Source organism: Deltaproteobacteria bacterium (genome assembly GCA_018668695.1).
Taxonomy (GTDB): Bacteria; Myxococcota; XYA12-FULL-58-9; order XYA12-FULL-58-9; family JABJBS01; genus JABJBS01.
In genome coordinates, this window is record JABJBS010000364.1 from 1 (window position 1) to 54,355 (window position 54,355).

The 54,355-nt window shown below is 50.5% G+C and carries 49 protein-coding genes and 1 tRNA gene; 25 read left to right on the plus strand and 25 right to left on the minus strand.

Going from position 1 to position 54,355, the window contains the following annotated elements:
- Positions 1–28: 28 nt before the first annotated feature.
- The 5 genes from HOK28_20960 to HOK28_20980 form a co-directional block, all read right to left on the minus strand.
- Complete coding sequence (locus HOK28_20960; GenBank protein ID MBT6435578.1) at positions 29–652, minus strand: TetR/AcrR family transcriptional regulator; 624 nt, start codon at positions 650–652, stop codon at positions 29–31.
- Positions 653–695: 43 nt separating this feature from the next.
- Positions 696–5,444, minus strand: coding sequence for a hypothetical protein (locus HOK28_20965; GenBank protein MBT6435579.1), 4,749 nt, complete (start codon positions 5,442–5,444; stop codon positions 696–698).
- Positions 5,445–5,534: 90 nt separating this feature from the next.
- Positions 5,535–7,082 (minus strand): hypothetical protein, encoded by a 1,548-nt coding sequence (locus HOK28_20970; GenBank protein ID MBT6435580.1) that lies wholly within the window; start codon positions 7,080–7,082, stop codon positions 5,535–5,537.
- Between the two features lie 93 nt (positions 7,083–7,175).
- A complete protein-coding gene (alaS, locus tag HOK28_20975; protein MBT6435581.1) occupies positions 7,176–10,136 on the minus strand; it encodes an alanine--tRNA ligase in 2,961 nt (986 codons plus the stop codon).
- Positions 10,137–10,214: 78 nt separating this feature from the next.
- Complete coding sequence (locus tag HOK28_20980; protein ID MBT6435582.1) at positions 10,215–10,397, minus strand: hypothetical protein; 183 nt, start codon at positions 10,395–10,397, stop codon at positions 10,215–10,217.
- 260 nt (positions 10,398–10,657) lie between these two features.
- Between HOK28_20980 and HOK28_20985 the strand changes: the two genes are divergently transcribed.
- From HOK28_20985 to HOK28_21015, 7 genes are all read left to right on the plus strand, one after another.
- The gene (locus HOK28_20985) at positions 10,658–11,152 is read left to right on the plus strand and encodes a hypothetical protein (protein ID MBT6435583.1); all 495 of its coding nucleotides are present in this window, start codon (positions 10,658–10,660) and stop codon (positions 11,150–11,152) included.
- Between the two features lie 369 nt (positions 11,153–11,521).
- On the plus strand, positions 11,522–11,911 hold the full coding sequence (apaG, locus tag HOK28_20990; GenBank protein MBT6435584.1) for a Co2+/Mg2+ efflux protein ApaG: 390 nt from the start codon (positions 11,522–11,524) through the stop codon (positions 11,909–11,911).
- Between the two features lie 165 nt (positions 11,912–12,076).
- On the plus strand, positions 12,077–13,828 hold the full coding sequence (locus HOK28_20995; protein MBT6435585.1) for a sensor domain-containing diguanylate cyclase: 1,752 nt from the start codon (positions 12,077–12,079) through the stop codon (positions 13,826–13,828).
- Between the two features lie 19 nt (positions 13,829–13,847).
- Positions 13,848–16,592: an endopeptidase La gene (gene lon, locus HOK28_21000; GenBank protein ID MBT6435586.1), complete on the plus strand. Its 2,745-nt coding sequence runs from the start codon at positions 13,848–13,850 to the stop codon at positions 16,590–16,592.
- Entirely contained in the window at positions 16,589–17,308 is a 720-nt protein-coding gene (locus tag HOK28_21005; protein MBT6435587.1) for a TlpA family protein disulfide reductase, read from the plus strand. The genes lon and HOK28_21005 overlap by 4 nt, the downstream gene beginning before the upstream one ends.
- A 23-nt stretch (positions 17,309–17,331) precedes the next feature.
- Positions 17,332–17,760 (plus strand): DUF255 domain-containing protein, encoded by a 429-nt coding sequence (locus HOK28_21010; protein ID MBT6435588.1) that lies wholly within the window; start codon positions 17,332–17,334, stop codon positions 17,758–17,760.
- 150 nt (positions 17,761–17,910) lie between these two features.
- Entirely contained in the window at positions 17,911–18,771 is an 861-nt protein-coding gene (locus HOK28_21015; protein ID MBT6435589.1) for a hypothetical protein, read from the plus strand.
- Between the two features lie 10 nt (positions 18,772–18,781).
- Here HOK28_21015 and HOK28_21020 read toward each other — a convergent pair whose 3' ends face one another.
- From HOK28_21020 to HOK28_21045, 6 genes are all read right to left on the minus strand, one after another.
- Complete coding sequence (locus tag HOK28_21020; GenBank protein MBT6435590.1) at positions 18,782–20,242, minus strand: serine/threonine protein kinase; 1,461 nt, start codon at positions 20,240–20,242, stop codon at positions 18,782–18,784.
- Between the two features lie 16 nt (positions 20,243–20,258).
- A complete protein-coding gene (locus HOK28_21025; GenBank protein MBT6435591.1) occupies positions 20,259–20,549 on the minus strand; it encodes a septum formation initiator family protein in 291 nt (96 codons plus the stop codon).
- Between the two features lie 45 nt (positions 20,550–20,594).
- Positions 20,595–21,005 (minus strand): biopolymer transporter ExbD, encoded by a 411-nt coding sequence (locus HOK28_21030; protein ID MBT6435592.1) that lies wholly within the window; start codon positions 21,003–21,005, stop codon positions 20,595–20,597.
- Positions 21,002–21,607, minus strand: coding sequence for a MotA/TolQ/ExbB proton channel family protein (locus HOK28_21035; GenBank protein ID MBT6435593.1), 606 nt, complete (start codon positions 21,605–21,607; stop codon positions 21,002–21,004). Before HOK28_21035 ends, HOK28_21030 begins: the two co-directional genes overlap by 4 nt.
- Positions 21,608–21,620: 13 nt before the next feature.
- Positions 21,621–21,839: a hypothetical protein gene (locus HOK28_21040; GenBank protein ID MBT6435594.1), complete on the minus strand. Its 219-nt coding sequence runs from the start codon at positions 21,837–21,839 to the stop codon at positions 21,621–21,623.
- A gap of 949 nt (positions 21,840–22,788) precedes the next feature.
- A complete protein-coding gene (locus HOK28_21045) occupies positions 22,789–23,274 on the minus strand; it encodes a tRNA (cytidine(34)-2'-O)-methyltransferase (GenBank protein ID MBT6435595.1) in 486 nt (161 codons plus the stop codon).
- A gap of 230 nt (positions 23,275–23,504) precedes the next feature.
- Here HOK28_21045 and HOK28_21050 point away from each other — a divergent pair, with 230 nt between their 5' ends.
- From HOK28_21050 to HOK28_21060, 3 genes are read left to right on the plus strand one after another with little or no spacing between them, the layout of a single operon-like run.
- Positions 23,505–24,128: a c-type cytochrome gene (locus tag HOK28_21050; GenBank protein MBT6435596.1), complete on the plus strand. Its 624-nt coding sequence runs from the start codon at positions 23,505–23,507 to the stop codon at positions 24,126–24,128.
- 2 nt (positions 24,129–24,130) lie between these two features.
- The gene (locus HOK28_21055) at positions 24,131–24,661 is read left to right on the plus strand and encodes a rhodanese-like domain-containing protein (protein ID MBT6435597.1); all 531 of its coding nucleotides are present in this window, start codon (positions 24,131–24,133) and stop codon (positions 24,659–24,661) included.
- On the plus strand, positions 24,661–25,179 hold the full coding sequence (locus HOK28_21060; GenBank protein ID MBT6435598.1) for a hypothetical protein: 519 nt from the start codon (positions 24,661–24,663) through the stop codon (positions 25,177–25,179). The genes HOK28_21055 and HOK28_21060 overlap by 1 nt, the downstream gene beginning before the upstream one ends.
- Positions 25,180–25,189: 10 nt before the next feature.
- On the opposite strand, the gene HOK28_21065 is transcribed toward HOK28_21060, so the two are convergent.
- Complete coding sequence (locus HOK28_21065; protein ID MBT6435599.1) at positions 25,190–25,996, minus strand: redoxin domain-containing protein; 807 nt, start codon at positions 25,994–25,996, stop codon at positions 25,190–25,192.
- Positions 25,997–26,312: 316 nt separating this feature from the next.
- Between HOK28_21065 and HOK28_21070 the strand changes: the two genes are divergently transcribed.
- The 4 genes from HOK28_21070 to HOK28_21085 all read left to right on the plus strand — a co-directional run bounded on the left by HOK28_21070 (position 26,313) and on the right by HOK28_21085 (position 30,614).
- Complete coding sequence (locus tag HOK28_21070) at positions 26,313–26,927, plus strand: acyltransferase (GenBank protein MBT6435600.1); 615 nt, start codon at positions 26,313–26,315, stop codon at positions 26,925–26,927.
- Positions 26,928–27,130: 203 nt separating this feature from the next.
- Positions 27,131–28,651, plus strand: coding sequence for an aldehyde dehydrogenase family protein (locus HOK28_21075; protein ID MBT6435601.1), 1,521 nt, complete (start codon positions 27,131–27,133; stop codon positions 28,649–28,651).
- On the plus strand, positions 28,651–29,838 hold the full coding sequence (locus HOK28_21080; protein MBT6435602.1) for a phosphoglycerate kinase: 1,188 nt from the start codon (positions 28,651–28,653) through the stop codon (positions 29,836–29,838). The genes HOK28_21075 and HOK28_21080 overlap by 1 nt, the downstream gene beginning before the upstream one ends.
- Before the next feature lie 23 nt (positions 29,839–29,861).
- Complete coding sequence (locus tag HOK28_21085) at positions 29,862–30,614, plus strand: triose-phosphate isomerase (GenBank protein MBT6435603.1); 753 nt, start codon at positions 29,862–29,864, stop codon at positions 30,612–30,614.
- A gap of 78 nt (positions 30,615–30,692) precedes the next feature.
- Here HOK28_21085 and secG read toward each other — a convergent pair whose 3' ends face one another.
- Together secG and HOK28_21095 are read right to left on the minus strand one after the other, a co-directional pair.
- Complete coding sequence (gene secG, locus HOK28_21090) at positions 30,693–31,115, minus strand: preprotein translocase subunit SecG (protein MBT6435604.1); 423 nt, start codon at positions 31,113–31,115, stop codon at positions 30,693–30,695.
- A gap of 96 nt (positions 31,116–31,211) precedes the next feature.
- Positions 31,212–31,298 (minus strand) — tRNA-Leu (locus HOK28_21095).
- Positions 31,299–31,465: 167 nt separating this feature from the next.
- On the opposite strand from HOK28_21095, the gene HOK28_21100 reads away from it, so the two are divergent.
- From HOK28_21100 to HOK28_21110, 3 genes are all read left to right on the plus strand, one after another.
- Positions 31,466–32,800: a diguanylate cyclase gene (locus tag HOK28_21100; GenBank protein MBT6435605.1), complete on the plus strand. Its 1,335-nt coding sequence runs from the start codon at positions 31,466–31,468 to the stop codon at positions 32,798–32,800.
- Between the two features lie 56 nt (positions 32,801–32,856).
- On the plus strand, positions 32,857–33,804 hold the full coding sequence (locus HOK28_21105) for a phosphate/phosphite/phosphonate ABC transporter substrate-binding protein (GenBank protein ID MBT6435606.1): 948 nt from the start codon (positions 32,857–32,859) through the stop codon (positions 33,802–33,804).
- Positions 33,805–33,872: 68 nt separating this feature from the next.
- Positions 33,873–34,160, plus strand: coding sequence for a YfhL family 4Fe-4S dicluster ferredoxin (locus tag HOK28_21110; protein ID MBT6435607.1), 288 nt, complete (start codon positions 33,873–33,875; stop codon positions 34,158–34,160).
- 62 nt (positions 34,161–34,222) lie between these two features.
- Here HOK28_21110 and HOK28_21115 read toward each other — a convergent pair whose 3' ends face one another.
- The 5 genes from HOK28_21115 to polA are packed head-to-tail and all read right to left on the minus strand — an operon-like array spanning position 34,223 to position 40,791.
- Positions 34,223–34,867: a hypothetical protein gene (locus HOK28_21115; protein ID MBT6435608.1), complete on the minus strand. Its 645-nt coding sequence runs from the start codon at positions 34,865–34,867 to the stop codon at positions 34,223–34,225.
- Positions 34,797–35,519, minus strand: a complete 723-nt coding sequence (locus HOK28_21120) for a YkgJ family cysteine cluster protein (GenBank protein MBT6435609.1) — start codon at positions 35,517–35,519, stop codon at positions 34,797–34,799. The genes HOK28_21115 and HOK28_21120 overlap by 71 nt, the downstream gene beginning before the upstream one ends.
- Complete coding sequence (locus HOK28_21125; protein ID MBT6435610.1) at positions 35,516–36,253, minus strand: hypothetical protein; 738 nt, start codon at positions 36,251–36,253, stop codon at positions 35,516–35,518. The genes HOK28_21120 and HOK28_21125 overlap by 4 nt, the downstream gene beginning before the upstream one ends.
- 7 nt (positions 36,254–36,260) lie before the next feature.
- On the minus strand, positions 36,261–38,036 hold the full coding sequence (locus HOK28_21130) for a GAF domain-containing sensor histidine kinase (protein MBT6435611.1): 1,776 nt from the start codon (positions 38,034–38,036) through the stop codon (positions 36,261–36,263).
- A gap of 13 nt (positions 38,037–38,049) precedes the next feature.
- Positions 38,050–40,791 (minus strand): DNA polymerase I, encoded by a 2,742-nt coding sequence (polA, locus tag HOK28_21135; protein ID MBT6435612.1) that lies wholly within the window; start codon positions 40,789–40,791, stop codon positions 38,050–38,052.
- A 164-nt stretch (positions 40,792–40,955) separates the two neighbouring features.
- Between polA and HOK28_21140 the strand changes: the two genes are divergently transcribed.
- From HOK28_21140 to HOK28_21150, 3 genes are read left to right on the plus strand one after another with little or no spacing between them, the layout of a single operon-like run.
- A complete protein-coding gene (locus tag HOK28_21140) occupies positions 40,956–41,861 on the plus strand; it encodes a MoxR family ATPase (GenBank protein ID MBT6435613.1) in 906 nt (301 codons plus the stop codon).
- On the plus strand, positions 41,861–42,940 hold the full coding sequence (locus HOK28_21145; protein MBT6435614.1) for a DUF58 domain-containing protein: 1,080 nt from the start codon (positions 41,861–41,863) through the stop codon (positions 42,938–42,940). The genes HOK28_21140 and HOK28_21145 overlap by 1 nt, the downstream gene beginning before the upstream one ends.
- Entirely contained in the window at positions 42,937–44,952 is a 2,016-nt protein-coding gene (locus HOK28_21150) for a transglutaminase domain-containing protein (protein ID MBT6435615.1), read from the plus strand. Before HOK28_21145 ends, HOK28_21150 begins: the two co-directional genes overlap by 4 nt.
- 2 nt (positions 44,953–44,954) lie before the next feature.
- On the opposite strand, the gene HOK28_21155 is transcribed toward HOK28_21150, so the two are convergent.
- The 5 genes from HOK28_21155 to HOK28_21175 form a co-directional block, all read right to left on the minus strand.
- Positions 44,955–46,070: a hypothetical protein gene (locus tag HOK28_21155; GenBank protein MBT6435616.1), complete on the minus strand. Its 1,116-nt coding sequence runs from the start codon at positions 46,068–46,070 to the stop codon at positions 44,955–44,957.
- On the minus strand, positions 46,067–47,071 hold the full coding sequence (gene holA, locus HOK28_21160; GenBank protein ID MBT6435617.1) for a DNA polymerase III subunit delta: 1,005 nt from the start codon (positions 47,069–47,071) through the stop codon (positions 46,067–46,069). The genes HOK28_21155 and holA overlap by 4 nt, the downstream gene beginning before the upstream one ends.
- A gap of 1 nt (position 47,072) precedes the next feature.
- Positions 47,073–47,609: a hypothetical protein gene (locus HOK28_21165; GenBank protein MBT6435618.1), complete on the minus strand. Its 537-nt coding sequence runs from the start codon at positions 47,607–47,609 to the stop codon at positions 47,073–47,075.
- The gene (locus tag HOK28_21170; protein ID MBT6435619.1) at positions 47,606–48,163 is read right to left on the minus strand and encodes a PilZ domain-containing protein; all 558 of its coding nucleotides are present in this window, start codon (positions 48,161–48,163) and stop codon (positions 47,606–47,608) included. Before HOK28_21170 ends, HOK28_21165 begins: the two co-directional genes overlap by 4 nt.
- A gap of 115 nt (positions 48,164–48,278) precedes the next feature.
- Entirely contained in the window at positions 48,279–49,514 is a 1,236-nt protein-coding gene (locus HOK28_21175) for an argininosuccinate synthase (protein ID MBT6435620.1), read from the minus strand.
- 193 nt (positions 49,515–49,707) lie between these two features.
- On the opposite strand from HOK28_21175, the gene nth reads away from it, so the two are divergent.
- The gene (gene nth, locus HOK28_21180) at positions 49,708–50,391 is read left to right on the plus strand and encodes an endonuclease III (GenBank protein MBT6435621.1); all 684 of its coding nucleotides are present in this window, start codon (positions 49,708–49,710) and stop codon (positions 50,389–50,391) included.
- Positions 50,392–50,597: 206 nt separating this feature from the next.
- Here nth and HOK28_21185 read toward each other — a convergent pair whose 3' ends face one another.
- Positions 50,598–51,539 (minus strand): RluA family pseudouridine synthase, encoded by a 942-nt coding sequence (locus tag HOK28_21185; protein ID MBT6435622.1) that lies wholly within the window; start codon positions 51,537–51,539, stop codon positions 50,598–50,600.
- Between the two features lie 211 nt (positions 51,540–51,750).
- On the opposite strand from HOK28_21185, the gene HOK28_21190 reads away from it, so the two are divergent.
- From HOK28_21190 to HOK28_21205, 4 genes are all read left to right on the plus strand, one after another.
- Positions 51,751–52,770, plus strand: a complete 1,020-nt coding sequence (locus HOK28_21190) for a rod shape-determining protein (protein ID MBT6435623.1) — start codon at positions 51,751–51,753, stop codon at positions 52,768–52,770.
- Positions 52,766–53,659 (plus strand): rod shape-determining protein MreC, encoded by an 894-nt coding sequence (gene mreC, locus HOK28_21195; protein ID MBT6435624.1) that lies wholly within the window; start codon positions 52,766–52,768, stop codon positions 53,657–53,659. Before HOK28_21190 ends, mreC begins: the two co-directional genes overlap by 5 nt.
- A 41-nt stretch (positions 53,660–53,700) precedes the next feature.
- Positions 53,701–54,168, plus strand: a complete 468-nt coding sequence (locus HOK28_21200; protein MBT6435625.1) for a hypothetical protein — start codon at positions 53,701–53,703, stop codon at positions 54,166–54,168.
- Positions 54,159–54,355: hypothetical protein (locus tag HOK28_21205; protein MBT6435626.1), on the plus strand; the 197-nt coding region annotated here is incomplete at its 3' end. The genes HOK28_21200 and HOK28_21205, both read left to right, overlap by 10 nt.

Genomic DNA, 54,355 nt, shown 5'->3' on the forward strand with positions numbered 1-54,355 from the left:
CCAACCGGTGAATTTCAGACTTTTAGCGTTAAGCGATAACTGCTCGCATTACAGAATCTGTAAGTTGACGGCCTACTTCCAAGAGGTCATCGCGGCTGCGGTTGGGGTTGGATACCCACAGGCCGATAACGTGATCGATTGAACCAAACATAATAAATTTAAAAATGTTGGTAGAAAAATCTGCTCGAAAGTCCCCACTTTTTTGGCCAGCCTCGAGGACGGTATTCCATTGGTCAAGGTATTCGGCGAGTTGTTCTTTCGCATACTCTTTCATAAATTTTTGACTGCGGCGAAGCTCAATGGTCACCAAAGCTGCCAGCTCAACGCTATTGAGGGCCAGGCCTAAGTGAAAGTCGATGATTGCCTTAAGTTGAGCTTTTGGCTCACTGATACCAACGAGTGCATCACGAAGCCCTGCATTGATTTCTTCAAGTTTGGATTCAAAGAGAGAGATTAGGAGATCGTCTTTATTTTTAAAGTAAAGGTAAATTGTTCCATCACCGACGCCTGCAACTTGAGCAATTTCACTGATCTTGGACTCAGCAAATCCTTTACGGGCAAAGACTTCCATCGAAGCCGAGAGTATCCGCTGATATTTCTCTTCGTGGCGTCTTCTACCTTCTGCAGTATCTATATCTTTTGGCCGTGGCATCTAGTTCGCTCTATGGTTCATCTTAAAATCTGTCAATCGCCGTTTATGAATGAGTGTAACGTCCAACTCGGTCGGCGGCTATGACCAAAGTACTTAAATCAAGTCGGCCGCGCGTAACCGCAATGAGGTCGTCGCGGATTGCTTCCAGAATACGCTCGGTGCCTCCGGTAGCACCGTGCCCATTGTTGCCCTTGAGTATCTGGCTCGCCAAATTCACGTGATGCATTCTGAGCTGGTCACGAAGTGCGGTACGGGCCGGCTTCTCAAGCTTAGACGTATTGTAACTTTGCTCCGAGTTGCGCACGAGCTTCAAGAGCCCGGTAGAGTTACCCACATGGTAGAATACTTCAGCGGCTCGGTCGGCATGCTCACCGCTTAAGAGAATGAGCTGGCTTAAGTCTAAAATTTCATCAAGATGTTCAAACTTAGACAGTCCGTTGGCTTCATGCTCGGGCAGACCGACGCCCATCAAATCGATTGCGGCTGCAGCGCGGGTATCTTCATCTTCTGAAGGAATCAAACTGCCCATATTAGCGAAGACTGCGTTAAAGGTGGTATTGAATAATTTTTCGTCTTGCACATGACGGCGTAACAACCAGCCCGTTGAGCGCTCAAGCGCCTGTTCGATTTGCAAGCGGATTAAATATTCGATGGTGCTTTCAAGCTCGAACTCAACATCCTGGATAGCTTGCTTAAGGTCAGTGCTCTTGAGTAGTGTTGCCGCTCTTAAATAGGAATCAATAATGCTTCGGCAGGAATGACCGGTCTGTGTCATCATCTCAGTGATAAAGGTACAACCAGCATCGCCAAGAACCAGGTTCGTAAACATGGCTTGTGCAATATCGAGCGCAAGCGGGTGCTGCTTAATGGCGTCCTCGAAGCGAGAGACAAGCTCCTCCGGAAAATAACTAAGCAGGTAGTGCTCCAACCGCTCGATATCAAACTCGGAGGCGTCTGCTAATCGAGTTCTCATAAAGAGTTTTGAATTGGAGGCAAGAACCGCAAGCTCTGGACGGTAGAGACCATCGCCGCGCTTAATCCGAACCTCAAGGTCAGCGTTGCTTGGGAGCTGCATGCTTTGCCGAGTAAACCCAAGCTCTTCACTTAAGTGCTCGATTGCACGCTGGAAGCGAGGAAGGTCCCGCTGTGAGCGGAGTTGATCCAAGCTGATCATACGACTCTGGACCCAGTTGTTGTGTAGAACTGTTTTGTTTACCCCGGGACGAACTTCGTGGAGTAAACGGTCTCGTTCTTCCTGGGTAATATCCCCTTGCTCAAGTGGAATGCCCATCAGAATCTTGATGTTTACTTCGTGGTCGGAAAGGTCAACGCCACCGGAGTTATCAACCGCATCCGTGTTCAGGCGAACACCTTGACTGGCAAGTTGGCAACGGCCTTGAGCTGTGATTCCCAGGTTACCACCTTCGCCGATGACTTTGACGCGAACCTGACCTGCATTGACGCGAACCGAATCGTTGTTGGGATCGCTGGCCTCTAGATCGGATTCCTTATCCGACTTGATATAGGTACCGATGCCGCCGTTCCATAACAGGTCTACGGGAGCACAGAGAAGACGCTGAATCAATGCAGGGCCACTGAGTTCGTCGTCCTCGATACCGAGTATCTTTTTCGCTTCGGGCGGCAAGGTAATGCTCTTAGCGCCGCGCGGCCATACACCACCACCCTCACTGATGAGTTCACTGGGGTAATCCATCCAGTTGGTTCGTGTTTTCTCAAAGAGATCTTGTCTTGCAGCGTAGCTTTTCGCGGGGTCAGGGTTGGGATCGATAAATATGTGACGGTGGTCAAAGGCTGCGACGAGCTGCATGCTACTTGAACGAAGCATACCGTTGCCAAAGACATCCCCGGTCATATCACCAATGCCGATGACTTTAATGGCGTCCTTTTCTGGATGCATTCCCATTTCGCGAAAGTGTCTTTTCACACATTCCCAGGCGCCCTTGGCGGTAACGCCGTCGATTTTGTGGTCGTAGCCATTTGAGCCACCAGACGCGAAAGCATCTCCCAGCCAAAAGTCACTCTCAGTCCCGATGCCATTGGCGGTATCCGATAAGTGGGCTGTCCCTTTATCCGCGGCAACAACCAGATAGTGATCGTCTTGATCGTAGCGCAGTGTGTTTATCGGCGCGACAATTTCATCTGCGATGAGGTTATCGGTTACTTGGAGCAGGCCATTGATAAATATTTTGTAACCGGCATCTGCCGCCGCACGCTGCTCAGCCTGCGTTTCGAATGTTTCGCGAATGATAAATGCACCTTTTGCTCCACGAGGAACAATGACAACGTTCTTCAGGTTCTGGGTGTTCATCAAGCCGAGTACTTCTGTTCGGTAGTCGAGCCGGCGGTCCGACCATCGAATTCCCCCTCGAGCCACAGGGCCACCACGTAGGTGCAAACCCGCTACTTTGGGGTGGTGTACATAGATTTCGCGGTAAGGTCGTGGTTCCGGGATTCTCTCAATTTGACTTGGGTCAAACTTCAACACGACCTCAGGTATTTGGTAGGGGTCACGGTTGTAGAAGTTTGTCCGGAGGGTGGCTTGGATTAAATTATAGAATGTTCGGATAATGCTGTCACTCTTAAGATCTGCAACTCTTGCAATCTGAGCAAGCAAAGTTCTCTCGGCGCGCTCAATGAGCTGAGTGCGTTTTTCACATACGTTACTGGTATCCAAGCCTTCTATGCTTGGGTCGAACTTGATTCGAAAGTATTCAGTAAGTGAGCGAACAACATCGGAATTACTTTCAAGTGCTTCGCGAACTGTTTCACGACCGTAAGGTGAGCCAAGTTGACGACCATAGGAGTGTAGGGCTTGAAGCAATGAAACATAGTTCCACGGCACGTCTGCACGAAGCAGAAGCCGGTTGAACGTGTCGTTGTCAAAGACGCCGAGAATGGATGCGCGAATTGCGGAGGAGAGTCTATTGCGGCGACTCATTAAGTCCACTTGCATCTGCTTGGTGCCGCGAATTCGGTAGGTTGAAATGACGGCTTCAGGGCGTCCTGAAACATGGATGGTGGTGGGGTATTGATCGATGATGACCAGCCCTAAATTATCGAGTACAGGTAAAATGTCCGAGAGGATAATGCTCTTACTGTGTACCAAGCGAAGCCGAGTAATCCCTCGGTGCTTGTCGCTCTTTTCTCGGAATATTTCGCATGTGAACCAACTCTCGTCGGTAAGTTCTTCGAGAAGCTCTATATCGGTGACAGCTCGGCTTATTGATGTTTCCTCACGGTATCTGCTTGGAAACGCATCACGGTACCTTGAGTAGAGTGGCCGCGCGGTTTCTTCACTCATGCGTGTGAATAGTTCATTTTTAAGGCGAGAGGTCCAAGGCTGTGCCATCTGCGAGATTTCTTCACGCAGGGCTTCTGAGTCTGCCTCTGAAAGCTTTTTGATACCCGTGATGAAGTAGTGCACGGCAACGGTGTCTTCATTGCCGGAATAGACACCGTCGTCTACGGAGCGGCCTTCCATTCTTTTGCGCAGTAGGTTGCGTATGTCGGCGCGAAGGTCATCGCTAAAGAATGAGCGTGGCAATACAATGAAAGCGAACGCAAAATCTTGTTCCTCGACCGTTGAGATATGAACCTGAACTCCTGCGTCTGCATCCGCATCGAGTAGCTGTTCGACGAGGGCTCGGATATCTTGGAGTGAAAGAGCGAAGAGGTATTCGAGCGGCAGCGAGTTGAATGCTTTGCGAATTGAACGATGGCGATGGGTCCCTTCTTGAGCATTGAGCTCCTGGAGTAGCTGCCGATTAATTTCGCTTAGCATCGGGATCGAAGTGCGGGGCTCGACCAAAGCCTGAAAGCTAAATAGACCTTGGACTAATAAAATACCGGTAGGCTTCAAGTTTTTATCGAAGCACTGAATAAAGATGTGGTCTAGATGACCTGGGCGATACACCCACGACTCGAGTTTACTTTTTCTTACCCAGAGATAAGGCACTTGATTGTCGCCGGCTAAGATTGTCTCTTCATTTTCAGATAAGGCAATGCCATTGTTGGTTGGGGCCTTGGCTGTTCCTAAATTCACGGCAGCGCCATCTTTGGAATCAAAAAACTTAGTTCCCAAAATGACAAAGTGCTCGTTTAGGAGCCAATGGATAAACTCCGAGTTGGTTGAGTGGAGTTCTTGGTTCTCTGAATCTTTTTTACTAAGTGATTCAAAATTGAGAGCGCATTCACTCATGGCGCTTCGCATTTCAGAATAGTCTTGTACCGAAACAATGATCGATTTTAAGCGCTGACTAATCTGGGTCTCAATTTCTTCTCGGCGCGCAGTGAGGTTTTCCGATTCTACTTCGAGCCACATCATGGCCTCTGGAGGGGAGCCTTCGGTTTCAACAGCAGACATACGTCCAGTGGCTTCTCGGCGAACTCTGCAGACAGTGTTAAAAGAGCGTAGTTGGCGGACCGAGTGAAAAAGTAAGGCTTGCTTGATCACCGAGACAATAAACGGTTGATCCGGTAAGCATGTGATCAGAGTTCCGCGCCGGTCGCTGCCATCATCGATGACCTGAAGTGAGACTTTAATTTCGTCGGGTTCTCGAAATAGAGATGTGCTTAAAAGCTCTTCGATTGCAGGTATCAGCTCTTTGGGTGGATGCCGGTCGAGATAGCGACCGTCAAGTGACCGCGATAGATGCCTGGCGAAAATGCGAAAGAGGTCTTCATTTTGTTCAAGCAATGTTGGTTCATGAATATCAATTGCGGCTAAGAAAGCTTGTACTCTATCGGTGCTGCGTACTGTATTCGACGTCATTGATCCTACTCCCTTAGACCCACATTGAGGTCTCTCGTAAGCATTGTTGCGGCTTTCTACTTTTCTGTCGAGTGAATAGCCAGCATGGAACTACTCTTGTTGTGATTTGAGTTTGATGCATTGCGGCGTCAATCCTAATTCATTTATGACGCGGGGTATCAGACCAGGCCACGCGGGTGTTTCTTCGACGATTAAAAAGTCCAAACTAGACGGGTCGGTTAACTCAGAAAGAAACGGTTTGATAAGATCAAAGAGTGTTTCAGTGTGCATAATGGCAACCTCTGAGAGTTCGCTTTGCGTTAAGCAAAGATCTACATCTGCCGATTTTACATTTAAGTCAGAATCGCCATCAAGAGACTCGAGCTCTTCGCGAATAAACTCGAGGAGCATGGGGTCTTCGTTGCTATCGATGCAGTGCTCTTCACGAAGGAGAGTTTCAATAGCCGGCATCAGGGCATCGATGATTTGAACTCTTCCGAGAAGTTCAAGAGTTTGGGACTGGGAGGAACCGTCGGCACGAACCCAACCTAAGCGAGACTCAAGAATGCCTAAGTGAAGGACCATTATCTGGTCCGGGTGATCCAGTTCGGCGCGGTAGTATTCGAGCTCTGACGTAAACCGGAGATTTTCAAGCCGTGACTCAGTGAGGACGGATTTAAGTCCAGCTTTTGCCTGGTCCAGATACCCCATTGGGCAGAGAATCTCTATCCCAAGTTCCGGTGGCCGGTGGGCGAGGTGTGCTGCAACTTCCTCAAAGAATGCGCGGGTAAGGGCGAGAGGGTCATCTCCCAGGCTGAGCAGCTCACTGAATTGCCCAAGCGCATGTAAGCGGCGCATCAGGGCTTCGGGCTCTTGGCTCATCGCTAAGCTTAGTGGCAATCGCGTCCCTTGTGGATCCGGATGAACGCCGCTGCTGTCTTGTTTAATTCGGGGCGTGAACGAGATATTTTCGGTGGTGCCTTCTTGGCTGATGCTTAATAGAGCAGCGTGCGAGTACCGTAGATCAGCTATGAGGGTGGCAGCCTCGATTGGGACCTCTTGCTCTACGGGTTCCGGCTCTGGCTCCGGCTCCGGCTCTGGTTCCGGCTCTGGTTCCGGCTCTGGTTCCGGCTCTGGTTCTGGTTCTGGTTCTGGTTCCGGTTCCGGTTCCGGTTCCGGTTCTGGTTCTGGCTCCGGTTCTGTCTCCTCGACTTTTGTGAAGCTTAGGGAGTCGTAGAGTGCATCTACTGCAAACTGTTCCTCGGCCGCTAGATTCAGCGCACCGTCTAAAAGAAGAGCTTGGCGAGGCACCATGCCACGTGCCATCTGGTCGCTTTGAATGGCTTCTTGAATCCAGATTTGTGCATCTGGGCTTAATGCTAAAAACTCGATACCCATGCCAAAGGTTGCCCGGTTACCGGGTATCACTGCAAGAGGCTTTACCCAGCGAACAACGGCTTCACCTGAGAATGGCCTTTCTGCGTTTTCAACTTTTAAGCAGTATTCAAGCCGAGTGCCTTCGGCGGCGGGTTCGCGGGTGTGAATGTACATTCCGGTATCGGACAGATTGCGGCAGACGCAAATCAGTCTAAAGCCCCGGTCGGGGTAGTACAGTTCAACGTTGAGCTCAATATTGAGCCGATAGGGAACCACTGACATGGGCACTCCGATTGGCCCAATCATACAATGATCTGAAGGGTAAACGCTCGGATCTTGCCGAATTTTAGGTCCTAGGATGAGCCTAGGAAGATTTTAACTGTTGAGTTTTGTCTTTAGAGCATTGAAGAGCTCTGGAAACCCTTGAGCGTTGGCACCGCCGCCTTGAGCAAGTTCGGGTTTGCCGCCGCCTTTACCGTCGATAAGAGGGGCCAATTCTCGCATCAAATCTCCCGCTTTAAAACGGCTGGTAAGGTCTTTGGTGACTGAAATGAGTAGGCTAGCTCGCCCCTTATCTTCAGCACCGAGGCAAAGAATACCTGAACCCATTTTAGGGCGAAGCTGGTCGGCAAGTTCACGAAGGCCTTTTCCGCTTACGCCGTCTACCGTGGTAGCCAAAACTTTGATGCCGCCAAGTTCTTCGGCTTGGTCGAGCATATCACCGGCTTGAGCACCCATTTGGGCTTGGCGCAGTTTCTGGAGCTCTTTGTCGTTTGCCTTATTGGCTTCCTGAATAGCTTTGAGCGTCTTAAGAATATTGCCGCTGTCGATGGTGGCGGTATGAGCCTCATCGAATCCACGTCCATTCACGCTTGCCAATAGAGCTTGCCATAAGTCTCGGCCAGCTTGTGCGGCTTGATAGCCAAAGTCTTGTTCCAACACGGGGGCGCGGGTCGAACTTTGGACACTCGCTGATTCCCCGCCAAGTTCTTGAATCTGAGCTTTGGATTGTGCGTGGGTGGTGAGTGTTTTGTTCAAAGCCAGTAGCGCTGGCTCATCATCCTTGGTGAGTTCACCTTGAAATGTACCGTTGAGCATAGCCGCGGCGGACTCAAGATTTGCGTAAGTTTGCTGTGTGCGCTTGCGAGCGGCTTGGCCTACTTCGGCTTCGATACGGCGAACACCACTTGCGATGGCTTCTTCTCTAGCAACCAAAACTAAATCCAAATCCTTGGTGTTTTTAGCGTGGGTACCGCCGCAGAATTCTACAGACTCTCCCATGCTTACGACGCGAACAACGTCGCCATATTTTTCACCAAAGAGTGCGATGGCACCTTTTTCACGAGCTTCATCGTAAGGAAGAACTTCTGTGACAACTTCCGCACCTTCAAGAACACGCTTGTTGGCATCGTTTTCAATCGAACGAATGTTTTCGTCAGTGAGTGATTCAAAGTGCGAGTAATCAAAACGTAGCCGCTGTGCTTGAACGTATGAACCAGCCTGATTCACATGATCTCCGAGCACTTCACGCAAAGATGAATGTAATAAGTGCGTGGCGGAGTGATGCGCCCGAATTTCTTTACGGTGCGTGGGTTGATAACCCGCCCAGACCGATTCACCTGCCTGAATACTTCCTTTAACGATTCGGCCACGACAAACTGTGAGCTTATCGACTGGCTTCTGGCACGTATCGATTTCAACCAATGCGCCGCCTTCGGTAACAACAACGCCGCGGTCACCTACTTGGCCACCGGACTCACCATAAAAGGGTGTCGGGTTGAGGATCACTTCAACCTTGCCGGCTTCGGCTTGCTCAACGGAGTTTCCGTCAACGAGGAGTGCGCTGATTTTCGTAGAGACTTCGAGGAATTTCTGACCATCGTCTTCACGCAGCCGCCATTGACCTTCACGAGATTCGGCAGGAACGTCTTCATGCTCGTAACCAATAAACTCAATTTCGCCAATCTTCTGTGAGAGTTCCTTGTAAACCGTGTCTACAGCTTGGTCTCCAATAGCACTGCCTTGGCTGAGTTCTTTCTGAGCTTTCATCGCTGCATCAAAGCCCGCCTGATCAACTTCCAACTCGTTTTCCGAAGCAATCAGTTCGGTGAGGTCTTTGGGGAAGCCGTAGGTGTCGTAGAGTTTAAAGACGGTTTCACCAGCAAGGATTTTCTTGCCCTTGAGACCCGTGATTTCTTTGGAGAGAATTTTTAGTCCCGAATCTAACGTACGTCTAAATGTCGTTTCTTCAAGTTCTGCGACCTTCTCAATCAAGGATGCTGCTTCTTTGAGCTCGGGATATGCACCGCCCATTTCATTAACAACTTCAGAGCAGACTTTATGAAAGAATAGATCCTTGAACCCAAGTCGGTGACCGTGGCGAATCGCACGTCGCATAATACGACGCATTACATATCCTCGGCCCGCGTTCAGTGGCTGGATGCCGTCGGCTACCAAAAAGGCGGCTGCTCGTGCATGGTCGGCGATAACGCGCATGGAGACATCGTCTTCTTTGTCGGAGCGAGTATAGTCTTTGCCAACCAACGAGCTTGTGAGGTTGATAAGCGGCATGAACGTATCGTTATGATAGTTCGAGTTTTCGTTTTGCATGAGCGTCGCGAGACGCTCCAAACCCATACCGGTATCGACAGATGGCTTCGGCAGATTGATAAGCTCGCCGCCAGGCTTGCGTTCGAATTGCATGAAAACGTTGTTCCATATTTCAACGATGCGACCGTTTTCAAAATCTTCTAGCGTGGGGTTAGAACCATCGCCGGTGTCGTAATGGATTTCGGTACACGGGCCACAAGGTCCAGTGTCTCCCATGGCCCAGAAGTTATCTTTCATTCCCATATCGAGAATACGTTCTTCTGGAAGGCCAGAGATTTTCTTCCACAAAGCGCGAGCTTCATTATCGGCTTCTAGACCTTCGCCCCCTCCGAAAACAGTAACCCAGAGTTTGGAGGCGTCGATGTTGAGTTCTTTGGTCAAAAACTGCCAAGCGAGGGTGATGGCTTCTTCCTTGAAGTAGTCACCGAATGAGAAGTTACCAAGCATCTCAAAGAGTGTGTGGTGCCGCGCGGTTCGACCAACTTCTTCTAAGTCGTTGTGTTTACCGCTAACACGCATACATTTTTGTGCGGATGTGGCGCGCTTGTAGTCGCGTGTTTCTGCCCCAACGAAGAGATCCTTAAATTGAACCATGCCGGCATTGACGAACATGAGCGTCGGGTCATTGGCGGGAATAAGCGGCGCGGACTTAACCACTGTGTGCCCATTTTCACCATAGAAATCGAGGAAGTGTGAACGTAATTCAGATGTTTTAATACCGGTCATGCGCGGTAGGTAGCACAGCACTTTGAGTCCGGCAACAGCATGGAAATCGAAGAGGAAAGGAATGAAGCGAAGAGGGCGCTACTGGTCCAATTTGTCCTTGGGGATATTGTAGTGATGGCCTTCATCATCCTTGATCAGAAAATGATTTTCCCATTCTTCGAGTACTTCGACTTCATCGCCCTCTGAGAAATTGGTCTCTTCAATATCGCCATCGGTGGTCGTCATGAATTTGAGCACGATATCTTCTTTGATGTTGGCCATTTGGCTACTCCTAAGTGAGGTTGGGACGGTCAGCGTCGCTTATTTAGGGCAAATTAGTTCAACCAGAGACCAACATCAACCGTCACGCGGCTATCCGGGTATTTGTACGTAAATAATTTATGACGCACCTTGACAAAGTAACGCGCCGTGTTAAATTGTGGTTATGACGCGCAGCGGCAAAACGCTGGAGGGGCGCAGGCCAACGGCTCAGCAGCGCGTTTATAGAAATTTTAACCAGCGTTTTCATGGAGTTAATAAAAATGACCGCTACAAAAGCAAAAAAAGTTACGAAGAAAAGAACTAAAAAAACAACAACCAAGGCTGCTCGGGCAAAGAGCAACCCTAAATTAACGACGGTTGAGGGTGCACGTGAACGTGCGGAGGAGCTCTTGAGCTCTTTGCAGGTTAGAGCCCGTGATCTCTCTGAGGCGCGACAGGGTTTACTCACGACTGTGACTGATTTGGTAGACGAAAAAGGTCTCAAGCCAGCTGATGTAAAAGAGACTCTTGATGATCTCTTAGGCCGCATTAAGTCCAATGAACTTTGGGACGAATTGACAGCGAGCAACACCGTAGCGACTTTAACCGACTACCGAGAAGAGCTGGAGCGTCAAATCGAGGCAGTTGTGACCCGAATTATGTCGACTTTAAACATTGCGACTCGAGCAGACATCGATGCAATGGACAAAAAACTTAAGAGCATGAACCGTAAGGTTAATGAGCTAAATCGCAAGGTTAAGACACTCACCGCCTGAGTGTCTTTGGGCGCCTTGTTGAGTCCGACGGGCCTAGTCGTAAATGTGGCCCTTCGGAGGGTATGCGCGCGAGCAGTGGAACTTCCCTTCCCCCAACAAATTCCGCTGTTCGTGCCGCTTACCTAGACTACGAATAGTAGGCTGATGCCCCCTTCGGGGATTGTGAGTCTGCTCAGTCCGATAAATTGTACCCCCCAAGGCAGATTTATCGGGAAATATGTGCGTCGGTGGCAGGTCTCCCTTCCCCCAACAAACCTGCCGCCGGCGTACGCTTGGGCCCTTAGGGACCCACTTTCGATCTTTGAAGCTGCTCATAAGGCAGCACGAATGGCTTTGGCTTTGACCGGCCCAGCTGCTATGGACGCTTCGATGACAAAGGTTCAAGCGACAACTCAAGCAATTACGGTGAAAGCAGAGGCATTTTATGTGCCTGAGCGTTCTAGTGCGCTGAAGAATCACTATTTTTTCGCCTACCGGATTGAAATTGAAAATGAGGGCGAAGTGCCTGTTCGTTTAATGAACCGGCACTGGGTCATCACTGACGGTCACGGTGAAGTTCAGGAAGTTCAAGGAGCCGGCGTGATTGGCTCTCAGCCCCTGATTGCTCCTGGCGATAAGTTTGCCTACACCAGCGCTTGTCCTCTGACGACCCCAGTTGGGACCATGTCAGGCAGTTATGAGATGGAGGTTGAGGGTGGTGAGCCTTTTGAGGCTGAAATCCCCGCATTTACCTTGGCGATGCCTTATTCGCTCAATTAACGACCGCCGAGATCTGAAAGCTACCTGGAGTAGCTAAATCGTATGCAGAGCGAAGCGAAATGAACTGACAAAACAGTGACTTTGCGCTATCTGTCCCTTTTAAAATACTGATATCTTTTCGGTGGGTCCAACAACGGTCCCAACGAAGCTCATTGAGGTTATCAAGTGGTCCGATTGCGGCGCCAATATACAGCTTCCCATATCATTTTCCTGGCAGCTTTGGGTTTGTCTGGATGGATTGGTTTGTTGACCACTGAGTATTGGTCCAACGGTAGGCTGGTCGCCCCTGATTTTTCAGTGCAGTGGTGGTCTTGCTTGGGATTGATTGCTTGCGCACGTCTGCTTGCCTTTAAAGTTTTTCGCTCTGTCCAAATCGCTATTGATTCAGCTTTTTACATCGCCGCTGTTTTTGTCTGCGGCACAGTTTCTGGAGCAATCCTTGCGGCCATTGCGCTGACAACCGATGGAGTTGTGCGCGAGCTTTTTGTGATGGGCGGTTCGGGACGCCGCAAAGATGACTCTTGGTGGTACATTGTGGCTTGGCTGGTTTACAAAGGCGGGCTGGCTTCTTTGGTATTGCTACTGGTGGGTACGATTTTTGGCGATGTTTGGATGCTCGGAATCAACGATGCCACTCTGACTTGGGCGCTGCCGATTTTTTATATTACGTTTTTGTTCGTTCATTATTTGTTTGCGGGCAGCGGGCACTGGCTCGAGGGCGAAGCTCAGTCGAGCATGCTTGGCTCGTATATGGTTCGCGTCATTGGTGCAGAGCTGGTCCTTCTACCAATGTCACTTGCTATGGTGATGGCTTTTCGCCACCAAGGCTTGGGCCTGTTTTGGCTTTTGGGTGCAACGGGTCTCATGACCAATGCCATTTTTCGGCGCGTCGTAACCGTAACGGAAAAGAGTCAGCGACGAGCTGAGGAGTTGTCCACTCTCAACGACGTAGGTCGCATTATTGCTGCGAGTTTAGAGCGCGACCTCTTGATCAAAAACCTAGCAACGGTGACCGTCCAACTCGTTGGTCGAACCTCTCGCTTTATGATTGGCTTGGTCAAGGAAGGCACTGACCAAATCGACTGTGAGTTTTTCGATGAGTCTGGCAGCCAGTTTCTAGAGTTGCAGTATCCAGTGGGAGCCGGGTTGCCTGGTTACGTGATGACCAACCGCAAGCCACTGCTCATTGACGATCTCCAATCAGAGTATAGCCAGTACTCCTCAGATGGGGATTACTATGACTCCCGGTTTAGCTCGTGGCTGGGCATTCCTCTGATGGTTTATGATGAAGTGGTTGGGGTGCTTTCGGTACAAACCACGGAGCAAGAAGCCTACACACAAGACGACCTCGAAGTGTTAACAACCATTTCCGATCAGGCGGCGGTGGCCCTTGAGAATACGCGGCTTTATGAGCTGGCCACTGTAGATGGCTTAACGGGCCTTTTTGTGCGGCGCTATTTTGACCAGCGCCTGGTTGAAGAGTGGGAACGCTCATCTCGATACGACAATCACATGGCGGTTGCGCTATTTGATTTGGATAATTTCAAGAGGCTTAACGACACCTATGGCCACCAGACGGGCGACGAGGTCCTCCGCTACGCTGCCGCGATTGTTCGAGACAATATGCGCAGTTTTGATATTGCCGCGAGGTATGGCGGCGAAGAATTCGCATTTATTTTTCCAAGAACGGATGAAGCTGACGCCCAAGCAGTTGCTGAGCGGATCCGTTTTGACTTGGAATCCAAACCCATTCAAACGCCTGGAGGCTCCATCCACGTAACCGCATCTATTGGTTTAGCGGTTGCGAATGAAGCCGATGAAGGTAACCCCCTACACCTTGTGGCGCGAGCAGATGCTGCACTCTACAAGGCTAAAGAACTGGGTCGAAATCAGGTGGTTTTAGCGAGCACGCTTTAACCGAAAGACGATAAAAAATATGACTGACGTAGAAACAACAATCATCGATAGTGAGAGCCCTTTGGAGAGCAAGGCGCTTGTACCCATTTTGGACCAGCCTCCAACTGTATTACCGGCGATTGTTCAAGATGAGTTGGTGCCTTTCCCGGGGCCCATGGTTCCATTGCTGCTCGACACCAAAAGTCGTCAAGAAGCAGTTTTGCATGCCAAGAGCAATGCGGGATTTTTCTTACTCCTGAACCGAGTTGCACCCGTTGATGATCCCGAAAATGGGTCGACGGGTATGCCAATTGTGGATGAGTTCGGTGCAGCCACTGCGATGCCGGGTTTTGACCTTGGCCAGAGTGGCTCCGGGTTCGGTCAGTTTGAGGAAACACTCGAGTATGGTTCCGTAGTCTCCGATGAAGAATTAGCGGGTCGAGATGGCGTGGCCGACGAGGCTGAACTCGAGGAGGATGTTGACGATTTAGCGGATCTAAGCCGCGTGGGAATCCTGACCCGTGTGATGAAAGTCTTTCGGCTACCCGATGGCCGGATGAGTGCTTTGGTCCATCTTTTGCGTAGAACCCAGCCGGTTGAGCTGGTGCGCCGTAAGCCATTTCCCGTGGTTCGCGTAGCTTATCCAACTGAGATTGTAAGTGATCAAGAGAGTTTTGAGGCCACTTATCGGCAAGTTCGCTTAACACTCCAGCAATTTTTCGAACGCCATCCCGGTGTACCGGAAGAGCTTAAGATTACAGCTTTGGCCATCGAGGCTCCTGGTATTTTAGCAGACTTTGTTGCTCAGCATTTATCGCGAGATTTTCAAGAACGCCTTGCCTTCTTAACTGAACTCGATCTTGCTAAACGGGCCCGCTTGGCCTTGGAAGTTGCGATTCGCGAATTGGATATGCTGACTGTGGGCAATCGCATCAGCCAGGAAATTCGTGAGAAGGTCGAACGGCACCAGCGCGATTATCTGCTTCGTGAACAACTTCGAGCTATCCGAGTAGAGCTTGGAGAAGAGCGCGACCCAACGGCTTTGGCCATTGAAGAGTTGCAGAAGAAGCTTGAGGCCGCAGGGCTTCCAGAAGAAGCTCAGCTTAGAGCCGATGATGAGATGAAACGTTTACAGCTCTTGCCGGCTGAGAGTCCCGAACACAATGTTGTTCGTTCGTACCTAGAATGGATTGCCAGCTTGCCCTGGTCTCATGTGCAGGAGGACATTGCTGATATTAAGCATGCCCGCGAAGTACTTGATGAGGATCATTATGGGCTTGATGAAGTCAAAGACCGCATCATTGAATACTTGGCAGTCCGTCAACTCAATCCGGATAACCGCGGTACGCTTCTTTGTTTTGCAGGGCCTCCGGGTGTTGGGAAGACTTCACTCGGTCAATCGGTGGCACGGGCTTTGGGGCGCGAGTTCTATCGGTTTTCAGTAGGTGGCATGCGTGACGAGGCCGAAATCAAAGGGCACCGGAGAACCTATATAGGTGCCATGCCGGGCCGTATTCTCCAGGCATTACGACAGGTAAAAACCGCCAATCCGGTTTTGATGCTCGACGAACTCGATAAAATGGGTTCCGATTGGCGTGGGGATCCATCAAGCGCGATGCTTGAAGTTTTGGACCCTGCTCAAAATCATGCGTTCCAAGACCACTATCTCGATTTACCTTTTGATTTGTCACGGGTGATGTTTATCGCCACGGCGAACGTTAAAAGCCAAATTCCTGGGCCGCTTCTAGACCGCCTCGAGGTCATCGACTTGCCAGGTTATATCCCTGAAGAAAAGCTTGAGATTGCACAGCGCTACCTGCTCAAGCGCCAGCGTGAAGATCATGGGCTCACCACACGTCAAGTAAGTGTGAGCCGAACCATCATGCGAAGTATGATTACCGATTACACCCGGGAAGCCGGGGTACGAGAACTTCACCGGGTAATTGGTAAGGTTTGCCGAAAGCGGGCCACTGAAGTGGTAGCCGGTCAGAAGGTGAAAGCAGCCGTGTCCAAGGAACTCTTGGTCGATTATCTTGGGCCGCCGAAACTTCGGGATGACCGTTTGAAGCAGGCAGGTAAATCGGGTGTTGCAACGGGTCTTGCCTGGACACCGGTGGGCGGCGTGGTGTTGTTTATTGAAGCAGCAATGATGCGCGGCAAAGGCATGATGCGTATCACGGGTCAGCTCGGTGAGGTTATGACGGAGTCGACGACGATTGCACTTTCGTTCGTGAAGCGCCGCTCCCAAGATCTGGGCATACCATTTGAAGTATTCCAAAAGAGAGACTTACACCTGCACTTTCCTGCAGGGGCAGTTCCGAAAGATGGTCCTTCTGCTGGTGTTACGATTACCACGGCTCTCTTATCACTGCTTACGAATACACCGGTGCGGGCACGGCTTGCGATGACTGGAGAAATCACGTTGGGCGGCGAAGTATTGCCGGTGGGTGGTATTCGGGAAAAAGTCGTTGCGGCAAGAGCAGCCGGCGTCAATACGGTCATTTTACCAGAAGCGAACCGCGCGGATGTTGAAGAGATCCCAGATGTTGTTCGTGAGAAGATGAATTTTGTCTTCGCAGCTCATTATGATGACGTTTTCGCTGTAGCTTTTCCAAAAGGCTTGAAAAAGGTTCGCTGGACCAAGAGCGGTGACAAGGAACCGGTTGCTCATGTGAAACCACTGCGTAAACCAGATACTGTCGATACTAAAAAAACAGGTACTAAAAGCAGCCCGGCGAAGAATCGCAGAGCAGCCAAAAGCCGAAAGCCAAAGAGGAAGTCGTGATTAAACGTTGGGGGAAACAGTTTGTATATGGACTATGTTTGGGGTGTCTCTTTCTTGCGGCTCCCAGCCACGGTGGGCAATTAGGCATCGGTGATTCTGCGCCGTTATTTACTTTAAAAACCGTCAACGAGGGCGTGAGTGACAAGCGTTATGTAAATCTTTCTGATTACACCAAGGCGCTGGATGCGGGTGGTAAGAAAGCAACATTCCTTTCCTTTTTTGCAACAACGTGTGAGCCCTGTAAGCGTGAACTCCCCTATCTGGTTGAGCTCCACAAGTCCTACGTGGATCAAGGTTTTCAAGTCATCGTTGTTACCATTGATAAAGATCCTGCGGAGGTTGCAGTCGTCAAAAAGATGGTCACCGACTTTGGGGCAGCCTTTCCGCTTCTGAACGACAGGTTTGGAATTGTGGCGCGTCGCTACGGAGTAGAAGCACTGCCTATGAGCTTTCTGATCGATCAGGCTGGAACCGTGAAAATGACCAACGAAGGTTATGGCGAGGATGGACCTCTAAAGCTTTTGGCGCAGACACGGATGGCGCTTGGGTTGCCTCTTGGGAGTACAGCTCCTGAAAGACTTTGGCCATTTGTGGGTGTACCAGAGGATGTTCAATCGGCCCGTGATGCGAAGGCTAAAAAGCAAAAAGCGGCGGAAAAGAAGGCTCGTAAAAAGCGCAAGAAGCGCCGAAAGAATGTGGCGGGTACGAAGCGTTGAGTCAGCCGGTTAAGCATCTACTCTTGTTTGTTTTTCTGTTCGGTTTCGCAACTGCTTGTTTCAAGACTGATCCCGCCACTTCTCAAGGAGTTTGGCAAACGAGTCTTAAGGGAGCGTTACAGCTCGCTGAGGATAAGTCCAAACCCGTCCTCATCGATTTTGGAGCAGATTGGTGCAAGCCTTGTAAGCGGATGCATCAAGAAGTTTTTGTTGATCCCAGAATTCAAGAGCATTTACGGGAGAGCTTTGTCCCTGTCTTAATTGATGCAACTGAGATCACACCAGAGGTTTCACGGCTCTTGCAGAGCTATCAGGTTGTCACACTGCCTTCGTTGGTTTTCTTAAGTCCGGCTGGTGATTTTTTAGAGGGGCAAACCTTGGTGGGCTTCAGTGATGTGGACCGCCTTGAGGAGCGTATCAAGCGCGTACTCAAAGAGCTGCGAGATCGGTGAAACAGTGCTCGACTTCCGCCTCAATTCACCGCTCACGACGCCTAAATACCAGTACAGAAGCCTTGGTCTGACGGCCGCAGTGGTTCCAGTTGGAAGCAAATTCGAATCTACCTATAGCTCGGTCTTCGGTTCGTGCTATGAAGATGACTCATGATTACGGAAAGTACAGACTCAGTTGAGCAATGGCTCTACCGGCAGGATGAACAAATTTTCGGTCCGGTGTCGATGCATGTGTTGTCTGAGAGAATCTTATCGGGAACGATATCGCCCGAGATTCATGTGGCCTGTAACCAAGGTGAATTCCATCACATTACTCGTGTGAGTGCCTTTCGAGAGACTCTCGAAAAACGTAATACAACACTTGTTGCTCGGCGAAAGAGTGTGGCGAAAACGCGATTGGTTTTATCAGTCGTTCTGCTCGCGGTCGGTGCAGGCGCAGCGTTTATGATTGTGGAGCGAGAAGCAGGAGCGCTAGCACTCGAACAACAAGCCCAACACGACGATATCCTTGAGCAACGGCGTAAGGCTGTTCAGATCAGTGAAGCGTTGCCATTGCCGGCGATAGAACCACTGGTCACAGCTCAGATGCTCGAGGGTGCGCAGCTAGAGTTTGATGAAAAACAAGCTGATAAGCTGAAAGAGAAATCTCTGGCGCCTCGCAAAAAAAGAACCCGGGCCAAGCGAACCGTAACCACTGAAATCTCAGATTCGTGCCAGCTTAAGCAGCAGGACGTGATGCGTGTGATAAAAAGGCATATCAAGTCGATTACGAATTGTGTCTCTCAAGAGCAGGAAAGAGCTTCGGCCGCCGGAGCAGTTATGCCTGATAAGTTGGACCTCGCATTTATTGTGCGAGCCCGCGGCCAGGTTATTCAGTTTGAGATAGAGCACCCTAAGTATCGCCGTGGATTGCTTCATAAGTGTTTGAAAAAAGCGTTTAAGAAGGTTGTTTTTCCAAAGCGTGGCGGATCGGATTGTCCAACTAAATTACCGATTCGCATTCCGAAATAGCGGGTTGGCTTTAGGGCCGAAGGTCTACGGACTTCTTCTTCCAATTTAATAGTATGCGCGTGGTGACCTGATCTTTGATGGTGAGTTTTGCCTTCAAACTGCCATGCTTCTCATGCTGGAATTCGAGAGTCGCATCTCCAACGGGAACTGGAAATTGCCCCTTGGTACGAATGCTGCCTTGGGCTGAGCCGTTGATAAACACATAGGTCACGCCGGTTGTTTCGACATCGAGGAGCCCTTGCAAAATAACCCGAGCGGATTCAGGCTCAGGAGGCGCCGGTGCCACCCAGTCTTTTGCGAGCCAAATCCCAGCAACCATTCCCAAGGCGATTAAAATCGATAAGCCCAAGCCTTGTTTGAATTGGCCATGGCGTTCAAATGATTCTTCGGGAGAAGCTTGAAGCTCGGTTTGCCGCATCAAAGCTTCCATGCCCGTGATAGCTTGGCCTTGCGGGTTTCCCGGATCGAGTATGTTTAAGCGACCTCGCAGTGAGTCTGCGCGAATGCCGTCGCCTTCTCGGACTGCTTGCCTGATTTGTAAGAGAATCTGGCCGATGCGTCTTTCTCTATCGTCTTGCCTAAAGGCTGTGGGATTATTGGCATATTGGATAAAGATATCAGCAATATCATTCGCCCCACTGTCGTAGAGAATATCACGTAGCTGCTCGTGCACGGCGTCCATGGAGACAGGTCGCATATTGGCGGCAAATGATAAACAGAGCTGAATGAGCTTGGTGAATCTTTCGGATAGTTCCGGTCGCAAGTCGGAGAGAGGGGTGGGCCGGGTTTCGCGCATATTCTTGATCAGCATGTAGGGGCTGTTGCCCTCGTAGGGAACTTTTCCGCATGCGAGAAAATATAAGAGCGCGCCACAGGCAAAAATGTCAGTTTGCGGGTAAAGCGTTTTTTGTTCCAGCTGCTCCGGTGCCATGAAACCAGGCGTACCAATGACCTCTGTGATTCGACTAACGTCTTCACCTAAAGCTGAGTTTTCAGCGATGGCTTTGGCGATACCGAAATCGGCCAACACCAAACGACCGCTGTCTAAAAATACATTTTCCGGCTTTAAGTCGCGGTGAATGATCCCTTGGTTATGTGCGTGGGAGAGAGCGGCCGCCAGCTCCAAACCAATGGCAGCGAGGAGCGTCTCGGGCATGTCACCCCATTCGCGGGCCAGCTGCCCAAGGTGCGGACCATCGATGACTTCCATAACTAGAAAAAGCTGAGACTCTACCGAGCCGCCGTGATCGAGTAGTTTGACGATGTTGGGATGCTCAAGGCTGGCCATAGCCTTGGTCTCACGCTCGAAACGATTCCGATGTTGGGGATCTCGGGCGTATTCCTCATCGAGAACTTTGATGGCCACTTGTCGATTGAATTTTGGGTCATCTGCGAGATAGACGCGCCCACTGGCGCCTCTTCCGAGACCGCTTTTGATAATGTATCGGCTGATGGTTGGGTGTTGACTCACGATGGTTCAGCCAGATTCAGGGGTTCATCTCGAGGATGACTTCATTGGGCCGGACGAAACCAGCTTTGTCTCGAACCAGGCGTTCTTGCACATCGGGTCTTTCTCGGATGGCTTGAATGCGCTCGCGCAATTTCTCGACTTCTTTTTGAGCTGCGTCATTTTCAAAATTTCGGGTAGCAACTTCTTGTTTGAGAGATTCTCTCTTTTCCCAGCCTTCAGAAATGAAAACGGTGTACACGACCGCACTGAAACTTAAGACAACAAGGAGGCCTAAGCCTATTAGATGACGACGCTGCATGAAGGGCATCGTAAAGCTCCGATCTGTGAAATGCAAGTTTGCCCGGTGATTGGCTTAAGGTGCTGCTTGAGTGGCGATTCCAAGCTTTAGAAACCCTGCGGCTCGAGCAGCATCCATGGCTTCCACCACGGCCCCATGGTCGGTTTCTTCGTCAGCTTGAATAACGATTTGCCGGTTGGGGGTTTCATTAAATATTGTTTCGAGCGCCGCTTGGAGTGCTCCCACATCCATCTCTTCACCGCCGTAAACCAGTTGCCCTGTTTCAGTAACAGTCACAACAACGCTTTGTGCTTCGGTGGTGTCCGCTGAGCTTTTGGCCTTGGGAAGAGTCACATCAATTCCCGGGCTTTGGACAAAGGTAGAGGTAATGAGAAAGAAAATGAGCAATATAAATACGATATCAACCAAGGGTGTAAGGTTGATGTCCGTAAGCCCACGTCTTTTACTTCGGGTTGAGAAATTCATTCTCGAGAAGCCACCATATCGATGAGATTCAGTGAGCGTTCTTCCATTTCAAGCAATAGGCCATCCACGCGTCCAAGTAGGTATTTGTAAAAAATAAAGGAAGGGATGGCTACGGTCAGCCCGATGGCTGTGGTGATAAGAGCTTGCCAGATGCCGCTGGCAAATACCGACGGGTCACCAAGGCCCGCAGCTTCGACTTCTCGAAACACGCCCATCATACCGGTAACAGTTCCAAGCAATCCCATGAGAGGAGAGATGGCCGCACAGGTGCCGAGTACCTCAACAAATTTTTCGAGTTGGGCACCTTCGTGTTTACCGACCTCTTCGACGGCTTCTTTAACCACGGGCCGTTGGCGTCGGGCATTTCGAAGCGCGGCGGCCATGATGTTGGCCATGGGGCTTTGGCTTTCCTCGCACAAAAGCAGTGCATCGGAGATCCGGTCTTCCCGGATCATGGTTTGAATGCGATCAATGAATTGGTCTGGGATCACCCTTGAGCGTTTCAGAGTCCAGAGACGTTCTAAAAAAACGCTCAGTGCTACCAATGAACAAATCCCAATTGGGATGACGATGGGGCCACCTTTTAAGAGGATGTCGTACATAATTTTTCCTGAGTTACTCTTTCTTGCGAGCTCGGATTTGTGTGAGGTCTGGGTTCGCATCACTAACACGTTCGCAGGAGCCTGGGCCAGTGGCGTTACTTGAGCCGCTTGGACAAGTGGCGCAGGTACCCGTGCAAGCTGCCTGACGGCGCTTTATCAAATTTCGCACGATGACCACAGTGGATCCGATAAGGATAGCTGTAGCCAATGTGAGCTGAAGGACTTCGTTCATCACATGACTGATTGAAGGTTAAGATCGAGTTCGTCAACTACATAGATAAAAAACTGTTGACAATGAGAATGATTCTCATTATTAACTTCTTGTGTCGTCAAACACATTTGTTTCTCCTAGATGAGCCACATTTTAAGAAACACTGGACGACTAGACGAATTTTGGACTCCCAGGAGTGAAGTGAGCCCCACTCTTGGAATTTGACCATTTATTTCGTTTGCACCGTTTCTGCTGAGTGAGCCCGGCGGAAACGGTGCTTTTTTTTTGTTATCATTTAGATGTCCTGGCCCTGCAATCGTCTCTGATTCTAAGTTCCTAATATCGGACAATTATCTCGAGCCCTAGCGAATTGACATCTTCCTAATTTGTGAAAAAGAGGGAGTTCTCTTACATGTGGGTATTTGTCAGATTCCCTCTGACCCCCCATTTAAAAGCCTCTGCGCGTACTTTTGAAAGTTATTTACTGTTGACACTTTTTGTCCGGGAGGTTTAGAATTTTTAGGTGAGCAACGAGTCGCAACCGCATGCGACGCAACCGAGGAAGAGAAGAAGCTCCAAAAACAAAGAAGTCGTGTCGGTAGCGGTCCTTGGTGGAGGGCGATTGGTTACGACGACAAGTTCTTGAACGAAGAGAGTTTCAATTGGATATGGAAGCACTGGCAGGCGTGGCGCTCAGAGTTATTCGCAACCGACCTTGTTAAGATGGAGAAGAGTGAGAGGTCGGAGAAGGTGATGGGGATCACCGGATTTTATTGGGGGGTGAGCATAAGCTGCACCTACGATTCACGGTTTCTAGAGGTATTGTACCGAGGAGTTTGAACAAGCAGGCACACTTCAGAACGCTGAAAGCAGGTAAGGTATCCGAGGAATCGGGCTATCTCGTTAGAGATTTTCTCCTAGGTGAAAGATGGGAGATGGCATTAGGCCCAACGAATTCCTTTGCAGATATTCAGGCCGGATTCGGACCCTGCACCACTGTGCCTTGAAGCTGACGCAGCGCCTCGTAAGTCGCAATTCCAGCTGATGTCGCTAAGTTGAGCGACCGGAGGAAAGATTGATACCGAGGTATGGTGACGCGCTGTTCGTCACCTACCTCATCGTGAAGCCATTGCGGCGCTCCTGCCGTTTCCTTACCAAACAACAATCCGTCACCATCTTCATACTCAATGTCCCAGTGCGCCTTTTCGGCGTGCGTCGTAAAGAGCCAGAGCCGCTTAGGTCCAGCATCACTTGCTTTAAACGCTTCCCAACTCTCATGTTCATGCACATCGAGATGCTGCCAATAATCCATTCCTGCACGGCGTAATCGCTTTTCGGTGATCTCAAAACCTAAAGGGTGAATGAGATGCAGCCGCGTATCGGTAAATGCACATAACCTACCAATATTGCCGGTGTTTTGAGGAATGTCGGGTTGGAATAAAACAATATGAAGCATGGGGCGCCTAGTTTGATCGATTTTCAAGTTTGCCAGTTCTCCTATGATTCAAGTAGGAGTAACTCGCAATACAATAGCGACGCTGGGCGTCTGAAACTCAATGGGAATGAAATGATTTCATTATTTATGAACAATCGCAGCTCTAGGTGTTGCCTAACGATGGGATTGTTTGGAAATAAGTGTCCTAGATACACTTCCCAACGCGTGCGGTGTTTAACGAAGGGCTCTTGATGAAAACCGTTTGGACCACAGTGTTTTTGGCGCTTTGGATATGCGCCTGTGAACCAGCCGAAGTAACCCGAGGCCGAGAGCATTACGAGAACTTGTGTGCCCTGTGTCATGGAGACGAAGGGGAAGGTTATGTTTCACCCAAAGCCAATGCTTTGACCAATCAAGACTTTATCGCCACAGCCTCGGATGAGTTCTTGAAAGTAGCCATTGAGCAGGGTCGTCCCGAAACGAAGATGGGAGCCTACGGCGTTGATTGGCTAGGACCCCTAGATGCTGAAGGCGTTTCAGACCTCATAGCTTTTCTGCGTTCGTACCAAGAAGTGGATATCGAGATCGACGCGGACTGGACGGCAAGCGATGACGGAGCAGAACTTGCGCCTGGTTTAGAGCTTTATGCAAGTCAGTGCGCATTTTGTCATGGCGCAACGGGCGAGGGTGATGTGGCACTGAGTTTGAATAATCGAACTTTTCTCAGCAGTGTAAGCGATGACTTCTTACGGTATGCTATCGCACGAGGGCGCCGAGGCACAGCGATGGGCGCCTATGACGGCTCATTGAGTGCCAAAGAGATTGCAGATCTAGTACTTGCTATTCGGTCCTTTGCTGAGACAACTGGAGAATAATAATGAAGCAGTTTTTAAGTTATGCGGTCGCCATTTCAGTTCTAAGCCTTGTGGGTTGTGGTGAAGAAACCTCGGAAGCATCGGCCGATTGCCCCGAGGTGGTTTATGTGGGTGATGGAGACGAACCAAGTTCTTTCCACACCGGCGGTCAGCTCTTGGGAATCGATGTGATTTACCCGGCATACGCATCGGGCGATAAATTTATCATCATCGATGCGCGTCCTCCATTGGATCACAATCTGCACAGCATCAAGAACTCGATTTCGCTGCCTTATTATGATGTTGAAAAATGCGTCGATGCTCTCCCGAAAGATGTCTGGTACATTACCTACTGCGCTTGTCCCCACAATGAATCTCAATATGCTGCAGATGTGCTTGAAGAAAACGGTTTTAGCAAAGTTAAAGTACTCGACGAAGGCTACATAGAATGGCGTAACCGCGGTTACCCAACGACGGATAACCCTGATGGTATCCTGGAAGAAGAGACTCCTGGGCCAGCCGACGACCCAAGCGACGACTCGTCTGAGGACTGATGAGTTTCATCCGTTTACGCCTCATTGTCATCAGCTCTTTATTGTCCTTGTGCAGCTGTGCATCCCCGGAGCCGGGTCTGGAAGTTGAGATTTCGTGTGACCTAAGAGACGCCGGGCGCTTGGCTGCATTGCAATTTGAAATCGAAGATATCCAGGTTCAGCCAGCCGGTTACGAAGTCACGGCTGACCATCAAGTTACGCCAGAATGGATTGGTCTCGGCCTTGTGGTGGAGTCCTTTGATGCAGTGATGGTACAAAATGAGCCTTTGATGATAGCCCGGGCAAGTTTACCCGCTGGGCAATACGACAGGATCTTTTTAAGACCCCGTCAGCTTATGGGTACCGGTCCCGATGGCGACGAGATTCCAATCCAAAACGTGATGGAACCCACGGTTATCTCTTTTGATATGGAGGAAGGTGACTACCGTCGTCTGCGGTTAGAATTAATCGTTTTGGAGAGTCTGGATGGAGAGGCGCAGCTCTCGATTTTTGCAAAGACTGTTTCGTTATTGAACTAGTCGTGGCTCTTTACTCGCCGGCCTCGTCTGCAGGATTCACTCCGGTAAGAACCCAGAGCAGGGCGCTTTTAAGATTGCTGTAACCATTCGTGGTGGAGAGCCGAGTGCTGATATCGCCGCCCGCAGGTAAGTAGAGTGCTAAAGCGCCGTCTTCATCGTAGATATAAAAATCGTCTTTATTACCACCATGCATTGCCCAAACCGCATCCTCTGGGGTGTCTTGAAACAATGGATAAGTGCAGCGAAAAATAGCGTTACCAAGTTCATCGAAAATTTGGTTTCCTTCATCATCGTGTTCGAAGAGCATCCAATTTCGATATTCTTGGTCGGCTGCGTTGTCTTTGTTCACCGTTACAAATTGAACTTCGAAACCCGCGGCCTGGAGCTCTTTCCACATGGTATTCATATGCAGGGCTTGGTTTCGGCAGTATGCGCACCAGGCTGCATGAAGGCTTACCAGGGTGACGGTTCCGGAAAACATTTCTAAACCGTAAAAATTACCAAACTCAGGACTCATCGGTTGAAAATCCAAAAGGCTCCATTCGGGTACCGTGGCCCCTGGGCATGTTGGGCCCGGCTCGCATGGTACACCTATTTTTGTAAAGTCGATGGGCTCGGCGGGAACACTTTCCTCGTCTTCTAAATCAACCGCTGGATCGACGGGTTGAAGGTCGCTCGGTTCATCTCCCGAATCCTCTTGGGGAGTCGATTCCGATGTGTCACCGGGCGCTTTAACTTGGTCGGTATCGTTGCCGGCTGAGAGACACCCGCTCAGGCATAAATGGGCGATGACAAGAATCGAGAGCAGGTTCTTCATGGGTTTCTCCGAAAGCTTTGCGCAACATAATCTTTTGCGCGGTCTTCGGCCAGGGCGAGTAGATTTTCTCTCGTGTTAAGTTGCAGTGGTGACGCGGTGCAGCAAGTTTGCTTGATTCGAGGGAGGAAGTACGCGTTTGGGGATCATTGGAGCCCTCGGCGTCTACTTTGACAAAACCGTGATATTGCTGACTTGACCTCAGGGTACCCACCGCCGAGATACTATGAGAGGAGCTGTTCAATCATTTTGGGCACTTGCACTCGAGTTAGAGTGACCATTGGTAACGGTGGTACGCAATATTACGTAAGGTCAGCTGATGTTAGGTTTGATGAAAAAGGGCGTTGCCCATTTGGTATTCGGGGCGGCCGGTTGGTCCTTTAAGGGCGAAGCGCCGACGGCTCCAAAAACCGTGTTCATTGCAGCTCCCCACACAAGTAACTGGGATTTCGTTTTACTCGTTCTTTGTGCGTGGCACTTCGACCTTCATCTTCAGTGGCTTGGTAAAGATACGATATTCAAGAAGCCGTTTGGTGGTTTTATGAGAGCTCTGGGTGGCGTGCCGGTTGACCGCAGCAGCAGCCACAACTTGGTTGACCAGCTCAAAGCTGAGTATGCCAACTCCGAGCATATGCACCTTGCGATTCCACCAGCGGGAACACGCGGTTACCGGGACTATTGGAAAAGCGGTTTTTACCATGTTGCGGTTGGAGCAGATGTTCCTTTGGTCTTTGGTTTTCTTGATTACACGCGCAAAGAAGGTGGTATCGGCGGAGTCATCGATCTTACCGGCGATGTTAAAGTCGATATGGACGAAGTTCGAAAATTCTACGAACAGACCGGCGCCCGTTTCCCGAAAAGAAAGTCACGTATTCGTCTGCGAGCTGAAGATGAAGTGACCGAAGAAGTTCAGCAGCGCGCCGCAGGTATGTAACTTGATGCACTGACTCAGTGCGATATCCACTCTAAAGCAATTCATCGTTTAGATCGGCCCATCCATTGAGGCTGCTCCTTGACGCATAGCGTCCTTTTTTCCCGTCCACACATGCTTGACCTTAAGAGTTTGTAAGTGCATGAACGCACCGATTTGAGGATGGAAGTAGCACCACCTATTTGAACGCGGATGGAGATAAAATCATGCGGGATTTTTTGACTGAACTTGGAATCGAAGAAAACAACAGCGGTGTCATTTGTGGCGATTTGGTTAGCGCAAATGGAGCAATCATTGAAAGCCGTACACCGGTTGATGGCAGCCTGATCGCTAAGGTTCAAATGGCGACTGTAGAAGACTACGACCAAGTCGTTGGTAAAACGACGAAGGCATTCGAAAGCTGGCGTATGGTGCCTGCTCCAAAGCGTGGCGAAGTTATTCGCCAAATGGGAATGCTCCTACGCGACAAGAAAGCAGCTCTCGGTAAATTGGTAGCGCTTGAGTCGAGCAAGATTGTCGCTGAAGGTGAAGGCGAAGTTCAAGAAATGATCGATATCGCCGATTATGCCGTGGGCTTGTCTCGTCAGCTTTACGGACTCGACATCAAGAGCGAGCGTCCTTTGCACCGACTCGTTGAGCAGTGGCATCCACTTGGTTCCATGGGCATCATCAGCGCCTTCAACTTCCCGGTAGCAGTCTGGGCTTGGAATGCATACCTCGCAGCGGTTTGCGGAGATACGATGGTATGGAAACCATCTGAGAAGACTCCGCTTTGCGCAATTGCTTGCCAGAAGATTGCAGAGCAGGTTCTCGGCGACAACGGTTTCGAAGGTGTCATGGGACTTACAGTTGCAACGGCCGATCCGGTCGGTGAGCGTATGATTCAGGACAAGCGTCTTCCACTGATTTCAGCAACCGGTTCTACCCGAATGGGACGACGCGTGGGCGCCGTGGTTGCAGAGCGTTTTGGAAAGTCTATTCTGGAGCTGGGCGGCAACAATGCATTGGTTGTTATGGACGATGCGAATATGGACCTAGCTTTGGGTGGTGTTCTATTTGGCGCCGTGGGAACCGCAGGTCAGCGTTGTACGACGACCCGCCGTCTGCTTTTACAAAAAGATATTGCTGATAGCTTCATGGAGCGTTTGCTCAAGGCATATAAGCAAGTTCGTATTGGTAGCCCACTGGACTCAAACACGATGATGGGACCCCTTATCGATACAGATGCTGTGGACCAAATGATGACCTCACTCAAGCATGCTACGGAGCAGGGCGGTGAGATTTTACTCGGCGGCGAGAAGCTTGAAGGTGAAGCGTACCCTGGTGGCTGCTATGTAACCCCGGCGGTTGTTAAAGCGCACCCAGGTATGGACGTTGTGAAGAATGAGACCTTTGCTCCGATTCTTTACGTGATGACATTTGATACGCTTCAAGATGCGATCGACATTCAAAACGGTGTTGAGCAAGGTCTTTCAAGCGCTATTTTCACCGAGTCTATGCGAAATGCTGAAACCTTTGTTTCAGCAATGGGATCTGACTGCGGGATTGCAAATGTGAACGTTGGTACCAGTGGCGCTGAAATTGGCGGAGCATTTGGTGGCGAAAAAGAAACAGGGGGCGGGCGTGAGTCGGGCTCTGATTCTTGGAAAGCCTATATGCGCCGACAAACCCAAACCATTAATTACTCCACAGAGCTGCCGTTGGCGCAGGGAATTGAGTTCGGATAATGCAACTTCAAAAAATGACAGATCTGGATTTGGGTGGACGCACGGTTTTTATGCGTCTGGACCTAAATGCGCCGGTTAGGGATGGGGTCGTCACCAGCGATGCTCGTTTACGAGCAGCACTCCCGAGCATCGAGCATGCGCTTGAGCAAGGGGCACAGCTGGCGTTGGCATCCCATTTTGGCCGTCCTAAGGGTAAGCCGAACCCGGATTTTAGCCTCTTACCTGTAGGTTCTCGTTTGAGTGAACTCTTAGGTGTGGATGTCATTTTAGCCGATGATTGCACGGGTGAAGGAGTGCAGGGGTTACTTAAAGAGAAGCGCGCCAAAGGTGTGTTGCTTTTAGAGAACCTGCGCTTCAACCCAGGTGAGACCAAGAACGATGCAAACTTTGCTCGCGATTTAGCGCGACCCTTTGATATTTATATCAATGATGCGTTTGGTGCCTCGCACCGTTCACATGCGTCGATTGTGGGCATGGCACGCCATGTTGAAAAAGCAGCTGCAGGTCTACTTCTAGAAAAAGAAGTGAGCGCACTCTCCAAGCTGGTCAACGGTGCTGCAAAACCATTTGTGGCGGTTGTAGGCGGCGCGAAGGTCAGCGACAAGCTTGGCGTTCTCAATGCACTGCTGAAGAAAGCCGATGTTTTATGCATCGGTGGTGCGATGGCTTACACGTTCTTGAAAGCGCGCGACATCAAAGTAGGTGCTTCGCGAGTTGAAGAAGATAAGATACGGGTAGCTACCGAAGTGATGGAGCGTGCTCGTCACCATGGTGTTGAAGTTCTCTTACCGGTTGATCATATTGCTGCATCAGATTTTTCTGAAGCTGCAAAGCCGCGTATTTTGGCCGATGACCACATCGCCGATGACTTGATGGGGTTGGATATCGGCCCGATGACACGAGAGCGTTACGCGGAGAAAGTTCGCAACGCAGGCTCTCTCTTTTGGAATGGTCCAATGGGCGTTTTCGAGTGGGATGCTTACGCAAAGGGCACAATGGCCATCGCTGACGCCGCTGCAAAATGCGCGGGTTACACGGTTGTTGGCGGGGGTGATTCCGTTGCTGCCGTTGAAAAGAGCGGCAAAGCCGACAAAATGAGTCATATCTCTACCGGTGGCGGTGCCAGTTTAGAGTTTCTTGAGAATGGAACATTACCCGGTCTTGATGTACTCTCAACCAATTCTTAAACTTGGTTGATGGGAGCATACCTATGCGTCGCTATGTGATTGCCGGTAACTGGAAAATGAATAAAACGGTTGCCGAGGCAACTGAAACCGCGGCTGAACTTCGTAGACTTGTCGCTCAATTTCGGGACTGCGATATTATTATCGCTCCCACGTACACGGCCATCTGGCCAGTTGCTCAAAAGCTGTCTGAATCCAATGTCTCGGTTTGTGCCCAAGAGGTATATTTTGAGAAGTCCGGTGCGTTTACCGGAGCCATCAGTGCAGAGATGGTTCAAGAAGCAGGATGCAAGTACGCATTGATTGGACACTCGGAGCGCCGACAAATTTTCGGTGAGACTTTAGAGACTTCTCGAAAAAGAATGCAGGCAGCTTTCGACGCAGGCTTAACGCCGATTCTGTGTATTGGTGAAACGTTGGAAGAGCGTGAAGCTGGACGTACGCTACAGGTTGTCGGAGAGCAGCTTGATGCCGCGATCGAGGGATTCGAACTCACAACGCTTGAAAATATGATTATTGCTTATGAGCCTGTTTGGGCTATCGGCACAGGCAAGGTGGCAACTCCTCAAGAGGCACAGGATGTTCACGCAGGAATTCGTGAAAGACTTCGCTACGTGGGTCAGGATTTAGCAACCGGTATGCGCCTGCTCTATGGCGGGAGCGTTAAGCCGGGCAATGCTAAAGAGCTAATGTCTCAAGAAGATATTGATGGTGTTCTCGTTGGAGGAGCCAGTCTTCAGGCTGAGTCATTTGCTGGAATCGTTAAGGCTCGGTCTTAAATAAAGCGCAAAAAAAAAGCTTCCTGTATTTCTACAGGAAGCCTTTAATTCTTCGAGTTGTAACCTAAGCTACTTCGTTTATTCGGCAGGCGCTTCCGCTGGTTTAGCCGGTGCTGCATCTACTGGAACTGCTTCAGCTGCCGGAGCTGCTGCCGCTGTATCTGCCTCAGCTGGTGCTGCCTCAGTTGGAGCTGCATCTGCTGGCGCTGCTTCAGCTGCCGGAGCTGCTGCTGCAGGTGCTTCTTTCTGAAGGGCATCTTTGACGACTGATCGGTTATCAGAGCCCATCATGGATAACGTCAAAGACGTACACATGAAAACAATCGCTGCAAACGTTGTAAACTTGCTCAAGAATGTTCCTGCACCACGTCCACCAAAGACCTGAGCACTTGCTCCGCCTAGGGCTGCTCCCATACCGCCGCCTTTACCAGACTGCAGAAGAATAGAGAGAATGAGAACAATGGATACAAAAATATGAATGACTGTAAGAAAGATTTCCATAGCGTCCGCCGTTTAGCGCTTGAGTTAAAGCCAAGCGCGGGCTGGGTCTTTTCGTTAAGCTTGGAGGCTTTGTGAAATGACCTTAGAAGTCTGAAGTGGTGCGGCGGAGAGGACTCGAACCTCCACGGTATTGCTACCGCCAGCCCCTCAAGCTGGTGCGTCTACCAATTCCGCCACCGCCGCACGAGGAAGCGTGGATTACCAGCCCTAGATATTTCTGTCAACGTACTGGCGCACGGCTTGATACAAAGATGATCTGTGAAAGCTCCCTACGGGGGCTAGAATTGGTTATGATGGAGCAGTAGCATCTATGTATTCGCTAAGATCCTGTTTTTTATAAGGGAATTTCCTTGAAGCTTCGCGGTAAAATAGGTTTAGCCATCACCGGTTTTATTCTTACGACTCTTTTGGTCGGCGGTTTTTTTCGATTTGAGGCCGAAAGAGAGATTTATCGCTCCCAAATGGTTCAGCGTGGCATCGCTCTTTTGAGATCTTTGGCGATCCCATGCAGCATTGCGATGGCCAATCATGACAGTTCTCGGCTCGACGATTATCTCGCAGGGTTTGTCGAAAGCGGTCGCGAGATGGATATCGTTTATCTCACGATTCTCGATCCACAGCGCAGGGTTCTTTCTGATACGCGAGCTGGGTTTTTCCAGAAGGTTCTAGACGACGAATTTATGAAAAAGGCAGCTTCAACAACGGGAGCAAGTTTTAGAACGACGGTCCTGGATAATCAGGAGGCGATTGAGGTGGCGGTGCCGGTTGTCAGCGGCTTGCGTTGGGGGACACTGGTGGCCGGCTTTCGCCTGGATCGATTGGAACAGGAACTTGCTCAGAGGAAAGTGCGGTTTACTTTAGCGGCCAGTGTTATCGCGCTTTTGGCGGGGTTGGTTGGTTTTTGGGTTTTGTCGAAGCTGGTCGTCACGCCGGTGGTGCGGATGCGCAATATGGCAGAGCGCTTTGGGCTTGGAGACCACGACGCCCGGGTGAACCACAATGAGCGCTGGGATGAGCTTGGTGAGCTTGGCCGTCAGCTCAACCATATGGCCGATGAGATCCAGAATTATACCCACGGTCTGGAGACTTTGGTTGAAGAGCGTACTCAGGAGCTTGCCGAGTCCAATCTCATGCTTCGACAAGCGAATACTGCGCTCGAATCGTTGGCTCGCACCGATGAACTCACAGGTTTATGCAACCGTCGCCATTTCATGAGCCAGCTTGAACTTGAAGTAGCAAGAGGCCGCAGAACCGTGCATCGCTTCACTTTGATCATGTTAGATTTGGACCATTTTAAGCACTATAACGATTCCAATGGGCACCCGATGGGGGATTCGTTGCTTAAAGTTTTCTCTCAGCTCCTGCAGCAAACGCTGCGGCAAACGGACTTGATTGGTCGTTATGGCGGGGAAGAGTTTATCATCATGCTCCTCGATACGTCGCCTGATGAAGGCTTGCGCGCTGCCGAAAAGCTTCGATTGGCGATTAACGATGCTTCTTTTCCAGCGGGTAAAAATCAGCCAGGTGGTCAGGTTACGGCGAGCTTTGGGGTTTCATTTTTCCCGTCCCATGCTCAAACCGAGCACGAGCTTATCGAGTGCGCTGATAGGGCCCTCTATTTATCCAAGGAAAAGGGTCGCAACTGTGTTTCAACTTGGAGTGATTTAGCGCAGACGCGCTCCTAGTGACTTAAAGTACAGCAATGTTGAAATAATTAGTTCATCTGGTTGGTTCCCTACCCATGGATGCGTATAACCGGGGCATGCAGCTTAATAGGTGGCCTTCATATATTGGTTTAATGACAGGGCTGTTTTGTTTGGGCTGTGTATCGCAGCCTGAGGAGAAACCGGCTTCACCGCCAGTTGTAGAGCCTGCTCAACCCGCCCGAACAGATTTTCTCAATCCAGATAAAATCATTTTCGCTTCGACTCCTTATCTGGGTGAGGGGTTCTTAAAAGATGAATTCCAACCACTTGTCGATTATTTAGCCGAGAAGTTGGGGCGACCGTGTGAACTGCGCAGCGTGGCGTCGTATGAAAAGATGATCGAGCTGATTGGTACACAAGAGGTTCATTTGGGAGTATTGTCTCCCTTGAGTTATGTTCGGGCGAAGAAGGCCGAACCCGACCTACACTTATTGGCCAGTCAAGTCGCCAATGGAGCCACGACCTATTCGGCATATATTGTTAGTCGTAATGATATCGGAATCGAGAGCCTTATTGATCTTAAGGGCAAACGCTTTGGGTTTGTAGATAAGCTCTCGACCAGCGGTTATCTCTACCCGATGGCCGAAATGAGGAGCTTGAAGATTGTACCCGACAAGTTTTTCTCAGAGATTCTCTATGCAGGGGACCATGAGAAACTGATCGAGTGGGTCTTGGCGGGTAAGGTGGACGCTGGTGCGACATCCTCGTCAGCTTTCAACATCATGAAAGATCAGGCCCCCGGTAATGAGAAATTGTCCATTATCGCTAAGATGGGCCGAATTCCCTATGATGCAGTGGTCGCTAATGCCCGATTGGAGCCAAGTTTGGTGGCCAAGGCACGTGAGGCAATATTAGGTCTCAATACTCAAGACGAACTGGGCCGGCAAGTTTTACGTGGACCAACGAATATTAATGGTTTTGTACCTGCTTCAGATAACCTATACACGGATGTCAGACGTGCGCTGACATCGTTTGAACAATAACATCTGCTTACTTGCAGGTACTAAAAACGCATGCTCTAGTTTATTCTGGCATTGAAAGGGATTACACAATGGCAACTATAATTACGGAAGAATGTATCAATTGTGGCGCTTGCGAGCCGGAATGCCCGAATGAGGCTATTACCGAGGGTGATGACACTTATGTTATTAATCCTCAGAAGTGTACAGAGTGCGTCGGTCACTTTGAAGAAGAGCAATGTGCGGCGGTTTGCCCAGTTGATTGCTGTGTCCCAGATCCGAACATCGTTGAAGCTGAAATTGTTCTGATTGGTCGGGCCAAAGAGCTTCATCCAACGAAGACCTTCGCGGAAGACTTCCCATCGCGATTTCAAAATTAGGACTCAGTTTTAAACACTGATTGAAGATAACGCCCAGAATTGGCGCCCCGCTGGAAACTTTTTCAGTAGGGAATCCCATAGCTCCAAAACAAACTGCCCGTCGTTTTTTGATTATCCAGAAGGTCGTTAAGAACTTTTCCGCCGGGACGTGTTCGCTCTTTGTGACGAACCGTATCGAAGGTGATTCTTCGCGGCCCCCCTGAGAAGCGACCGAGAGCGTGAACAGTTCCATCTGAGTCGACCGACTCCACCAATGCTACCTGAGTAGGAAATGGGTTCGACTCACTCGGTTCCGGGCCCAGGAAGACCAAATCGCCCGGTTTGGGGGCTTGCTTGAAAAGTGATCCTCGAGACAACGCGGATTGGTAGAGCATCGCCATTCCATGCATTTCTTCGTCCTCAAAGCTGTGTGGGTTGATTAAGTCGAGTCCCGCTTCCCACCAAGCTGCCCTTACAAAGCCTACAGGATCGGGTTCGAAGATAAGGCCACGGGCTTGAGGTTTCCGAGTCAAAAGCGTTTGAGCTGCTTTGACGGCGATAGAACGCTGCGCTTCTCGGGACACGTTCGAGCCGGTTACTCGCAAGGGCGCATCTTTGGGTATCACCCGGTGAAGCAAGGGCGGCATAAAAGGCGTGTTACAGCCCTGGCTCAGGAGGCTTAAGAGTATCAGTGGAAGAAGGCGACGCATGATTATTGTTGTAGCCATCTGGATCGACATCGCAAGATTTTGGCTCGACCGATGTCCCACCCATGGGGTCAACCAAATGAAAATCGTCGTGCGCACTCGGTCCGGGCTCCATACGCGTGGGGTGATGAACCATCACGTTTGCATTGAGAATAGGAAGACTTTTTCTCTTCTGCATGTTGGCCACGATTCTTGGCGCTACAGTATAGGTGCAGTCAGGGAGAAGTCCGGGAACGCTGTAATATGGGACGACGGGGTAGTTTCGACAGATCAAGGGCCGAAACCGATAGATGCCGCAACGGCCATCGTCTTGAAGGTGTCCGCAGGTAAAAATAACTTCATCGTTGGGCCCGCGGTGGGTCGGGGTAAATCGGTGAGCAAATCGGTGGTAGGCCAAGTAAATCGAGAGCAACCGGGTTTGTTTGATGAACTTGGGAGGATCTCCGACGATATGTTCACAGCAGGCACCGCAGCGCATGCAGTCCCCTTGTAAAACGAACTCAGGTTGGACGATGGCATGAATGATTTTCAGAGCAAGTAATTCAAGATTTATAAATAGCCAGGCCATACATCGATAAAGGCGAAGCGTTACTGGAAAGCCCATGACGGTATCCAGGACGAAGAGCCCTAAGCTGGCCCAGAGAATAGTCTCTACCGTGGTGACTAGGTTCATGTTTGGGCGGGTCGACGCAATAGAATCAGGTAGGCACCTTGGCCACCAAGTCTGCCTGGGGCAGTGACCAGAGCTAGAACGTGTGCATTCAATGGCGCGGTGGTGAGCCAGGTAGGCAATGCTTCTTTGAGCACGCCATGTCCGTCAGGAGTATTATGTCCTCGACCAGTTACAACTTTAAGGCAACGATGCCCATCGCGTCTTACCGCAAGGAGTGTACGCCGAACGTGTTGGTGGGCCTCTTGGCGAGTCATGCCATGTAAATCGATGCTCTTATTGGGCGGTATTTCACCTTTTTGGAGGCGTTTGGTCATTTCCTTTGAAACCCCGGGCGCACGTGCGGTGTAAACCTGGTCTTCATCCACCTCAATGGCCCAGGACTGGTCCTGACCGATCAAAGATGCAAGTTCAGCCATCGCGAGGTTATCTTCGAGCTGGGCAACTTCCAATGGAGTGGGTCCTGCCACTTTGGGTTTATCGTGCTTTACTTTACGCACTTGCCCCATACTTTTTAGAAAGAAAGCAGCTTCCATGGGATCGATGCCTGGAGGGGCTGAGGATGTATCCACTGATTCAAGGTCGGGCAGCGGTGCGGCAACGGCTTTCTTGGCAGGCTTCTCTTTTACTTTTGTTTTCTCTGGCAGCTTCAGTGCGCCGAATGGGTTGTTAAAGCTGTCCTGTTTTTGAGCAGGCGCTGATTGCTTTTGATTCTTTTTTTTCTTTTTCCGAGCCATTGAACACTTATGGCCCGATGCCGCCGGGGGCGTCAACGGTTTCCGCTCTCGGAAGGTCGATCTTAAAGACAGTACCGTCCGACGATGTTTCGACTTGAATATCTCCGTAGTGGTCGTCAACGAATCGTTTAACGATAGAGAGTCCAAGCCCTGTCCCGTCGCCATCTTTGCGGTTGTTGACGGGTTGGAAGAGATTTTCTTTAACCTCGGTGGGCAGGCCTGGCCCTGTATCTGTTACGCAAGCATTGAACGCGCCATCGATGCTTTGAAGGTCAATGACAACGGATCCACCACGCCTTTGTGCATCTACGGCATTCTTCCCAAGGTTGAGTAGGATACGTTTTACTTTTGCGATATCGGCGGAAATAACGTCTCGGCTTGAATTGATGGTGAGACTAATCTGACGTTGGCTACACAAGGGCTCAAGGAACTCTCGTATTTGAGTCGCCAAGTTTTCAAGTTCCACCAATGAAGTCTTCAGAGTGAAGTCACCACGTGAGTAGGAGAGTACGTCATTGACCATGGCGGTCATCTCTTTGATATTCCGGACTATATTCTCACTGAAGAAAAGACGTTCTTCCTCTTCTTCTTCGCTGACGAGAATCTGAGCGTAACCACTTACCGCGGTCATTGGATTACGAAGGTCGTGGGCCACTCCGGCAAGCATACGCCCTACAGAAGCCAATCGGTCAGTTTCGGCTCGTTCGGTACGGCCTCTTAAGGTAGCGATGGACCGAGAGACTTGGCTTGCAATCAGCGTGAGCAATTTATCGGTTGATTCGCTGTTTTCATCGTCATCACCACCGGCGTTGATGACAACCAGGTTGCCGATGGGCGTTGAGTCGTGAGTAAGCCCTGCGATACCGACATTCTTAACTTCATCCGGTACGTACTTCTCAAGAAATTCGATTTCAGTAAGCTCGGATTTTAAGTAAAGCTGATACGGCTTATCTCGCGCAATCTCTTTGAACTTTTCATTCTTGATTTGGAGTGTGTTTTTCTGAGCCTGTTCCTGCCCACCCTCATCGTTTTGTAAATAATACAATGTCTGAAAATGAGAACCATGCAGAATGAGCATCGCGGATTGGCAGCTCACACGTTTACTGCTCCAATGCAGGACACTTTTCATCAATGAGTCGAGGTTGGTAGCTTGAGCTGCATCTTGTTCGAGTTCATAAAGAAGGTCGAGTTCTGCGCTTCTGCGTTCAGCTTTAGACTGTGCAATGGCGAGTTCTTCGTTTTTATCCAAGATTTGCTGGGCCAATGTAGCATTCTCGACCGCGTGCCCAACTTGCCCAGCAATGGTATCCAGCAGCGCCATATCGTCGCTATCGAATGAGCCGCCTCTCTTGTTGTTAAGAACTTGCAGCACGCCCAGCAGTTTACCGCTGCGGCTGGTCAGCGGAACGCAGGCCACTTCGCGAGTGCGGTAACCACTTTCTCGGTCGAAGGCTTGATTAAACCGCTCATCTTCGTATGCGTCGGGAATGTTGACCCGTTCGCCGGTTTGAGCAACCCACCCGGCAATGCCTTGTCCCAGTGGGAGGCGGATAACCAGCGTGTCGGCTCCTTGCAATACTTGTGACCACAGCTCTTGAGCGGAAGAATCGAATAGCAGAAGACTGGACCGGTCTGCTTCCATGAGAATAGAAACTTGGGGAATGATGCTTTTAAAAACGGAGTCTAAACCAATACTACTGGCGAGCAGTTCACCCACTCTTCGCACGGCAGATAGCTGTCGCTCAAGAACATGAATTTGAGCTTCGAATCTGTCGTTTTGCATCCAATCTCCCCGATTAGTGAGCCTCGGCCCATGATTGTCCGAAGCCAACATCAACGACCAGGGGAACACTGAGTTCCATGACGCTCGACATTTCCTCTCGGACCAAGTTTACCAAAGCATCCCGTTCTTCGAGGGGAGATTCAAGTACAAGTTCATCATGTACCTGGAGTAATAGTCGTGAGCGCATATTTTCTTTTTCCAGGCGTTCTGCGACCTTGAGCATTGCCATTTTTATAAGGTCTGCGGCGCTGCCCTGGATGGGAGTGTTCATTGCAATGCGTTCTGCACCCTTGCGGATATTACCATTTTTACTCTTAAGTTCTGGTAAGGCACGCTGGCGGCCGGAGAGCGTGGAAACATAACCATTTTCACGGCCTTCCTCGATGCATCGGTCCAGAAAATGACGAATTTTCGGGTAGCGACCAAAGTAGGCCGAAATATAATCTTTGGCTTCACTTCGACTGATGCCCAGTTGTTTAGCCAGTCCAAATTCGCTCAGTCCGTAGAGGATACCAAAGTTAATCGCCTTGGCGCGTCTTCTGGATTCGCTGTCTACTTCCGCGCCTCCTGTGAGGATTTCTCGGGCGGTTCGGCTGTGAATATCTTCGCCTTGTCTAAAGGCTTCAACGAAGGCTTCATCCTGGCAGAGGTGGGCCATGACACGCAGCTCAATTTGAGAATAGTCGGCTGCGACCAAACACCAGCCTTCGTCGGCAACAAATGCCTTACGAATACGTTTTCCATCTTCGCTGCGAATCGGAATGTTTTGTAAATTTGGGTCGGTGCTAGAGAGTCGGCCCGTGGCTGTCCCGGTTTGATTGTAGCTTGTGTGCACCCGCCCTGAACCGCTGTCGGCAAGTTTGGGTAGAGCATCAACATAAGTTGATTTTAGTTTGGCGAGCATTCGATATTCCAGAACCACGCCAGGAAGCTCATAATCCTTGGCGAGTGTTTCTAAAACTTCTTGGTCTGTTGAGTAGCCTGTTTTCGTTTTTTTGATCACGGGATAACCGAGCTTTTCAAAAAATACGTGAGAGAGTTGTTTCGGTGATGCAAGGTTAATGGTTTCACCAATAAGGGCATGTGCCTTGGCCTCAATTTCGCGAAGCCGTGTAGCAAACTCTGTGCTCAGCGCCTGAAGGTGAGGCACGTCGATTTTGATTCCGGTTTGTTCCATCTTAGCGAGGACTGGCACCAATGGAAGTTCGAGGTCCCGATAGACATGTGCCATGGAGGAAGAGCTCATTCTTTTCGCCAAAATCTCGCAGAGTTTATAAGCGATGTCGGCATCCTCAGAGGCATAGCGACTGGCATCTTCAACGGCTACTTCATCAAAGCCTATCTGTTTCTTACCCGTCCCGGTGAGGGATTTATAAGAAATGGTTTCGTGCTGGAGTTCCTCGCGCGCAAGGGCGTCAAGGGAGTAGGATGAAAGTGTTGCATTGAGAATATAGGCAGCGAGCATACTGTCTTCGCGAATACCCTCAAGGCGCACGCCAATTCGGGCAAGCACGTTCATATCGTACTTCAGGTTTTGTCCGACTTTGCCAACCGATGAGCTTTCAAGAATCGGCTTCAATTTATCGATGACCAAGTCATGACTGAGCTGCTTGGGCATCCCGAGGTAGCGGTGTGCAACTGGAACATACACGGCGGATTGACCTTCGACGGCCATGGCGAACCCAACAATCTCGGCGCGGTGAGCGTTGAGGGAAGTTGTCTCAAGGTCAAAGCTGAAAAGCTTCTGCGATTCGATGGCCTGGATGAATTCGTCTAGAGCCGTCTCATCGAGAATTGTGCGGTAGTCATCTCGGTTGATGACAGGCAGGCTTTGCGCAGCCTCTTGAGCTGGCTTTGCTTTGGGTGTTGCCGCTTTGGTAGAGGTGGCCGAGTCATCGAGTTTAAAGTCGCGCAAGAGGGCGCGAGCTTCAATGAGATCGAAAAAGTCGGTAAGCTTCTCTTTGTTGGGCGTCCGAAAGGTGTAACTTTCCAGCTCCCATTCAACAGGCGCATCCTTATCCAGGAGAGTGAGCTCTTTGGAAAGTCGAGCACTTGCTTGATTCTCAGTGACTGAGCGCTCTGCTGCTTTGGGTTTTTCGATGGTTTCAACACCAGCGATAACCGCTTCCACATCGCCAAAACGATTGATGAGTTTAGCAGCTGTCTTCAGGCCAACCTTGGGAACACCGGGAATGTTGTCACTGGTATCGCCCGCAAGAGCTAAGGCATCGGCTACAAATTCGGGGCCGACCCCAAACTTTTCAGTAACGGCCTCACGGTCATAAACTTTTTCGCGCATCGGGTCGTACATGGTGACCGAGTCATTCACGAGCTGCATTAAGTCTTTATCGGATGAGACGATGACGGTATCGATCTTAGAAGCGGTGGCCCGCCGAGAAAGTGTACCGATGATATCGTCTGCTTCGTAGCCAGGCATCGAGAGATCGACCAAGTCCATGGCATCCACGAGCTGGTGAATCAGGGCGAACTGAGGAATCAGGTCTTCTGGCGGAGCGTCTCGGTTGGCTTTGTAGTCAGGGAAGAGTTCATGGCGAAAGTTTGGCTCTTTGGTATCAAAAACCATCACGATGTAGTCTGGAGCCTGCTCTTTGATGAGCCGTGCAACCATGCGCGCGAAGCCGACAACGGCGTTAGTAGGGACCCCTGCACTCGTGGAGAGTGGGCGAATCCCGTAGTATGCGCGAAAAATGTACGCGCTGCCGTCAATTAGAAACAATTTACCGCTATTCGACATCACTAAGCCTTATGATCTTGAAATTTTGTGGTCTGCAAGTTGGGTTCCTGGGTAGCATAGAAGTGACCAAGTCAAAATAGGTGGTGGGCATGCAGCATCAAGCTCCGTTAAAAAAATCGACCGGCAAGAACGCCGCGCAGCTTCGTGAATCCATAAAAGGCGCTATGGAGTCGGTAGGTTCCGTCGTTCGAGGGCAATCCACAGCCATCGAACTGGTTTTCGCCGCGATCCTCGCCAGAGGTCATGTTTTACTTGAAGACGTTCCCGGTGTGGGAAAAACAACTCTGGCCCGCGCGATTGCCAAGGTTCTGGGGCACTCGTTCGCCCGGATTCAGTTCACTTCGGATATGTTGCCAGGGGATGTGTTGGGGATGCAGGTTTTAGACCCCACTACGGGGCAGCTTCATTTTAGACCCGGCCCCATTATGCGGCAGATTGTGTTGGCTGATGAGATCAACCGCGCGTCTCCAAGGACTCAATCCGCGATGCTTGAAGCGATGGCGGAGAGGGCCGTTACACTTGATGATACCCGGCATGCTCTCGAAGAACTCTTCACAGTCATCGCCACACAAAACCCTGTTGAACATCACGGTGCATACCCGCTTCCAGAGAGTCAGCTCGACAGATTCATGGTGAGTCTGCATTTAGGGTACCCCGGGCGTGAGGCTGAACGTGAGTTGCTTTTTAACCCGAGTGAACCTGCGTCGCGGCTTGAAGAGCTTTCAACCTGCTTGGAGACCGAAGAGTTGGTGGCGGTTCAAAAGCTTGCAGACGCAGTGATTTTATCTGCGGAGGTTGCTGATTATACGCTCGAAATCATCGAGGCCACCCGTCGTCATGCAGACATTCTGTTGGGTGCCTCACCTCGAAGCGCCATAGCATTGGTGGCGATTGCAAGGACGAGAGCTTGGCTGCAAGGGCGTGATTACGTCTTGCCTGACGATATTAAAACGTTAATCGCTCCAGTCTTGGGTCATCGTTTGGTACTTGCGGGCTCAGCTTCCGGCAGACGCCAAGCGGTCACGGCATTAATTGATGAGCTGCTGGGACAAATCGCGGTCCCTCGCTAATGAGCGCAGTTCGAAAGCGTTGGCGGATCTTTTGGGATAGAGCACCTCGCCAACTTAAGGTTCAGCGTGACGGCCGCGTCATTTTGATGATTGCTTTAGCATCGGGCTTCGCTGCTATTAACACTGGCAACAACTTATTGTTTCTTGGCTGGGGAATGGTCCTCGCGTCCATCGTCATTTCTGGTGTTTTAAGTGAGGCCACTTTACGTATTTTAAAGCTTGAAGTGACGCCGCCTCTATTGGGGCGTGTGAACGAATCCTCATCCATTGCTTTAAAGCTTAGTAATGAGGCCACGAAGTCACCGGCTTTTGCCACACGCTATACGATTCGGCTGCGCCATCACCAAAAGCAGATTCTCGTACCAGGACCTTTCCGGCTTCGTGTTGAGGCCTCTTCGAAAATGGATTTACACGCCCGCTTTGTACCCAGCACACGAGGCTTCTACGCCGTAGATTACGCCGAAGCGCGAACGGCGTACCCATTTGGGTTTTTCGAAAAAATTCGGCGATTTTCAAAAAATAATAGCGATTCATTCTGGGTGGCTCCAGAGCGGCTAAGTGTCTCTGATTTGGCGACTTCAGTTTATACCCGCTTGGGTTATTCTCCAGCCAGGGTACCTGGAATGGGTGAAGAGTTTTTCTCTCTTCGAGATTTTAGAGAAGGAGAAGATGCCCGCGGTATTCACTGGCGCACGTCATTAAGAGTTGGCAAGCCCTTGGTCCGCGAGCATGAAGCGATGGCCGGTAATAAAGTTATCTTGCAGCTCTCGGTTGGCAGAGCACAGAGCCGCGATACTGAGCGTGATCTTGCTCTTTTTTGCAGTGTTGCCGAAAGTTTGTTGGAGCAAGGCTTAAGTGTTGGAATTTTGGCCCCAGGTTTTTTCATCGCGCCGGATACAGGCAGGCGCCAGATCACTCAGGTTTTGTTGGGATGTGCTGCTTTGGATCTAACCGGTGATTTACCGTTATATCGCGTGCGCGCTGACACGGCTCATCTCATTCTGGGTGATGATGCAGGGCAGGCAGGAGCCGGTCAGGAATTCATCGCCCTTGATTTTGTAGAGGCTGCTTCTTCATGAGTTTATGGGCCTGGTATCAAGCAGGGTTCTGCACGTCTTTGGTGATGGCAATGCTCAGCGTTTTACTCGGAGGCACGCTTCCCGTGCAGCTATGGGGGGCTTTGCTCGTCGTGGCAGTGATGATGCCCCTGCGGCTCGAGAGGAAGTATTTACCAGGCTGGCTTGGTACCTTGCTGGGTTTAGGTGGCCTCCTTTGGGCTGGTCTGATTCTGCGCAATATGGGAATGGAAGCTGCGGTGCTCGCCGCGGGTGTGGCGCTGATGGTGATTACTTTGGCGCGGCTTATTACTGCGGCCACTCTAAAACACGATGGTCAGCTTTTACTCTTAACTTTATTACTTATGTTCTCAGGCTCTGTTCTGCACACTGAGGTGACCTATGGCCTTGTGAGCCTTGGCTATGCGGTTGCGATGGTTTGGGCTTTGGTAACGCGTCAACTGGTCGTTGGCGCGGGTATGGAGTCGAAGCGACTCGGTGGTATTCGAGAGGAAGTAACACTCAATCGCCGAGATATCATAACCGGAAGATTTCTTGCCGTGGTGGCAGCTCTTTCGATTTTTATAGTTTTCTCAACTGGAGTTTTGTTCGTAACCTTTCCAAGAATGGGCCTGAAAAATTTAGGACTCTTTGCCCGAGGGGCAAGCTCTGTTCCGGGGAGCGTCTCTTTACAAGATAGGCCTCGTGGTGAGACGGGAAGCGGCACTGCTGTGGCTAGAATCTACGGCCTTAGTTTATCACAGTTTGAGGGAGGCCTTTACCTTCGGGGGCCGGTCTACGATGAACTCTTAGCATCTGGGTTTAAACGAGGTCAGCTCCCTGTCCAAAAGCTAGATGCGGGTATCGCACAAAAGCCAAATTCGGGTGAGTTTGTTTACGAAGTTTTCTCTCATCCTCTTGGGTTACCGATTCTGCCTTCTCTAGGCCCCGTGCAGGAAGCGCGGGTTATTTATGGTGGTCAATCGAACCCATCTTTGAGGTTAAAGGTAACGGGCGTTGACCTCTCGAGCACATTGGTCGCAAACCGAACGCCCACTGGGCCGATACGATATAGGGTACGCGGTGGCCTTGAACGGATAGGGCAATATGTTTCATCGGGTAAGCCAGATGTAACCGAGTACCCGGCAGGAATCGATTACTTCCTGAAACTCCCAGACCGTATTGATTCTCGTCTGGTGACAACTGCGAGTGAGCTTGTTGAAGGTAAGCAAACTTCGATTGCCAGGGTTGAAGCCATTCGCCGATTTTTACAAAATGGATTCACTTATACCCTCGAGCAACCCAACCGGGATAAGCCAGATCCTTTGGCAGCTTTTCTTTTCGAGGATAGACGTGGCCATTGTGAGTATTTTGCAACTGCATTTGCAGCGCTTCTGCGTGGCGCCGGTATTCCAAGCCGTGTGGTGGGCGGTTACCAGGGAGGGCTTTGGGATGATGAATCTGAGGTCGCGGTGTTTACCGGCAAGCACGCGCACGTTTGGGTTGAGTGGTTTGAGCCCGGCCGGGGTTGGTGGGCGGTAGACGCTACACCTCTTGCCTTAGAGACCCCTGGCTATCTTTCAGGCGTGGCCCGTTTTTATGAAAAGATGAGTCGTGCCTGGGACGAGTATGTTGTGGAGTTTGGATTGCGCGAACAGTTTAATCTCTTTACGGGAGTTTTTATTACCGTACGAGATACCTCACGAAAACTTTCGGGTTGGCCACTTCGTTTGATGGTTGCTTTTTCGCTTCTGGCTTTCGGTGTCCTATTTTTATGGCGCTATCAGGACAAGCTATTTAAGAGGGGAGTTGCACGGGATAAATTAGGTTATGCGCTTGAACTTGCCATTGTTCGGCTATCTGGGAGCCCGGTGGATTTTTCGATGAGCTTACGAGAGGCCATGCAAAGGCTTGAGGATTCAGAACCTGTTCTGGAAGGCGCTTTGGAGGTGTATGAGTCGAGGCGATTTGGTCAACGTTCGATCTCAAAAAAGGAATTGAGTGAGATGCTTAAGGCTTTAAAAGCTGTTCGCTGAGCTTAGGGCGCGCGTGTTTCATCAAATACTTTCAATCCGCGGATGGTCCGCGAAAAATAAGCAATGATGGCTTTACCGGACTTGGTGGTTACCAACGATAGGTGCTCTCCGCCGGGGCCTTCATGATCTACAGTTTCTTGTTTCCATACCGTACCGCGGCCTCGGGCGATTTTAACCGTGCCACCTGCCTCACTCATTGGGCCGGTCATGTCCTCGAAGGCTACAGCAAAGGTTTGTTGCTCCGTTAGGCTCGCAGAGAACGTAAGCGTCTCCTGTAAGATTTGGCTGTGCTTCCAGCCCTCAGGCCCAGGTTCTGCAATCCAGAGTTGTCGGCGCTTGTTTTGTGAATAAAGAATTTGCGGCTCACCCTTGGCGTTGAACGAAAGGTGGCTACGCCATCCTGGACCATCGCGGTCTTCAATGACTTCGGTTGTGTAGGTCTGGGCCTCAGCATTGACAGGTTTCGCGAGAATGAGCTCCGTGTCTTTGAAGTTCCAGTTTACGAAAGATATCCAAAAGCCATCTTTACGAAGAACCGGGCTGATTTTAATTGAGAACGCGCCGGTTACGACCATGATGATTTTTTTGGACCAAGTGCCATCTTTATTTCGGCGGCCATGCACAAACTTGCCACTGGGTAGGTAATAAAAAAGGTTGGGTCTTCCTTCTGCGTCGAAGCGAAGTTCACTTCCCATGCCTGCCTCTAAGCCCCATGCTACGTTCTCGTGATTCCAAACGCCGTCAGCTCCCTCGAAGGAGAACTTTAGGAATTTCATAGTTTGGTCGTAATAGGAGATGGCAGGTTTATCATCCGGTCCAACTGCAAGGCTGGTGTATTTGCCAACCGCACCTTCTCTGGCCACGGTAATGGGGGTCCAAGAGCCATCTTTTGCTCGCGTCGCATATTTGAGATCGCCATTCCAAACATCACACCAGGCTAAGTGAGGTTGCTCTTTACTGTCGAGTGCCAGTGTTGGCCACCAGCCCGTATTACCGGCAGGACCGATTTGGTCGACCACGGTGATATGCCCAGATGCAGGCGTCGCTGGGGGAATTTCCAAGGGCTCTTCGCAAGCACTCATGAAAAGAAGGAGCGATAATATTAGAAGTATTCTCATCCTTGGAGAGCTCCATGGCTGTGGATATCTACCAGGAGTCTATCGAGAATAACTCCTTGGCTTAGTGGTGTTGATTTGAGTCGGATGTCGGCCTGGGCCGCGCAGTGCAACGCGTGACTGAGTTCGTTGACGGTATAGCGTTTAGCCCCATCAATTAAACGATCTGCATCCCGTCCCAATTTGATATTTTGCTTAACGTCTCGGGGTGAGGCACCGCGCTCGAGCATTTCCCTCGTTCTAAACATGAGCCTCAATCGGTAACAAATGGCGCCGAGAATAGGAAATGCGTCTTCCCCGCCGTCGATTAGATTACGAACCAAGGTGGAGGCAAGTGAAAGGTTGCGGTCGCCGATGGCATCGGTGAGGTCCCACACAATGCGTACACGCGAGGAGATTAAGCAGGTCTCAACATCGTCGCAGCTTACCACTGCATCTTCACCGGCATAGGCGGCAACTTGATGAAGAGCATTGTCGAGGATGCCAAGCTCGGTGCCAATAAAGTCGGCAATCAGAGCACAGGCATCGCGTTCAATTTTAATGCCGTGGTCTTTGGCGCGAGCATTCAACCAGCCGCCAATGTCTCTTTGTTGCGGAACGGCGAATTGAAAAACGCAATTAGCCTTTGAAAGTGCCTTACCAAGTTTGGTTCTTAGGTCTAGCTTCTCACCAGAGAGACACATCACAGTGGTGGGTGATGGGTTCTTGAGGTACTCCATAAAGGGTGGATGGTCTTTAGCTTTGAGTTTGTGGATATCACTTAGATGGACCCAGCGAAGTGGCGCCATCATGGGCATGCTCTCCGCGGCGGATATCACATCAATAGGTTTACACTCGCCTGCGCGAAAATCATTCCGATTGAAATCGGGAGCAGCAGTCAGAGAAAGCGCTCTTAGTTTAGCGATGGCTTCAGTGAGGAGCAGCGTGTCTGGGCTCGTAAGAACGTAAATCGGCATACGTTCAGGTTTTCGAATGTCTTGTTCAAAGTCTCGTCTTATTGCCATCTTACTCTGCCTCGTCTTTAGCAAGGCTGGCTACCAGCATCCGGTTGGAAAGCTCAAGGGCGAATCGACGTGCAATACGATCAAGTGAACGTTGGCGACCGGCCTCGGTAAGCAGTGCGGTGTCCCCGGCCTCATTTGTTTCTTGGCGAAAAAGGTCTTGTCCCCTGAGCCGTACCTGCCAACGGGTCTGGCCACTGGCCGTGTCCTTAAGTGAGGCTTGAAGCGTCAGCGATTCACGGTAGGTGGGTACACCGCGATCGATACTTGAAATGATGGTCGTCGAGGTTCGTGGATTTTTGAGAGAAATCTCAAGGATGAGGGGCGATGAGCCGTCATTTGAGACGATGGTTAGACCATTTTCGAGCAGGCGTTCCTCAAGGTGGCGTGTGAGCAGTGTGGTGATGCCGATGACCGAGGGCTCTTCGATGTTGGCGATGCTGATCTCGGAGTAGCCCAGGAGGGTATCTCCTCGTAGAACCTGGTAGCCGCAGCCAGCTTGGATACCGAGCAATCCAAGAATGAGTATGAACTTGATCATCCCTGAGCCGCAGCGAGAAGTTTGCCTTCTTTAATCACGCGTTGGACGCGCTGCTCGATTTCTTTAAAGACAGTATCTTCAATCAGCGTTCGGTGGCCTGGTTGTAGGTCAACAAACTCAAAGCCGATGCGATTGGCTTCCGCGCTACGCCACCGAATCACGCTTTTGGTCTCCAGAGGTGGTCCTCTTAAGAGTCCAAAGAATCGGTAGGGTCTGATTTGAATGAACATTGCCACCTCAGCGGTTTCGGGTATCCGGTGGTTAAACTCCACGGCAATACCTTGGGTGCTGATATCGTGGGACATACAGTAAAACTGTTCGCCACTGACGGTAAAATTGACCTTGGTGCGCAATGGCACTCGCATGGCTTTACGCTGCTCAAGGAGTTTTCCGTGACGGGCTCCAAAAAGGCGCAGGACGCTGGCGTAGAGTTGGATCCAGCGAGCTTCTTCCTCAGGAGTAAGGCTGCCGAGATTACGGCGGGTCTCGAGGTCTCTTAGAACCGGCAGCTCGCTGCGGATTTGGTAGAGAATTTCAAGGTTTTCTTCACTCATCGCCTATCCCAGAGCCTTGCAGGTACATGTAAGGACACATGTACCAAACAGAACAAGGATACACTACACAGTGCCGACGGAGTGGGCAATGGTTGAGTGAAATTGCTCAACTTGACTAATTTGACTCAGATTTTTTCACAATGAGACGGTGAGCTTGGAGTCGCAGCGAGTTGATGCGGATAAAGCCGGCACTGTCTGTTTGGTCAAATCCACCAGCAATGTCCATGCTGGAGAGGTCCTGGTTGTAAAGTGAGCTTGAGCTGCTTCGCGCGATGGCCATGCAGTTGCCTTTGTAAAGGCTTAGGACAACGGTACCGTCGATGAGTTCAAGGCTCTTCTTGATGGCAGCCATTAAGAAGTCCATTTCAGGACTAAACCAGAAACCGTTGTAGATAATTTGAGCGAATTTTGGGGAAAGCATGTCGCGAAGTCTAAGAACTTCTGCGTCCATGGCGATGCCTTCAATATCTCGGTGAGCATTGTGGAGAATCGTTCCTCCGGGTGTTTCGTAAATACCGCGACTCTTAATACCGACAAATCGGTTTTCAACGATATCGATACGACCGATTCCGTGTTTACGACCTAGGTCATTAAGCATTCCGAAAAGCGCCATGGCTTCGGTTTCTTCTTGGCCGGTGAGTTGGCTTTTAACGCGAATAGGAACCCCGTCCTTGAATTCAATCTCAATGTTCTCGGTTTCGTCGGGTGCATCTTGTGGATTTTTGCAAACAGTAAAGATGCTAGGGTCTGCAGGAGCCATAGGATCTTCGAGTTGTCCGGACTCATAGCTTTTGTGCATGAGGTTTTCATCGGTACTGTAAGGCTTCTTTAATGTGACCGGAATATCGATGCCTTGCTCTTTGGCGAAGTTGATAAGATCTACTCGTCCTTGAAATTTCTCGAGGAACTCTTGGTCTTTCCAGGGAGCGTAGACTTTGATGTCGGGAGCAAGCGCGGCGTAGGCGAGTTCAAAGCGTACTTGATCGTTGCCTTTACCAGTCGCGCCGTGGCTTACGTAGCTGGCGTTGTATTTGCGGGCAATCTCGATTTGTCGCTTGGCGATAATGGGCCGAGCGAGTGAAGTCCCGAGGAGGTAGCGGTTTTCATAAACGGCGTTACCCGCAATGCTTGGGAAGATGTAGTCTGTAACGAATTCTTCCTTACAATCGACAATCACAACTTCATCAGCGCCGGTCATTTCGGCGTTGCGGCGAACCTGTTCGAAGTCTTCTTCCTGACCTACGTCGGCAATATATGCCACTACGCGAAAGTCTTTGAGCTTTAACCACTTGAGGATGCAACTGGTGTCCAAACCGCCTGAATAGGCAAGAACGACTGTTTCTTGGCTCATGGATACTTCTCCTGGTTCAACCGCTTTACTGCTATGCCCTGTGGCTTATTGCGGTTTGGTTTATCTTCAAGTCCAGGCCCCTAGCACATTGGCCAGATAATGAAACCCAGTAGATAACGCATTGTGACATACTCCCTTTGAGAGGTCGATCGGGGGCTTGCTCAACCAGCCGGCAATTAGTAATGAGGCCAGCATGCGAAAAGCAGAAAAAGTTGAAAAAATTAGTAGTATTTTGGACGAGCACTTTGCCGAGCCGCCGATTCCGTTGGACCACAAGGATGCCTACACTCTTTTGGTGGCGGTATTACTCTCGGCCCAGTGCACGGACGAGCGAGTAAACTTAGTAACACCGGCTCTCTTTGAACTCGCCGACAATGCCAAAGATATGGCTAAGGTTTCAGTTGAGGCGATTCTTGAAACCATTCGTTCGTGTGGCCTGGCACCGACCAAGGCCAAAAATATCTTAAAGCTCTCACAAATTTTGGCAGAAGAATACGACGGGGTGGTTCCGGATACCCTTGAGGGAATGGAAGCTTTACCAGGAGTTGGCCACAAGACAGCCTCTGTGGTGATGACCCAGGCCTTTGGAATGCCAGCCTTTCCGGTGGATACCCATATTTTCAGGCTTGCTCGGCGGTGGGGTCTTAGCCGGGGGAAAAACGTAGACGTTGTTGAAAAGGACCTGAAAAAGGTTTTTTTGGCTGAGCATTGGGGCAAAGTCCATCTTCAGTTCATTTATTTCGGGCGAAAATTCTGCCCAGCCCGTGGGCATGTCCCGGAGGATTGCCCGATATGTTCGTGGGGAGCGGTTAAAGCCATACTGGCTGAAGAGGCTGCGAAGAACTCCAAAAGTAAAGCAAAACGAAGAGCGCGCTGAGTTTGGCGGTTCTTGGTTGACGAAATGTGCACATGCCGCTAAGAGCATCGCGCCAGCAGCCCTTGAGTATCTCTGTTCTCTGGGGAGGGTAATAGAGCGATTAGCTCGGGCTGCACATGTGGCAACGCGCCAGTGACCGCTAGGTCGCTGGCGCCGTTCACTTCTTTAATTCAATAAAAACGGATACTTGATTTACTTTTTGGGTTTTACTGCGCCCAGGTTGGACGAGGCGATTGCCATTGACGTCTTAAGCCGTCCTGCGGATGCTCGAAGCAGAGTTGCCAGCTGTGCAGGTGAAGGCGGTCATGGTTTGCGGGCTGAATCGCGGCATCTTCGACTTCAGAGCCGTAGGTCTCATCTCCAAGAATAGGCAGTCCGGCGTCTTTTAAATGCACTCTGATCTGATTGGTTCTACCACTTTTAGGTCTCGCACAGATCAACGACGTCCCGTCTGGATAATGCTCAAGCAGTTCAAAGCTTGTTTCAGCGCTGTCACCATCACCGGTCACCATCCGAGCAGAACCGTTTTCATGACGTTTGATTGGCGCTCTGGATATAAAGTGGCTTTGTACCGGGCAGCCTTCAACCCTTGCTAAGTAGGCCTTTTCAACGGTCCTTCTCTCAAATTGAGGCTGCACAAATCTGGCTGCCTCACGGCTTCGGCTCATGAGGAGCAGTCCGGTGGTTCCGGCGTCGATGCGGTGCGCGGGCCTTAGTTTCTCGTTCGGCCAAACTTGCTGAAGAAGCCACTGAAGGCTGTGTTTGTTGAAACGTCCGCATGGGTGAACCGGCAACGGGGCCGGCTTATTGATGGCGATGAGATGTTTGTCCAGGTAGAGCACTTCGATGGCGGATGCGATGGGCGGTTCTACCGTATCGGGCATGAAGAACTCGATACGCTCACCAGCCAGCATAATCGTCGTCAGATTGATGGGCTTGGTACTGCGTTGAAGCCGACCCTCAGCTATCGCATCTTCCCATCGTTTGGTGGGCACATGGGGACAAATCGTGCTCAAGCAAACCCCCGCGGTTTTGCCGTCGAGCTTACCGGGAATTCGAACGGGGCGGTTATTTGTATAGGGCGTTGAGCCAGGTTGGGATTGCGCAAGCCTTTGGAGCGCGTCTTGGAGTGCTTGCTTTTCGTCCATGGGTTTGGACCTAACGCTCCAAATGGCAGGTTGCAACACCCGCTGAGCGCTCTACGCTTTATTTTTTATGCCCCAGAGCCCCTTTAGAGCCAGATTCCGGCTTGCTGCCGGGGTCGTGCGGTGTTAATTCACGCGTAGCGGTTCGAGCCTGCTGGGCTCGGCTATTTTGTTAACAATCTCAATTATCTGGAAGATTATCGTGTTTGGATGGATGGCAAATTTTTTCGGTAACGACCTGGCCATCGATCTGGGTACTTCGAACACTCTTATTTATGCCAATGGCAAAGGGATTGTTTGTGATGAGCCTTCGGTGGTTGTGGTTCAAAATGACGGTCGAGGCGGTCGCAATGTGATTGCGGTTGGGCGCGAAGCAAAAGAAATGTTGGGCCGTACCCCAACTGCGGTGACAGCGATCCGGCCCATCAAAGATGGGGTTATTGCTGACTTTGAGGTGACCGAGGAAATGCTGCGGCATTTTATCAAGAAAGCTCAACAGACTCGCAAAATGATTAAGCCACGGGTTGTGATTTGTGTGCCCAATGGAATCACCGAGGTTGAAAAGCGTGCGGTTTGTGAAAGCGCTGAAAGCGCGGGTGCTCGTGAAGTACATTTGATCGAAGAACCGATGGCTGCGGCCATTGGTGCAGAGCTGCCCGTTGTTGAAGCCTCGGGGAACATGATTGTCGATATCGGTGGCGGAACCACTGAGGTGGCTGTGATTTCATTGGCGGGAATTGTTTATTCTCGGAGCGTTCGTATTGGCGGCGACAAAATGGATGAAGCCATCGTTCAGCATATTAAGAAACGCTACAATCTCTTGATTGGTACCAACAGCGCGGAAGAAATTAAGATGGCGATTGGTACCGCACATCCAGATCACGAAATTCAGTCCACAACGGTTAAAGGCCGTGACATGATGGCTGGTGTACCTCGTACTGTGGAAATCGATTCCGTTGAGGTTTACGAAGCCTTAAGTGAGCCGCTGAGCGCTATTGTCGATACCATTAAGGTTGCCCTTGAACGCACGCCTCCAGAGCTTGCCGCAGACATTGTTGATAAAGGCATTGTACTGGCAGGCGGCGGCGCTTTGTTACCAAACTTTGATCACCGGCTACGCGAGGAAACAGGTCTTCCTGTGATTATTGCGAGCGATCCTTCTCATTGTGTGGTGATGGGCACGGGTAAAGTTCTAGAAAACGTTGAATTTCTTTCTCAGGTAAAAGTCCATTAAGAAGAGAACGAGCTTTCTTAGTCGCTACCGCGACCCCCTGGTTGTATCACTTCTCGTGGCGGTGACCTTTGTCATCTATGCTGCCCAGAGTTCAGAAGCACGTGACCACAATTGGCTTGACCGAATCGTTATCAACCTCACGGCTCCCATTCAGTCTTTGATAGAAGGTTCTGTTGATGGTGTCACAAGCGTTTGGTCTGATTATTTTTATTTAGTCGGTGTGCGCGAAGAAAACAGAAATCTTAAAATCCAGAATCGCAAATTGCAACGCGAACTAAGCGAGCGTTCAGAGGAAAGCTTTGAGAATCAACGCCTCCGTTCACTTTTAGAGATGAAGCGTAAAACGCCGCAGGTAAAATATCTGGTGGGGGATGTTGTTGCTATTTCGCCCAGTCCACTTTTTCGCTCGATTCGAATCAATCAAGGTTCTTCCGATGGTTTGGTTGAAGGCCTGGCGGTTATCAATGAAGCCGGAGTTGTGGGCCGGGTGAAAGCGGTGGCTGCGCAGTACTCGGATATTATTCTCATGGTCGATGTGAACAACTCGCTCGATATTGTGGTGCAGCGTACGCGAGCGCGGGCTAGAGTACGAGGCGGTGGCGGCGACAGATTTATGGGGATTGAGGTAGAGCGGTTAGCAAGAACAGCCATGGTTGAGCCAGGCGATATTCTGGTCACCAGTGGTGTGGGCGATACGTTCCCAAGCGGCATTCCCGTTGGTCAGGTGACTGCAGTTAAGAAAAGTAAGTTTGGCTTGTACCAGGAAGTAAAGCTCGAACCGACGGTTGATTTTGGCAAGTTAGAAACTGTCTTGGTGGTCATGGATAGCGGCTCAGCTCTTGTTGAAGAGCCTCAGGAGACTGCCTCGGAAACCGTACAAGCTCCATGAAACACGTGGTTTGGTTGATATTTGGTTGGCTGGGAATCAGCATGAGCACGGCTCTAGCTCCCAAGCTCTTACCGTATCATGTGGTACCCGAGGTGGGTTTGGTTGTGGCGGTATTTTTGGCCTTGCGACGCGAGCCTATACCGATGGCACTGAGTGCTTTGGCCTTGGGTTATTTCACTGGAAGGTTAGCGCTTGCGCCGGTAGGACTTTGCGAAGTCAGTCTGATATTATGCTCGGTTTGGGCCTACCGTGGTTCAGGAAGTGTAGACGGCAGTGGCAGTGTTTTCTTTGGGCTGATGTGCGGCGCCATGGTTTGTGCTTATCACGCATTGATATTTGGTTTACTGCTTCTGGTTCGCGGTGAAGCGGCTTTTGCTAGCTGGGCTACGGCATCCTTAATTCCAACGGCAGTCTCTACTTTTCTCGTCGCAACATTGATGCATCGGCCCATGGAGTGGCTGGACCGTCTGGTTGCGCCAGCTTCTCGTTCGGGGCTCTCATGGCGCTAGGCTCTGAGGTGCAAAGCCGCAACGCAGTGAAATGGTTTCGCGGCCGATTGCTTATTGCGTCTGGGTTGATTGCCTTGGCTTTTATGGGCTTGATTGCACGGCTCTACGATTTACAGATCACGCGCGGAGACGATTTTGCAACCCGGGGTCAGGCAAACTTTATTAAGCAGTTTGCTACACCCCATGA

What these genes read in the sequence shown, in the direction of transcription:
- HOK28_20960 (MBT6435578.1), bottom strand. Translation starts at nt 652, where the DNA reads ATGCCACGGCCAAAAGATATAGATACTGCAGAAGGTAGAAGACGCCAC.
- HOK28_20965 (MBT6435579.1), bottom strand. Translation starts at nt 5,444, where the DNA reads ATGACGTCGAATACAGTACGCAGCACCGATAGAGTACAAGCTTTCTTA.
- HOK28_20970 (MBT6435580.1), bottom strand. Translation starts at nt 7,082, where the DNA reads ATGTCAGTGGTTCCCTATCGGCTCAATATTGAGCTCAACGTTGAACTG.
- alaS (MBT6435581.1), bottom strand. Translation starts at nt 10,136, where the DNA reads ATGACCGGTATTAAAACATCTGAATTACGTTCACACTTCCTCGATTTC.
- HOK28_20980 (MBT6435582.1), bottom strand. Translation starts at nt 10,397, where the DNA reads ATGGCCAACATCAAAGAAGATATCGTGCTCAAATTCATGACGACCACC.
- HOK28_20985 (MBT6435583.1), top strand. Translation starts at nt 10,658, where the DNA reads ATGACCGCTACAAAAGCAAAAAAAGTTACGAAGAAAAGAACTAAAAAA.
- apaG (MBT6435584.1), top strand. Translation starts at nt 11,522, where the DNA reads ATGACAAAGGTTCAAGCGACAACTCAAGCAATTACGGTGAAAGCAGAG.
- lon (MBT6435586.1), top strand. Translation starts at nt 13,848, where the DNA reads ATGACTGACGTAGAAACAACAATCATCGATAGTGAGAGCCCTTTGGAG.
- HOK28_21015 (MBT6435589.1), top strand. Translation starts at nt 17,911, where the DNA reads ATGATTACGGAAAGTACAGACTCAGTTGAGCAATGGCTCTACCGGCAG.
- HOK28_21025 (MBT6435591.1), bottom strand. Translation starts at nt 20,549, where the DNA reads ATGCCCTTCATGCAGCGTCGTCATCTAATAGGCTTAGGCCTCCTTGTT.
- HOK28_21030 (MBT6435592.1), bottom strand. Translation starts at nt 21,005, where the DNA reads ATGAATTTCTCAACCCGAAGTAAAAGACGTGGGCTTACGGACATCAAC.
- HOK28_21035 (MBT6435593.1), bottom strand. Translation starts at nt 21,607, where the DNA reads ATGTACGACATCCTCTTAAAAGGTGGCCCCATCGTCATCCCAATTGGG.
- HOK28_21040 (MBT6435594.1), bottom strand. Translation starts at nt 21,839, where the DNA reads ATGAACGAAGTCCTTCAGCTCACATTGGCTACAGCTATCCTTATCGGA.
- HOK28_21045 (MBT6435595.1), bottom strand. Translation starts at nt 23,274, where the DNA reads ATGCTTCATATTGTTTTATTCCAACCCGACATTCCTCAAAACACCGGC.
- HOK28_21050 (MBT6435596.1), top strand. Translation starts at nt 23,505, where the DNA reads ATGAAAACCGTTTGGACCACAGTGTTTTTGGCGCTTTGGATATGCGCC.
- HOK28_21055 (MBT6435597.1), top strand. Translation starts at nt 24,131, where the DNA reads ATGAAGCAGTTTTTAAGTTATGCGGTCGCCATTTCAGTTCTAAGCCTT.
- HOK28_21060 (MBT6435598.1), top strand. Translation starts at nt 24,661, where the DNA reads ATGAGTTTCATCCGTTTACGCCTCATTGTCATCAGCTCTTTATTGTCC.
- HOK28_21065 (MBT6435599.1), bottom strand. Translation starts at nt 25,996, where the DNA reads ATGAAGAACCTGCTCTCGATTCTTGTCATCGCCCATTTATGCCTGAGC.
- HOK28_21070 (MBT6435600.1), top strand. Translation starts at nt 26,313, where the DNA reads ATGTTAGGTTTGATGAAAAAGGGCGTTGCCCATTTGGTATTCGGGGCG.
- HOK28_21075 (MBT6435601.1), top strand. Translation starts at nt 27,131, where the DNA reads ATGCGGGATTTTTTGACTGAACTTGGAATCGAAGAAAACAACAGCGGT.
- HOK28_21080 (MBT6435602.1), top strand. Translation starts at nt 28,651, where the DNA reads ATGCAACTTCAAAAAATGACAGATCTGGATTTGGGTGGACGCACGGTT.
- HOK28_21085 (MBT6435603.1), top strand. Translation starts at nt 29,862, where the DNA reads ATGCGTCGCTATGTGATTGCCGGTAACTGGAAAATGAATAAAACGGTT.
- secG (MBT6435604.1), bottom strand. Translation starts at nt 31,115, where the DNA reads ATGGAAATCTTTCTTACAGTCATTCATATTTTTGTATCCATTGTTCTC.
- HOK28_21105 (MBT6435606.1), top strand. Translation starts at nt 32,857, where the DNA reads ATGGATGCGTATAACCGGGGCATGCAGCTTAATAGGTGGCCTTCATAT.
- HOK28_21110 (MBT6435607.1), top strand. Translation starts at nt 33,873, where the DNA reads ATGGCAACTATAATTACGGAAGAATGTATCAATTGTGGCGCTTGCGAG.
- HOK28_21115 (MBT6435608.1), bottom strand. Translation starts at nt 34,867, where the DNA reads ATGGCTACAACAATAATCATGCGTCGCCTTCTTCCACTGATACTCTTA.
- HOK28_21120 (MBT6435609.1), bottom strand. Translation starts at nt 35,519, where the DNA reads ATGAACCTAGTCACCACGGTAGAGACTATTCTCTGGGCCAGCTTAGGG.
- HOK28_21125 (MBT6435610.1), bottom strand. Translation starts at nt 36,253, where the DNA reads ATGGCTCGGAAAAAGAAAAAAAAGAATCAAAAGCAATCAGCGCCTGCT.
- HOK28_21130 (MBT6435611.1), bottom strand. Translation starts at nt 38,036, where the DNA reads ATGCAAAACGACAGATTCGAAGCTCAAATTCATGTTCTTGAGCGACAG.
- polA (MBT6435612.1), bottom strand. Translation starts at nt 40,791, where the DNA reads ATGTCGAATAGCGGTAAATTGTTTCTAATTGACGGCAGCGCGTACATT.
- HOK28_21140 (MBT6435613.1), top strand. Translation starts at nt 40,956, where the DNA reads ATGGAGTCGGTAGGTTCCGTCGTTCGAGGGCAATCCACAGCCATCGAA.
- HOK28_21145 (MBT6435614.1), top strand. Translation starts at nt 41,861, where the DNA reads ATGAGCGCAGTTCGAAAGCGTTGGCGGATCTTTTGGGATAGAGCACCT.
- HOK28_21150 (MBT6435615.1), top strand. Translation starts at nt 42,937, where the DNA reads ATGAGTTTATGGGCCTGGTATCAAGCAGGGTTCTGCACGTCTTTGGTG.
- HOK28_21155 (MBT6435616.1), bottom strand. Translation starts at nt 46,070, where the DNA reads ATGAGAATACTTCTAATATTATCGCTCCTTCTTTTCATGAGTGCTTGC.
- holA (MBT6435617.1), bottom strand. Translation starts at nt 47,071, where the DNA reads ATGGCAATAAGACGAGACTTTGAACAAGACATTCGAAAACCTGAACGT.
- HOK28_21165 (MBT6435618.1), bottom strand. Translation starts at nt 47,609, where the DNA reads ATGATCAAGTTCATACTCATTCTTGGATTGCTCGGTATCCAAGCTGGC.
- HOK28_21170 (MBT6435619.1), bottom strand. Translation starts at nt 48,163, where the DNA reads ATGAGTGAAGAAAACCTTGAAATTCTCTACCAAATCCGCAGCGAGCTG.
- HOK28_21175 (MBT6435620.1), bottom strand. Translation starts at nt 49,514, where the DNA reads ATGAGCCAAGAAACAGTCGTTCTTGCCTATTCAGGCGGTTTGGACACC.
- nth (MBT6435621.1), top strand. Translation starts at nt 49,708, where the DNA reads ATGCGAAAAGCAGAAAAAGTTGAAAAAATTAGTAGTATTTTGGACGAG.
- HOK28_21185 (MBT6435622.1), bottom strand. Translation starts at nt 51,539, where the DNA reads ATGGACGAAAAGCAAGCACTCCAAGACGCGCTCCAAAGGCTTGCGCAA.
- HOK28_21190 (MBT6435623.1), top strand. Translation starts at nt 51,751, where the DNA reads ATGGCAAATTTTTTCGGTAACGACCTGGCCATCGATCTGGGTACTTCG.
- HOK28_21200 (MBT6435625.1), top strand. Translation starts at nt 53,701, where the DNA reads ATGAGCACGGCTCTAGCTCCCAAGCTCTTACCGTATCATGTGGTACCC.